49 protein-coding genes, 2 rRNA genes and 1 pseudogene (1 of these 52 running past the window's edge) are annotated in these 57671 nt (G+C 43.0%); 24 read left to right on the top strand and 28 right to left on the bottom strand.

The window, feature by feature from the left end; genetic code table 11:
- From FTV14_RS04785 to FTV14_RS04760, 6 genes are all read right to left on the bottom strand, one after another.
- A protein-coding gene (locus FTV14_RS04785) for an EpsG family protein (protein ID WP_180053458.1) crosses the window boundary here: on the bottom strand, positions 1-482 show its 5' end (the start). It extends 619 nt beyond the left edge of the window; the window shows 482 of its 1101 coding nt (coding positions 1-482); the start codon lies at positions 480-482; its stop codon lies beyond the left edge, outside the window.
- Positions 483-485: 3 nt separating this feature from the next.
- On the bottom strand, positions 486-1586 hold the full coding sequence (locus FTV14_RS04780; RefSeq protein ID WP_180053457.1) for a glycosyltransferase: 1101 nt from the start codon (positions 1584-1586) through the stop codon (positions 486-488).
- Entirely contained in the window at positions 1583-2515 is a 933-nt protein-coding gene (locus FTV14_RS04775; protein WP_180053456.1) for a glycosyltransferase, read from the bottom strand. The genes FTV14_RS04780 and FTV14_RS04775 overlap by 4 nt, the downstream gene beginning before the upstream one ends.
- A gap of 2 nt (positions 2516-2517) precedes the next feature.
- Complete coding sequence (locus FTV14_RS04770; RefSeq protein WP_180053455.1) at positions 2518-3645, bottom strand: polysaccharide pyruvyl transferase family protein; 1128 nt, start codon at positions 3643-3645, stop codon at positions 2518-2520.
- Positions 3642-4799 carry a glycoside hydrolase family 88 protein gene (locus FTV14_RS04765; RefSeq protein WP_180053454.1) on the bottom strand — a complete coding sequence of 386 codons (1158 nt, stop codon included), beginning with the start codon at positions 4797-4799 and terminating at the stop codon, positions 3642-3644. The genes FTV14_RS04770 and FTV14_RS04765 overlap by 4 nt, the downstream gene beginning before the upstream one ends.
- A 66-nt stretch (positions 4800-4865) precedes the next feature.
- Entirely contained in the window at positions 4866-6152 is a 1287-nt protein-coding gene (locus FTV14_RS04760; RefSeq protein ID WP_180053453.1) for a lipopolysaccharide biosynthesis protein, read from the bottom strand.
- Between the two features lie 365 nt (positions 6153-6517).
- On the opposite strand from FTV14_RS04760, the gene FTV14_RS04755 reads away from it, so the two are divergent.
- From FTV14_RS04755 to FTV14_RS04695, 13 genes and pseudogenes are all read left to right on the top strand, one after another.
- Entirely contained in the window at positions 6518-7621 is a 1104-nt protein-coding gene (locus FTV14_RS04755) for a polysaccharide biosynthesis/export family protein (RefSeq protein ID WP_180053452.1), read from the top strand.
- Positions 7621-8049 carry a low molecular weight protein-tyrosine-phosphatase gene (locus FTV14_RS04750; RefSeq protein WP_180053451.1) on the top strand — a complete coding sequence of 143 codons (429 nt, stop codon included), beginning with the start codon at positions 7621-7623 and terminating at the stop codon, positions 8047-8049. The genes FTV14_RS04755 and FTV14_RS04750 overlap by 1 nt, the downstream gene beginning before the upstream one ends.
- 17 nt (positions 8050-8066) lie before the next feature.
- The gene (locus tag FTV14_RS04745) at positions 8067-10253 is read left to right on the top strand and encodes a polysaccharide biosynthesis tyrosine autokinase (protein ID WP_180053450.1); all 2187 of its coding nucleotides are present in this window, start codon (positions 8067-8069) and stop codon (positions 10251-10253) included.
- A 145-nt stretch (positions 10254-10398) separates the two neighbouring features.
- Positions 10399-11825 (top strand): annotated as a pseudogene (locus FTV14_RS04740) (capsule assembly Wzi family protein).
- Between the two features lie 195 nt (positions 11826-12020).
- Positions 12021-12725 (top strand): FKBP-type peptidyl-prolyl cis-trans isomerase, encoded by a 705-nt coding sequence (locus FTV14_RS04735; protein ID WP_180053449.1) that lies wholly within the window; start codon positions 12021-12023, stop codon positions 12723-12725.
- A gap of 48 nt (positions 12726-12773) precedes the next feature.
- Positions 12774-13463 (top strand): FKBP-type peptidyl-prolyl cis-trans isomerase, encoded by a 690-nt coding sequence (locus FTV14_RS04730; protein ID WP_005233205.1) that lies wholly within the window; start codon positions 12774-12776, stop codon positions 13461-13463.
- Positions 13464-13626: 163 nt separating this feature from the next.
- Positions 13627-14361: a dienelactone hydrolase family protein gene (locus tag FTV14_RS04725; protein WP_180053448.1), complete on the top strand. Its 735-nt coding sequence runs from the start codon at positions 13627-13629 to the stop codon at positions 14359-14361.
- A 79-nt stretch (positions 14362-14440) separates the two neighbouring features.
- Entirely contained in the window at positions 14441-14800 is a 360-nt protein-coding gene (locus tag FTV14_RS04720; protein ID WP_180053447.1) for an HIT family protein, read from the top strand.
- A 166-nt stretch (positions 14801-14966) separates the two neighbouring features.
- Positions 14967-15995, top strand: coding sequence for an A/G-specific adenine glycosylase (mutY, locus tag FTV14_RS04715; protein WP_125279707.1), 1029 nt, complete (start codon positions 14967-14969; stop codon positions 15993-15995).
- Positions 15996-16085: 90 nt separating this feature from the next.
- Positions 16086-16589: a M23 family metallopeptidase gene (locus FTV14_RS04710; RefSeq protein WP_373687756.1), complete on the top strand. Its 504-nt coding sequence runs from the start codon at positions 16086-16088 to the stop codon at positions 16587-16589.
- 15 nt (positions 16590-16604) lie between these two features.
- A complete protein-coding gene (locus FTV14_RS04705; RefSeq protein ID WP_034170753.1) occupies positions 16605-16850 on the top strand; it encodes a hypothetical protein in 246 nt (81 codons plus the stop codon).
- A gap of 21 nt (positions 16851-16871) precedes the next feature.
- Positions 16872-17453, top strand: a complete 582-nt coding sequence (locus FTV14_RS04700) for a DNA-3-methyladenine glycosylase I (RefSeq protein WP_180053446.1) — start codon at positions 16872-16874, stop codon at positions 17451-17453.
- 4 nt (positions 17454-17457) lie between these two features.
- On the top strand, positions 17458-18480 hold the full coding sequence (locus FTV14_RS04695) for an NAD(P)-dependent alcohol dehydrogenase (protein WP_180053445.1): 1023 nt from the start codon (positions 17458-17460) through the stop codon (positions 18478-18480).
- Between the two features lie 86 nt (positions 18481-18566).
- Here FTV14_RS04695 and FTV14_RS04690 read toward each other — a convergent pair whose 3' ends face one another.
- On the bottom strand, positions 18567-19457 hold the full coding sequence (locus tag FTV14_RS04690) for a LysR family transcriptional regulator (RefSeq protein ID WP_180053444.1): 891 nt from the start codon (positions 19455-19457) through the stop codon (positions 18567-18569).
- Between the two features lie 113 nt (positions 19458-19570).
- Here FTV14_RS04690 and dkgB point away from each other — a divergent pair, with 113 nt between their 5' ends.
- Complete coding sequence (dkgB, locus tag FTV14_RS04685) at positions 19571-20377, top strand: 2,5-didehydrogluconate reductase DkgB (protein ID WP_180053443.1); 807 nt, start codon at positions 19571-19573, stop codon at positions 20375-20377.
- A 9-nt stretch (positions 20378-20386) separates the two neighbouring features.
- Positions 20387-21562, top strand: a complete 1176-nt coding sequence (locus FTV14_RS04680) for an MFS transporter (RefSeq protein WP_180053442.1) — start codon at positions 20387-20389, stop codon at positions 21560-21562.
- A gap of 49 nt (positions 21563-21611) precedes the next feature.
- Here FTV14_RS04680 and FTV14_RS04675 read toward each other — a convergent pair whose 3' ends face one another.
- The 3 genes from FTV14_RS04675 to FTV14_RS04665 form a co-directional block, all read right to left on the bottom strand.
- A complete protein-coding gene (locus FTV14_RS04675) occupies positions 21612-22256 on the bottom strand; it encodes an START domain-containing protein (RefSeq protein ID WP_180053441.1) in 645 nt (214 codons plus the stop codon).
- Between the two features lie 57 nt (positions 22257-22313).
- Complete coding sequence (gene dapB, locus FTV14_RS04670; RefSeq protein ID WP_180053440.1) at positions 22314-23135, bottom strand: 4-hydroxy-tetrahydrodipicolinate reductase; 822 nt, start codon at positions 23133-23135, stop codon at positions 22314-22316.
- 537 nt (positions 23136-23672) lie between these two features.
- Positions 23673-23870, bottom strand: a complete 198-nt coding sequence (locus tag FTV14_RS04665; RefSeq protein WP_004780426.1) for a hypothetical protein — start codon at positions 23868-23870, stop codon at positions 23673-23675.
- A gap of 856 nt (positions 23871-24726) precedes the next feature.
- On the opposite strand from FTV14_RS04665, the gene FTV14_RS04660 reads away from it, so the two are divergent.
- Positions 24727-24912, top strand: a complete 186-nt coding sequence (locus FTV14_RS04660; RefSeq protein WP_004780424.1) for a hypothetical protein — start codon at positions 24727-24729, stop codon at positions 24910-24912.
- 171 nt (positions 24913-25083) lie between these two features.
- Here the strand turns inward: FTV14_RS04660 and dnaJ are convergent, their stop codons facing one another.
- From dnaJ to FTV14_RS04640, 4 genes are all read right to left on the bottom strand, one after another.
- The gene (dnaJ, locus tag FTV14_RS04655) at positions 25084-26199 is read right to left on the bottom strand and encodes a molecular chaperone DnaJ (protein ID WP_034703346.1); all 1116 of its coding nucleotides are present in this window, start codon (positions 26197-26199) and stop codon (positions 25084-25086) included.
- 103 nt (positions 26200-26302) lie between these two features.
- The gene (locus tag FTV14_RS04650) at positions 26303-26680 is read right to left on the bottom strand and encodes a hypothetical protein (protein ID WP_104426832.1); all 378 of its coding nucleotides are present in this window, start codon (positions 26678-26680) and stop codon (positions 26303-26305) included.
- 130 nt (positions 26681-26810) lie between these two features.
- Positions 26811-29948 (bottom strand): efflux RND transporter permease subunit, encoded by a 3138-nt coding sequence (locus FTV14_RS04645; protein ID WP_180053439.1) that lies wholly within the window; start codon positions 29946-29948, stop codon positions 26811-26813.
- A gap of 2 nt (positions 29949-29950) precedes the next feature.
- Complete coding sequence (locus tag FTV14_RS04640) at positions 29951-31054, bottom strand: efflux RND transporter periplasmic adaptor subunit (protein ID WP_180047705.1); 1104 nt, start codon at positions 31052-31054, stop codon at positions 29951-29953.
- Positions 31055-31202: 148 nt separating this feature from the next.
- Here FTV14_RS04640 and FTV14_RS04635 point away from each other — a divergent pair, with 148 nt between their 5' ends.
- The 4 genes from FTV14_RS04635 to FTV14_RS04620 all read left to right on the top strand — a co-directional run bounded on the left by FTV14_RS04635 (position 31203) and on the right by FTV14_RS04620 (position 37258).
- Positions 31203-31826: a TetR/AcrR family transcriptional regulator gene (locus FTV14_RS04635; protein WP_180012127.1), complete on the top strand. Its 624-nt coding sequence runs from the start codon at positions 31203-31205 to the stop codon at positions 31824-31826.
- A gap of 150 nt (positions 31827-31976) precedes the next feature.
- Positions 31977-34661: a phosphoenolpyruvate carboxylase gene (gene ppc / locus FTV14_RS04630; RefSeq protein WP_180053438.1), complete on the top strand. Its 2685-nt coding sequence runs from the start codon at positions 31977-31979 to the stop codon at positions 34659-34661.
- Positions 34662-34959: 298 nt separating this feature from the next.
- Entirely contained in the window at positions 34960-36255 is a 1296-nt protein-coding gene (locus FTV14_RS04625; protein ID WP_180053437.1) for a solute carrier family 23 protein, read from the top strand.
- 97 nt (positions 36256-36352) lie between these two features.
- A complete protein-coding gene (locus FTV14_RS04620; RefSeq protein WP_180053486.1) occupies positions 36353-37258 on the top strand; it encodes a LysR family transcriptional regulator in 906 nt (301 codons plus the stop codon).
- On the opposite strand, the gene FTV14_RS04615 is transcribed toward FTV14_RS04620, so the two are convergent.
- The 5 genes from FTV14_RS04615 to ilvD (FTV14_RS04595) form a co-directional block, all read right to left on the bottom strand.
- A complete protein-coding gene (locus FTV14_RS04615) occupies positions 37255-37992 on the bottom strand; it encodes a sulfite exporter TauE/SafE family protein (RefSeq protein ID WP_179992900.1) in 738 nt (245 codons plus the stop codon). The two genes, FTV14_RS04620 and FTV14_RS04615, sit on opposite strands and share 4 nt — an antisense overlap.
- 156 nt (positions 37993-38148) lie before the next feature.
- Positions 38149-38436: a chorismate mutase gene (locus FTV14_RS04610; RefSeq protein WP_004780403.1), complete on the bottom strand. Its 288-nt coding sequence runs from the start codon at positions 38434-38436 to the stop codon at positions 38149-38151.
- Between the two features lie 21 nt (positions 38437-38457).
- Positions 38458-39738, bottom strand: coding sequence for a hypothetical protein (locus tag FTV14_RS04605; RefSeq protein ID WP_180053436.1), 1281 nt, complete (start codon positions 39736-39738; stop codon positions 38458-38460).
- Between the two features lie 152 nt (positions 39739-39890).
- Positions 39891-41576 (bottom strand): dihydroxy-acid dehydratase, encoded by a 1686-nt coding sequence (gene ilvD, locus FTV14_RS04600; RefSeq protein WP_180053435.1) that lies wholly within the window; start codon positions 41574-41576, stop codon positions 39891-39893.
- 190 nt (positions 41577-41766) lie between these two features.
- Entirely contained in the window at positions 41767-43596 is a 1830-nt protein-coding gene (gene ilvD, locus FTV14_RS04595; protein WP_081402678.1) for a dihydroxy-acid dehydratase, read from the bottom strand.
- A gap of 407 nt (positions 43597-44003) precedes the next feature.
- Between ilvD (FTV14_RS04595) and fmt the strand changes: the two genes are divergently transcribed.
- The gene (fmt, locus tag FTV14_RS04590) at positions 44004-44966 is read left to right on the top strand and encodes a methionyl-tRNA formyltransferase (protein ID WP_180053434.1); all 963 of its coding nucleotides are present in this window, start codon (positions 44004-44006) and stop codon (positions 44964-44966) included.
- Entirely contained in the window at positions 44963-46267 is a 1305-nt protein-coding gene (rsmB, locus tag FTV14_RS04585; RefSeq protein WP_180053433.1) for a 16S rRNA (cytosine(967)-C(5))-methyltransferase RsmB, read from the top strand. Before fmt ends, rsmB begins: the two co-directional genes overlap by 4 nt.
- Positions 46268-46329: 62 nt before the next feature.
- Here the strand turns inward: rsmB and zupT are convergent, their stop codons facing one another.
- The 4 genes from zupT to FTV14_RS04565 all read right to left on the bottom strand — a co-directional run bounded on the left by zupT (position 46330) and on the right by FTV14_RS04565 (position 50867).
- Entirely contained in the window at positions 46330-47145 is an 816-nt protein-coding gene (gene zupT / locus FTV14_RS04580; protein WP_180053432.1) for a zinc transporter ZupT, read from the bottom strand.
- An 83-nt stretch (positions 47146-47228) separates the two neighbouring features.
- On the bottom strand, positions 47229-47339 hold the full coding sequence (locus FTV14_RS04575; protein ID WP_004780392.1) for a methionine/alanine import family NSS transporter small subunit: 111 nt from the start codon (positions 47337-47339) through the stop codon (positions 47229-47231).
- A 10-nt stretch (positions 47340-47349) separates the two neighbouring features.
- The gene (locus FTV14_RS04570; protein ID WP_125279821.1) at positions 47350-48825 is read right to left on the bottom strand and encodes a sodium-dependent transporter; all 1476 of its coding nucleotides are present in this window, start codon (positions 48823-48825) and stop codon (positions 47350-47352) included.
- A 593-nt stretch (positions 48826-49418) separates the two neighbouring features.
- Entirely contained in the window at positions 49419-50867 is a 1449-nt protein-coding gene (locus tag FTV14_RS04565; RefSeq protein WP_180053078.1) for an aldehyde dehydrogenase family protein, read from the bottom strand.
- 130 nt (positions 50868-50997) lie between these two features.
- Here FTV14_RS04565 and FTV14_RS04560 point away from each other — a divergent pair, with 130 nt between their 5' ends.
- Positions 50998-51690, top strand: a complete 693-nt coding sequence (locus FTV14_RS04560) for a TIGR04219 family outer membrane beta-barrel protein (RefSeq protein WP_180053431.1) — start codon at positions 50998-51000, stop codon at positions 51688-51690.
- A 348-nt stretch (positions 51691-52038) separates the two neighbouring features.
- Positions 52039-52590 carry a type 1 glutamine amidotransferase domain-containing protein gene (locus FTV14_RS04555; protein WP_179992893.1) on the top strand — a complete coding sequence of 184 codons (552 nt, stop codon included), beginning with the start codon at positions 52039-52041 and terminating at the stop codon, positions 52588-52590.
- Between the two features lie 59 nt (positions 52591-52649).
- Here FTV14_RS04555 and FTV14_RS04550 read toward each other — a convergent pair whose 3' ends face one another.
- The 5 genes from FTV14_RS04550 to FTV14_RS04530 all read right to left on the bottom strand — a co-directional run.
- Entirely contained in the window at positions 52650-52973 is a 324-nt protein-coding gene (locus FTV14_RS04550) for an ankyrin repeat domain-containing protein (RefSeq protein WP_180004123.1), read from the bottom strand.
- Between the two features lie 472 nt (positions 52974-53445).
- Positions 53446-54795: an aromatic acid/H+ symport family MFS transporter gene (locus FTV14_RS04545; RefSeq protein ID WP_180032340.1), complete on the bottom strand. Its 1350-nt coding sequence runs from the start codon at positions 54793-54795 to the stop codon at positions 53446-53448.
- A gap of 366 nt (positions 54796-55161) precedes the next feature.
- Positions 55162-56526 (bottom strand): MFS transporter, encoded by a 1365-nt coding sequence (locus FTV14_RS04540; protein WP_034171560.1) that lies wholly within the window; start codon positions 56524-56526, stop codon positions 55162-55164.
- Positions 56527-56855: 329 nt separating this feature from the next.
- Positions 56856-56970, bottom strand: a 5S ribosomal RNA gene (gene rrf / locus FTV14_RS04535).
- Between the two features lie 202 nt (positions 56971-57172).
- Positions 57173-57671: ribosomal RNA gene (locus FTV14_RS04530) — 23S ribosomal RNA — on the bottom strand; the annotation flags it as partial.

Below are 57671 nucleotides of genomic sequence, written 5' to 3'. Positions count from 1 at the left end.
GAGACCCCTTGCCTAATTACATTGATACTCATACTTAGAAAAAAGAATAATGAAATACATACAAAAAAAGCAAAAAACAAATTTGCTTCAAATTGTTTTGTATATTTTTTTAATGCACCGTATAAAAACACATAAAACAAAAATGAAATTAAAAATAGAAAAAAAGTGTAACTTAAGTCAAAACTCCTCAATATAATAGCTAATAAGTCAAACAGAAATTCACTATTAAAGTTTAATTCTGGCTCTCCTAACCAAAGTCCATTATAATAATTACCCGTATCAGTTCCAACATTATATCCTCTTAATCCAACCAGAAAAATTAAACTTACTAAAGGTAAAAATACTAGAAATTTTCCTAATTTATTTTGAACTAAAATGTCTTTCTTAATTTCTGCAGATAGTGCCGAAACTACTACTAGGCAAGCAGTACAAAAATAAATTAGATTATATAGGTAAAAAAAAGTGATGTTATCGACTAACATTTTTCAACTGCTTTCCATATTTTTATAAGTCATAAGAAGCTGATTCGCATTATAATTTATATCAAAACCTTTCTGTGCTAGTAAGTCTATATTAATTTGAAAATCTATATCCTTACATTGTAAGTTCTTAATTTCTAAGATCCACTCATCAATATTATTTAAATCTTTAAATTCAATAAGGTTCACACCTAAATCAACTTCATCTGATATACTCGAAGAAATTATAGATTTTAAACCTATTGCTTGGCTTTCCACCAAAACAACAGGAAATCCTTCATGCAAGGATGGCATTAACATCACATCAGATCCTGCCATAAGATGAGGTACATCAGACCTAACACCTAATAGGAAAACATTTTTCTCTAAACCATAATGTTGTATATTTTTCTTAATAGAATCTTCCAAAGGACCTTGACCTACGATGAAAAAAGTAAAGTTAACTCCTTGTTCTTTTAATCTCTTCGCAATTTCTAAAGAAAAATCATGATTTTTAACTTTGTTCAATCTACCAACTTGGATGATTTTTAAACCTTGAAGATTACTTTTAACTGCTTTCCAAGAATTTTTATTACTTAACGAAATTTCATTATATAATTGTAAATCAATTGCATTATTTAATAACCAAACATTTTCTGATGTATTAAATAAATATTCAGCTGCTTCTTTACCACACGCAATTTTTTTCGTTGGTAAGTTTTTATTCAAATATATAGCAAATTTTTCATACAATTTAGCTATAGTTCCAGATTTACCATTACTCGTATTATGTGAATGCGAAATTCTATGTGGAATTCCTGCTTTTTTTGCTGCTAATAGATGGAAGGCATTATTAAGCAACATATGTGCATGTACAATTTGATATTCAGAATGTTGCTTTAAAAAATTGGTTAACTTGAACATGCGCTCGAGTGAATTATTTGCAATAATTGGAAAAATATTTCCACCTAATGATAAAATTTCCTCATCATAATCACCTTGATCAGTGGTAAAAGTAATAAAGTCAAATTGCACTTGTGTACGATCAATATGACGGTATAGATTCATCAGCATGGTTTCTGCACCGGCACGGTCCATTTTTCCGACTATATGTAATACTCTGATCATTTCTTCAAATCCTTAAATTTTAAATATATTTCAGTAAAAAATCTTATCGACTTTTTCTCAAAAAATAATAATATTTTGTATTTTAAAGGAATATTTAAATCTAAGAAACTAAGATTTGGATAGAAATCATTATAGTGATATTTACTATTTTTTTTATTTAAAATATAACCTATATTTGCATAGGCTTTCTGGAATTGTAAAGAATCTTCTAATTCCCTGTAATTCAAAGACTCAATTTCTTTTATCACTATAAAGTTTTTCTCAACATTTTTATCAAAATTTTGATTAGTAATAGAATTTTCTCTTATATAATAAAAATATACTGGCTCTCGTATAGTTGAAATTTTAGGCTTATATCTCATAAGCTGAGTTACAAAAAAAATTAAATCCTCTTTATAATCTAATCCTTCTTTAAATTGAAAATTATTATATAAATTACTTTTAACTAATTTATTCCATAAGCCTGCATGAATTTTATTTTCAAGAATTCTTTTTGCAAATATTATTGGATCTTCGACTTCTATATCAGGAGTTTTTTGTATATAATTACTTTCAAGGCCAGAATAATATCCTCCCACTATAATAGCAGCATTACTCCTATTTGCTTCTCGAATTAAATTCATATAAGCATTAGGTAATACAATATCATCAGAATCTGCATGAATTATGTATTCCCCTGTAGCATGAGCTACCCCCATATTTCTTGCTGATGAAACTCCACCATTTTCCTTATCAATAATCTTTATCCGACTATCTTCTGATTGTATCCGTCTACAAATCTCATATGAAGAATCAGTAGATCCATCATTTACCAAAATAATTTCTAAATTTTGGTATGATTGGGAAGTAATGCTTTGGATCGTTTTTTTTATAGTCTCTTGGGCATTATACACAGGAATAATAACTGAGATTTTTGAGTCTAATTTCATTCCTAAACCTCTGCTAATGCTTTTTTCAGGAAATCAATTCCATATTGTTTTTGCTGATTTTTAGTAATATTAACAGAATCCCATTTAATTTCTTTTTTAAGCATATTGGGATCGATATCAGATATACTTTTAAATAATCGATCTTTTAAGTTATATATTTCTAATAAAGATTCGAATCGCGTATAACCTCTATCAATATTAGCAATAGCTATAAATGGCTTATTAAATATAATAGAAAACACACAACCATGAAAAGAATCAGTAACCACAAAATCACTTTTTTGGAAACATTCTATCCAAGATTCTACATTGGGAAATACATAAGATTCGGGATCTTTGGCAAAATATTTGTTAAAAGTTTTTGGCATATTATAAAATATTGGATAACCTAAAGAAGCACCAATATTCTCTAAACCCTGCATTCGTGATTCTTCAGGATCAAGTATATAGCAAAACAGTCCTCCCCCCCCTGATGGCATATTTGCAATATCAGCGATATTCAAATAGTCTGTAGTGTCAAGTAATAACGTTGGATCGCAGCATTGCACTGCACTAACTTCCATATTGTCACGAATTAAATCAACCGCACTTTTTTCTCTTACCGATACAGCATTAAATTTTTGTAAAAGATTTTTAGCAATTAACGTATTTTGATCACTAAAGCGCCAATCATCTGTACCCAGTGAAGCTGCATAACTAATTTTTCTAATACTTTTTGGGGCAAAACCTAAAAAGTAAAACTCAATATTAGGGCAGTATTCTGGTCGCCAAACTTGATCACTCCCTACAATAATTCCATCTAGGCCTTGAGAGAATTCTGGTAGCTCTGACAATTGCATCCAGCCACTTGAAGGCTGTATCTTTTTTTCTACAAAATTTCTTGTTTTATTTGAAATAAATTCCAATTCTGTTTGATTTGGATAATAAGGACCAGCCTTATTTAAAACTTTATTTTTTAACCATCGTCTTAGACTTTGTATAAATGCATGCGACTTTTTTAACTTATTACGCTTGACATCAAGAAATATTACCTCATGGCCTAAACGGTTGAGAGTAAGAGTTAACGCATATGCTTGCAAAATACCACCATAATTATTCCATAATGGCAATGTTAAAACACCAACCTTCACTTTTTACTCTCCGCAAGAATTGAAAGTAATATACCTTGACCTAACTCAGATACACTCTTTACCCTAGAATACTTGTTAATATAAATTGTATCACCTGAAACCATTTGTACCTTACCCTTAACATCAACACAAAGAGCAGCCAGGGATTTTATCAGAGACTCATCAATATTAATTAAATCGCATTTCATAAATGAATATAAAAACATTAAGCTACCTGATGAATCTATTGTTTTATCATTTGTATGTCCAAGGAATTGAGCCCAAAACCCATAATCTTCTTTTAGGTTATTTAAAAGTTTTAAATAATGCTCTGTAACATTTCTGAATTGCTCATTATAACTTTTTGTTGCGACCGAAGATAAGCCAAGCAATAACCACCCCATACCTCTAGCCCAATTTACTGACCCCAATGGATGATTATGAGTTAAATCATACGCATGGATAGCCAAACCTTGATTCGGTCCTACACAATATTGAAGCGCAAACTGAACTTGCCGCTCTGCATCTGCTTTTATACTTTTATCCGAGGTAATCTCTGCATAGAGCATTAGGAAAGGACAAAGTAATCCAACCGTATCAATAAAGAAAATATTATGTTCTTTCCTGTACAGGTAAATTCCATCATCCTTTCTAAATAAACTGATATATTTATATATATTTTTTGCAGCTTCAAAGTAGTGCTCTTTATTTGTTATTTTATAAAGTCGCAAAAACACCAGACCAAACATTGCTTGATCAACTTTATCTACTTTAAATTTAAGTTGCCCTTCATTCGTTACTAAATCAATTACTTTTCTTTCTATTTTTGCTAGAGCCTCTTTTTTATCTGCACTTTCATATTGATCAAGTAAGCCTAAAAGAAGAAAAGCTAAAGGAAAATTAAAATAAGTATAAATATGATGCGATTTCTTACCTAAAAAATTATTTTTCCAAGTTGCTAATAATGTATAAAGACCTTCATCATCATTAAAAGACATATTTATACTTTTTGAAGTAAGCATTTGATAAGCTTGTTGTAATACTTTCTCCTTAACTATATTAACATCCTCTATATCTAGAAGTTTTATATGTTGACCAAATTTTCTTTTAATCAAGGGATATGCAATCAAAAACAGCTGGAAGAAAATAATTGCAAGTAAAGTTATATAAATCAATTTATTACCTTCTCTTAAGTTTCTAAATAATTAACCCTAAATGGGAAGCATTCTTATTTTGAAAATTTATTCCCTTTTAGCTCTAAATAAAATAACTACTAATAGTCCCATATAACCTAAAACATTTACCAATGAAAATAATACAATTGATATAAGTTCACTTTTATTTAAATAGCCAATATATAATGCTCCAATACGGGTTATAGTGACTATAATTTCATAAAATAATAAAAGAGATTGAATTTTTAATGCTGGCATTGCAGCAACGGCTGGTCTAACAACTAGCATTGCGATCATCCATAATGCAATCCATGGAGAAAATTTTCCTGCCAACTGCCATTCAGCTCCCAATAACCAAGGTAAAAAAGATTCGCCAAAAATTATTATAAAACCAAAAGGTATTGATGCCACAAGAAGTAGAGCAAAAATCGATCGAATTATTAAAGAAAAAGTATTCCCTGTTTTATCAACAATGGCACGAGTAATCTTAGGATAAAAAACCTCTCCAACAGAATCTCCTAAAAGCACAACAGGAGCTGCTAAAATTACCAAAAGAATAGAGTATTGCCCAGCGGAACTTACTCCAAATAAGGTAGTAAGCATTATTACTGGCAAGCCCATTGAAGCAGCTCTTATTACACTCTGTGGCATACGATAAATTGCAAAATCTTTATGCTCAAAAGCTGCTTTTCGTATACCAGTTATACCAAACCACTGACGAAAATCAAATGAACCAACTTTTGGAACTCGGGCCATCAATATAATGTAATTAATCAGGTTAGCAAAAATTGATAATACAATTAACGTAATCCCACTAGCGGAAATATACCCTGCGCCCAGTTTCCCAAGATTCATGATGAAAGTACTGGCAACATACGAACTTGATTTCGCCTTAAATAAACCTTCCCGTATAGCCGCTTGATTAGCGACAGATAGCAATGCTACAAGCACTAACGAAGTTGGAATTAAATAAAGTAAGTTTGGTTCAGACGATAGACCAGCCAAACTAGCCAGCTGTTCTTGAAAGGCATAAATAACAATTAAAGCTACAGATGAGGCTATTACTGCGGAAACTAAAGACAAACGAGCTACAGCATTTGCTCCTTCCTGCGTTTTTGGCATGACGATAGCATTAGCGTAGCCTAAAGTTGCTAATGGCGTAATGATGTTAAGAATAGCGGTAAATGCTGCCAATGCACCAAAAGCCTCAGGACCATATAATCGTGTCAGAAATGGCATGAATGCCAATGAAATTGCTTGTGCAGCTGCAATCCCTGTTGCGACTGCAAACACATTTCTTACAAATTTACTTTGTCTAAAGGTCTTTATATGATTACGCAAAAAATAGGACATGGATGAGTTATTCTATGATAATAGACAATAGCTTTTGAATTAACATCTTATTCCCATCCTTATACTCATACTGGACTTACGAAGCTTAAACCTTTCGGCGGGAATACTATCAGAAAAATATGAACTTTCTGTTATGATTTTTAGCCAAAAAAACTAAAATGCTTCCTTTTGTATCAGTTTTTTGCAAATGATCTTTGTTTAATTTTGCTCTGTCTCACAATTTAGATACTTTTTGCCTCATTTTTATGCCTGTGCTTGCGTATACTTTCGCAATCTACTTACAATTTGTTATATACCCTTAAAATAACTTCGGTAAACTATTTTTTATTTTTATGATTTTAGAAAAATCGAGAACGGGAATACGTGTGAGACAATTTAAATCTATAATTCTACTGTCTTTTCTGGTGACAGCAAGCGGGTGTGCGGTCACCTCCGGCTTACAGACCTATGACTTACCTTCTGAGGGTGTCTATCAAACAGACTTGGGGACTTCGGTGAATGTGGTCCGGCTCACTCAAGATACTGTACTCGGTTTGCAACCGGCAGTACAAAATATTCAGCAAGATTATGCTCACCTGTTTACCCAGCCACACCGTAACTATAACCTCAGCCCAGGCGACATCCTGTCGATCTATTTATGGGCTTATCCTGAAATCACACCTGCTTCCACGAGTGTGAGTAGTGATGAGTCTGCACGCGCGAATGGTTATCAAATTGACCAAAGTGGTTATATTCAATTCCCGATTATTGGTCGCTATAAAGCTGCCGGTAAATCTTTAAGTCAGGTAAACCGTGAGCTGCGCAGTCAGTTATCGCGTTATTTAAAAACGCCTGATGTAGTAGCACGGGTTCTGTCTTATCAAGGGCAGCGTTACTCGGTACAGGGCAATGTAATGAAAGGCGGCCAGTTCTATTTAAGTGACCAGCCGACCAGTGTCTATACCGCTTTAGGTCTGGCGGGTGGGGTCAATGCCCAGCAAGGCAATAATGCTTCTATTACCTTGGTGCGTCAGGGGCAGACCTATCATTTAAACAGTATTGAACTGGAACAAGCCGGTTTTTCTTTACATAATCTGCTGATTCAACCGAATGACACCCTGTATGTAAACAGCCGCGAAAACCAGAAAATCTATGTGATGGGGGAATCGGGTAAAAACCAGTCTTTACCGCTTCGAGATCAGGGCATGAGTCTGAGTGATGTACTTGGTGAAAGTCTGGGCTTAAATCCATTGTCGGCCAGCCGTAGTAAAATCTATGTGTTACGCAGTCAGCCAAGTGGTGCACAAACCGAAGTCTATCATCTGGACTTAACCAGTATTGCCGACTTTGGTCTGGCCAATCAGTTTAAAATGCGCAGTAATGATATTGTCTATGTCGATGCATCTGGCCTTGCGCGCTGGCAACGTGTGGTGAATCAGCTTATTCCTTTCTCTAGTGTCGTTTATCAACTAGATAATTTAGGTAAATAATGAAAATTAACAATATTCTAGTGGTCTGTATTGGTAATATTTGCCGTAGCCCGATGGCGGAATACTTTTTAAAACACGAATTTCCGCATTTACAGATTGAATCTGCCGGTATTTCCGGACTGGTCGGTCATGCAGCCGATGATAAGGCCAGCCTGTGCATGCAACGTTTAGGGATTGATATGAGCCCGCATGTGGCCCGAAAGCTGAATGCCGAGTTGGTCAAGAAAGCCGACCTGATTTTAGTGATGAGTCAGAACCAGCAAAAACATGTGGAACAGACTTGGCCCTTTGCCAAAGGTAAAACCTTTAGGCTGGGGCACTGGCAAAGTAAAAATGTGGCCGATCCTTATCAGCATGATCAGGCAGTATTTGATGAAACCTGCCAGCTGATTCAAGCCTGCATTGCAGACTGGAAAAAATATATTTAACTTTCGAACAAAAGACTATGAGCCAAAATACCAATACAGAAGATACCATTGACCTGAAGGAATTGTTTTTCTCCTTAATTGCCCAGTGGAAACTGATTGCTCTCTGTGTCATTTTAAGTTTGGTCTGTGCCTTACTTTATTTAAGAACCACACCAGACACCTATCAGGTCGATGCACTGGTTCAGGTCGAAGAAAATAAAGGGGCATCTGCCGCCTTATTGGGCGATTTGTCCGATATGATTGAGCAGAAATCACCGGCTCAGGCCGAAATTGAGATTTTAAAATCGCGCTTGGTGCTCGGTACCGTTATTGATCGCCTGAATTTAAATATTCGCATTCATGGTACAGAAGACAGTTTCTGGAGCCGCTTACTGAATAAGCACGAGTATGACAGTGAATATTCAGGCAAATCGGTGCTGTTTAAAGACAACCAGAAAAGTTTTGATGTACGCAGCTTTGATATTCCAGATTACTATCGTGATAAAAGTCTGCTGCTTCGTTTCTCACAGGGTAAATTTAGTTTAACCGATGAAGAAACTGAACAAGTGGTCTTTTCTGCGCCACTGAACCAGACCAGCCAGTTACAGTCTGAGTATGGCCTATGGAAAGTCGGTATTTATAGTCAGGACAGCTTTGATAGCACTTACCTGATCCAAAAGCAAAGCCTGCCTGCAGCCGTTCGTAGCTTGCTCGCGGACTATTCGGTGGCCGAAAAAGGCAAAATGACCGGTGTGCTGGGCCTCAACTACCAGGGTACCGACAAGCAGCATATTACCCAGGTGCTCAATGCCATTTTAGCGGCCTATAGTCAACAGAATATTGAACGTCGCTCGGCTGAAACCGCACAAACCTTAAAATTCCTGGAAGATCAGCTGCCTGAACTCAAACAGCAACTCGATGTCGCTGAACGTGAATTTAACCGTTTCCGCCAGCAGTATAATACGGTCGATGTCACCAAGGAATCAGAGCTGTATCTGACCCAAAGCGTGACCCTGGAAACCCAAAAGGCCGAGCTGGAACAAAAAGTGGCTGAAGCCTCAGCCAAATATACGGCCGAACACCCAATCATGCAGCAAATGAATGCGCAATTATCGGCCATTAATAAAAAGATTAATGAGCTAGATGGAACATTAAGACGCTTACCAGAATTGCAACGTCAATATCTGCAACTGTTCCGCGAAGTGGAAGTGAAACAGCAGCTATATACCGGCCTGCTTAATTCTTATCAGCAGTTACGTATTGCCAAAGCCGGTGAAATTGGTAATGTACGTATTGTCGATACCGCGGTAGAACCGATTGAACCGATTAAGCCAAAGAAATTACAGATCCTGATTCTGTCGATTTTCTTGGGTGGTTTCCTCGGCACACTGCTGGCCTTATTACGTAATATGCTGCGTAGTGGTGTTAAGGATTCTACCCAAATTGAAAATGAACTGGACTTGCCGGTGTATGCCACTGTACCGCGTTCGCCTGTACAGGAAAGCCGGATTAAACTGCTGAAGAAGAAAAAGAATATTCCAATTCTGGCCGTCAAGCATAGCGATGATATTGCGATTGAAAGCCTACGCAGCATGCGTACTGCCATTCATTTTGCCTTAAGCAGTGCCAAGAACAATATTATTATGGTTTCTGGTCCTGCACCGGAAGTCGGTAAATCCTTTATTTCAACTAATCTGGCCACTATTCTGGCGCAAAGCCAGAAACGGGTACTGATTATTGATGCTGACTTGCGCCGCGGTTATTTACATAAGTACTTTAATCATGCAAACCAACCGGGTCTGGCAGACTACTTAAATGGTCAAACCGAGTTAAGCCAAGTCATTAAAGCTACTGAAGTATCCGGTCTGGATGTGATTGCGCGTGGTAAGAGCCCGGCCAACCCGTCTGAACTGCTGAGTACTAACCAGTTTAGCGCCATGTTGAATCAGCTGTCAGAACAGTACGATCATATTCTGATTGATACTCCACCAATTCTGGCAGTCACAGACGGGATTATTATTTCCCAGCATGCCGGGGTGAATCTGGTGATTGCACGTTATGCCAAGACACAAATGAAAGAGCTGGAATTGACCCTCAACCGTTTTGAACAGGCAGGTGTGAAAGTCAATGGTATTATCCTGAATGATATTCAGCGCTCTAGTGCAGGCTATGGTTATGGCTATAACTATTCCTATGCCTATAAAGCCAATAAGGATAATGACTAATTTTACAGTGACCGATTGCTTTAAAAATCTCGCTACGGCGGGATTTTTAATCTTCCCGGATTACAACTCTACTCAACAGTTTGCATTGAAAAAATAAACTCGTCCGCCTATGGTGTGGAGAGCAAAAAACTCCTGAGAATCAAAAATGCGTCTATCAAAAATATTGCTTGCGACCCTTGCCCTCAGCTCATCCCTGACCTTTGCCCAAGGGATTGTGCTGAATGACCAGAACCTGCGTACCGACCTGAATTGGCTGAATCAGCAAGGGGTGATTCAGATCAGTACCTCCACCTGGCCCATGAGTGGTGATGAAATTCAGCGCGCCCTGTCTCAGGCGAAAATCAGTAATTCTGTCCAGCAAAAAGTGGTGGATGTTGTCCTCACCCATTTAAATGCCGATAATCAGCTTCTGAAAGCTACGCTGTTTGCAGAAACTGATCATAAGTATCTGCCTCAAGCCTTTGGCGATCAGGAAAAATCACAATATCAGGCTGGTCTGGAACTGAATGCTGGCGGTAGCCAATGGGATGCCCGATTGCGGGTGAATGCCGAAAAAGACCCGCAGATTGATCATGATCAGGATGTGAATGTTGAAGGCTCTTATATTGCCGGGAAACTCTGGAATCAGTGGCTGATTGCCGGCCAGATTCCAACGTATTGGGGACCAGGTCATGAGGGGAGTCTGATTCGTGGCGATGCCAGCCGCCCAGTCTATGGCATTACTGCGCAGCGGGCAGAACAGACTGCTTTTAGCAGCAAATGGCTATCCTGGATTGGGCCATGGCAATATCAAGCCTTTGCCGGACAACTAGATGACTACGATGCTGTACCTGATGCTAAGTTGATTGGTTTACCTTTGCCTTATTTGGAACTGGGTGCTTCGCGAGCTATTCAATGGGGGGAGAAGGACGACCTGAAAGCCTGAGTTCAATTTGGGATGCTTTTGTCGGGAATAAAGACAATGGCGGCACAGGTGAACCTGATCCATCAAATCAAATTGCGGGTTTTGATGCACGCTTAAATCTACAACCATTGCTACAAGTCCCAATGGGAATGTATGCACAATATGTTGGTGAAGATGAAGCCGGCGGCTTACCGGCCAAAAAAATGTATTTGGCTGGAGTCGATTATTCCTCTAGCTATAATAATATGCCTTTTCAGCTATATACCGAATGGGCAGACACCCGTACTAATGGCAAAGCCCAAGGTATTTCTTATAATCACAGTGTATATACCGATGGTTTTTACCAGCATGGTTACCCATTAGCGCATGCGATGGGTGGTGATGGTCAAATGATTTCTGTGGGTGGTGATATTCGTTTCGATCGCCTGAATCGTGTTAATGCACGAGTACTGTTTGCCAAGTTGAATGAATCCACCCGAACTACTAATTTAGCTTTTCCAGCGCAAGATAATTTAAAAGCTGTTGATGTGAGCTGGACCCATTATCTACGTCCCGATATTCCACTAAAATTAAATGGCTGGATCAGTAATTCAGACCTATATGGTAATGATGGCGGTGCATCGATTGGAATTGAATTTCCTTTAGAAAAAGGCTTATTTTCCTACTAAGTTCTTTGCAAAAGATACTTTTAGTTGTGACAATCATTGTTGCTAGACATTCTCGAACAATGATTAAAAGCTAAAATAAAACTCTACCAAACGGCGATGTTTGCTTGCTAAAAAACCACCCATTCTGCAAGATTTCTTAAAAATTTCTGCTAAGATGGAACGAACATTAACGATAACATCATATTGGAATAATACATGAGTAAGGCCTTACCGATTGCTGTCGCTGTTCTTCTAGGCGGTGCTGCGCTCGTTCCTGTTTACTATGCAACTCAACATCCGGTAAATCAAAGTTCTAAGGCATCTAAAGATGCATCTGCAGTTTCTAAGATCAGCTATGCTCTCGGTTATGAAGTCGCACATCAAACTCCACCAGAGCTGGATATCAACAGCTTCATTACCGGTGTTCGTGATGGCCATGCCCGTAATGAGGGAGCCTATAATGAAGAAGAACTACAGGCAGCTTATGAGCAGTTCCAGAAGGATATGCAGCAAAAGCAGCTTGATGATGCTAAAAAGGCCCAAGCTTCAAGTGATTCTTTCCTGACTGAAAATGGGAAAAAACCTGGCGTCAAGACCACTGCTTCAGGCCTGCAATACCTGGTAACCAAAGAAGGTACTGGAAAATCACCTGCTGCAGATTCTATGGTCAAAGTTCACTATACTGGCAAGCTGGTTGACGGTACGGTATTTGACAGCTCAGTAGAACGTGGTGAACCAATCGAATTCCCACTAAATCAGGTCATTCCAGGCTGGACTGAAGGTTTACAGTTGATGAAAGAAGGTGGTAAGGCAACTCTATATATTCCGTCAAATCTGGGTTATGGTGAACAGGGTGTCCCTGGTACGATTCCTCCGCATAGCACTTTGATTTTTGATGTGGAATTAATCGAAGTAAAATAATACAAATAGGGAGAGCGACCAGCTCTCCTTTATTTTTGAGAATTGATAATGAAAATACAAATCAGTTTAATGGTTTTGCTGCTCAGTTCAGGCAGCCTTTTTGCTAAAGAGATCAATAATACAAGTAGTGAAGCTGAGAAGATTGGTTACAGCTTTGGTTATCTGATGGGTCGCAGTAATGCAGACACTTTAAAGGATCTTGATTTAGATGCATTTAGCCAGGGCTTAAAGACAGCCGCTGCTGGACAAAAATCCAGTTTAAGCGATGAAGAAATGACCCAAGTGCTGACTCAGTATAAACGTCAAAGTGATGCCAAAGAACTGATTGTGCTGAAACAGAAAGCTGAAGAAAATGCCAAAGCTGGCAAAGCATTCTTGCAGGAAAATGCGAAAAAGCCAGGCGTTAAAACTACCAAATCTGGTCTGCAATACCTGGTACTGAAAGAAGGTAAAGGGAAATCACCAAGTGCTAACAGTAATGTCCGTGTGCATTATGAAGGTCGCCTGATTGATGGTACCGTTTTTGACAGTTCGATTGCCCGCCAGCAGCCAGTCGATTTCCGTACCACCCAAGTGATTACTGGCTGGACAGAAGGCTTACAGCTCATGAAAGTCGGTGCTAAATACCGCTTCTTTATCCCCGCTGATCTGGCCTATGGACAGATTGGTTCGGGAGATATCATTGAACCAAATAGTACCCTGATTTTTGATATCGAATTACTGGAAATTATTAAATAAAAATTCCTTTAATTGTAAAAGTTAAAAAGAGAGGCAAATTATTTGCCTCTCTTTTTTTGTACTGATGAGAAACGAATTAGTTGGAGCTTTTCATGTATATTCATAGCAGTTTTGCTATTTTATAGTTTAATCAAAATATTCAACAACAATAGAGGACTTCAGCATGGCAGCAATCAAGACCCGCGAAATTCAATATACTGCGCAGGATGGCAGCACTTTGATTGGTTATTTTGCCGCACCGGAAACTGATGCACCTGTAGGCGGTGTTATCGTGGCACCCGAATGGTGGGGCCGCAATGACTATACTGAACAGCGTGCCCGTGAACTGGCGGAACATGGGTATGCCGCGCTGGCAATTGATATGTATGGTGACAAGAAAGTGACCACCAACTCTGATCAAGCCTATCAATGGATGATGCAGACGTTTGAAGATCCGGACACCATTGTGAATCGTGCAAAAGCAGCGCTAGATACACTGGCTGCACAGGATGAAGTCAATCCGGAAAAACTGGCTGCGATTGGTTTCTGCTACGGTGGTAAAGTGGCTCTGGATCTGGCTCGCTCAAATGCACCTTTAAAAGCTGTGGCTACTTTCCATGCCAACCTGTCTCCTAAAGCACCTGCACAAGAAGGCCAGGTACAGGCAGAAATTCTGGTCCTACATGGTGAAAAGGACAGTATGGTGAGCCTGGATGATGTCGCCAGCTTTAAAGAAGAAATGCAGGCGGCTAAGGTCGAGCATAATGTGATTGTATTTGAAAATGCCAAGCATGGATTCAGTAACCCGCTGGCGGATGAGCGCGCCAAGGCCAATGGTGTCGATCTGGGCTACAATGCTGAAGCAGAGAAACAAAGTTTGGCTGCCATGTATGAATTACTAGCACGACAACTCGCCTAATAACAGATAAATTGATCCGGCTCATGATCGAGCTGGGTCATACATGAAAAAAATAAATTCAATGAAAGGAGCCAATATCATGACTGAAAATAACTGCCCGTACTGTAATTTTGACGAATACGATATTCTGGCTAAAAATGATTTTGCTGTCGTGTTACCTGAACCCAACTCCCTGTCCAAAGGACATTATGTAGTTACTCCATTACGTCATGTGGCGTCATTTTTTGAAATCACAGATAAAGAACGTAAGAGCATGATGTCCTTACTTGAACAGGCTCGTAATGAATTGCAATTACGCTATCAGCCTTCCGGTTTTCATGTCGGGTTTAATGATGGCGAAGTATTTCAGGAAAAATCAGAACATTTACACATTCATATTATCCCACGTTATAAAGGCAAGGTATTAAAGCTGGATGCACGCTGGGGCATTGAAGAATAAGAATTTAAATTTTTTTCCCGAGTGAATGCTTTTCGAAGTGTTCACTTGTCCCTTCCATTTATTCATTTTTACTCTTTTTCAGTCTTGCTGTTTTAGCAGACTTTTCATCTTTTAGCTGGGTCTCTTCAGTTATACTAGGCTTCGTTTTCCAGTTTGCTCTATCTTCATGTTTGTATTTTCAGATGCCCTTTTAGAATGGTTTGATGTGCATGGCCGTCATGATTTGCCGTGGCAAGTGGCTGATGATCCCTATAAGGTCTGGGTCTCTGAAATCATGCTACAGCAGACTCAGGTCAAAACCGTGCTGCAATATTTTGAGCGGTTTATTCAACGTTTTCCGACAGTACAGGACTTAGGTACAGCTTCTTGGGATGAAGTCGCACCCTATTGGGCTGGGCTGGGCTATTATGCTCGTGCCCGCAATTTGCATAAGGCAGCCGGTATTGTAGCAAGGCAGGGGCATTTCCCGACGAGCCTAGAAGAATGGATCGCCCTGCCCGGCATTGGCCGCTCAACCGCGGGAGCCTTAATGTCTTTGGGTTTACGTCAGTACGGCGTGATCATGGATGGTAATGTCAAACGGGTGCTGGCACGATTTTTTGCGATCGAAGATGATCTGTCTAAACCGGTTCATGAACGTGCCTTGTGGGAGCTTGCTGAACAGCTTTGCCCGGTTGAACGGAATCATGACTATACCCAGGCGATTATGGATCTCGGTGCGACCGTCTGTACTCCGAAAAAGCCTTTATGCCTGTATTGTCCAATGCAGCAACATTGCAAGGCACATCAACAGGGTCTGGAAAATGAATTGCCCTTTAAAAAAGCCAAAAAGCCGGTACCTGTCAAAGCAGCTCAAGTGCTGTTGATCCAGTCAGGTGATGAATGGCTATGGCAGCAACGTCCTAATAGTGGTCTTTGGGGCGGGCTTTGGTGTCTGCCAATTATTGAAGACACTCATACATTTGAACAACTGTGCCAGCAACTGGGTCTGAAAAATCTCGTACAAAAGATCCAGATCAGCCACAGTTTCACCCATTTTACCTGGCAGCTTGAAGCCATGGTTTTTGCAGTCGATGCAGATCAGCAGGAACATCTGGCGATTGAGTTACAAGGCTTCTGGATGAACCCGGAAACTGCAGTCAATGCAGGTATTCCAACCGCCATGAAAAAATTGATTTCTACCGTAAATTTATGACATAGTCTGGGACAAGAAGAATCATATTGGCCTCATTTAAGGATAAATATTTTGCGCCATTCTCTTGCGTTTGTCGGGCTTTCTTTGGTGATGTTATTTCTGGTGGCGTGTAGTAGCGCACCGAAACATCCTTCTGCGGTTCAGCTTAATCCGGCACTGGTCAAAAAACTGAATCATATGCGTATGCCCTCTTCTCTGCCGATTCCGGTAGATCGGGTCCAGGCTCGTGAATTGAAAGATACTTGGGGAGCTTCGCGTAGTAGTGGCCGTTTGCATGAGGGCATTGATATTCTGGCTCCACGTGGAACCAAGGTTCGCAGTGCGACGCCTGGTCTGATCGCGGATTTACGGAATAACAATTTGGGTGGTAAAGTAGTCTGGATTCTGGGTCCAGGTGGTGCCTGGCATTATTATGCACATCTGGATGGTCATAAGCGTGGCCTGAAAGTTGGTGACTATGTCAAAAAGGGCGATGTCATTGGTTATGTCGGTAATACTGGCAATGCCCGGCATACCGCGCCACATCTGCATTATGGTCTCTATTTAAGTGGTAAGGGCCGTGGTGTTGTTAACCCCTATCCATATTTACGTTAATTTTAGGAAGTTTACATGTCAGAAGCGTTGATCAACCGTCTGGTCGAATTTGCTGAATCAGGCAATCAACAGAAAATCGTGCTCAATGGCCAGACCTATCAGGGCTGGATCATGGAAATTACCGAAGAGGCGCTTCTGATCAGTACTGGTTATGCCGATAAAAGTGGTAAGGATATGTGGATCCAGTTCAGTGATCTGCAGCAGGCAGAACTCTCCTACTGGGATAATCAGCAAGATCAGTGGATGACATTTAAATTATAAAATAATCAAAAGGAGTATCCCTTGACGATCCAACGCTGTGGCTGGTGCTCGGATGATCCGCTCTATATTGCCTACCATGATCAGGAATGGGGACAGGCGCTGCATGATGAAAAACGCCTGTTTGAAATGCTGTGCCTGGAAGGTCAGCAGGCCGGTTTAGCCTGGATTACCGTACTCAGAAAACGTGAATCTTATCGCAAACATTTCTTTCAATATTCTATTGAAACGATTGCTTCTTTTACAGATGAGCAACTCACCGCAAAACTGCAAGATGCTAGTCTAATTCGGCATATCGGTAAACTGACTGCGATTCGTGATAATGCCCGGGCCTGGCAACAGCTTAAATCTCAAGAAATTGATGTGGTCACATGGTTGTGGTCCTTTGCCCAGCGGCCCCGATTGAATAATGATGTGGCAGATTATCGTCAGGCTCCGGCACAAACCATTGAAAGCCAGAACATGTCCAAAGCCTTAAAAAAAGCAGGCTTTAAGTTTGTCGGTCCTACGATCTGTTATGCCTTTATGCAGGCAGTTGGCATGGTCGATGACCATGAAAATCACTGTCACTTTAAAACAATATCCTCCCATTCAAATAAGAGCTGAATCTATGTCCACTAATACTATTCAAGCCTATGCCGCAATGTCTGCCGGTGCTGCTCTGGAACCTTATCAATTTGATGCAGGTGAACTTCAGCCGCATCAGGTCGAAGTGAAAGTTGAATACTGCGGCCTATGCCATTCTGATATTTCAGTACTCAATAATGACTGGGGATCTTCAGTATATCCTGTGGTGGCCGGACATGAAGTCATTGGAACCATTACACAACTGGGTTCTGAAGCCAAAGGTCTAAAAGTAGGTCAACGTGTCGGTATTGGCTGGACTGCGGAAAGCTGCCAACATTGCGATTCTTGTATTTCAGGCCAGCAAGTGCTGTGTACCGGTGGTCAGGTTGCAACCATCGTCGGTCATGCAGGCGGTTTTGCAGATAAAGTCCGTGCTGGCTGGCAATGGGCAATTCCCTTACCCGAAGATCTGGACCCAGAAAGTGCTGGCCCCCTGCTCTGTGGCGGGATTACGGTATTTGACCCGATTCTAAAACATCAGATTCAGGCCATTCACCACGTCGGTGTCATTGGTATTGGCGGTTTGGGACATATGGCGATCAAGCTGTTGAAAGCGTGGGGTTGTGAAATTACCGCCTTTACTTCAAATCTGGATAAAACCGATGAGCTGAAAGCCATGGGTGCAGACCATGTAGTGAATAGTCGTGACCCAGCAGCGCTTAAACCGCTTCGTGGTAAATTTGACCTATTAATGAGTACTGTCAATGTCACACTAGACTGGCAGGCTTATTTATCAACACTGGCACCAAATGGCACGGTACATATGCTGGGCTTACCATTGGAACCCATGCAAATTTCTGCAGGTTCACTGATTGGTGGTGCTAAATCTGTGACTGGCTCGCCGACAGGTTCACCAGCAGCTTTACGTCAATTACTAAAATTTGCGGCACGTAAAAATATTGCGCCACAGATTGAACTGTTCCCCATGTCGGAAATTAATGCGGCGATTGAACGTCTGCACTCAGGCAAAGCCCGTTACCGGATTGTACTGAAAGCCGATTTCTAATTTTTACTAATCATCAGTAAATCTAGATCTGCCCTAGCATCATGTTAGGACAGATTTTTTTTTGGCTGTATTTGCAAATAATTGGTTTATAAATATTTAGCCAGCTTCTGAGCCAGAAATTCAATAAATAGATGTACCCGTTTAGGCAAATGCTCCTGACGGTAATAGACCGCATGAATTTTTTGATAATGTAGCTCAATCTGCTCTTCAAATAGCGCCTCTAAACGACCCGCCTGTAAGTCGTCCTCGACCAGAAAGCGTGACAGACAAGTAATACCCACCCCATATAAAGCCAATTGACGAACCGTTTCCCCATTGGGTGCTCTAATCTTTGGCTTTACAATGATAGGTTCGCCATCCAGCCGAATCGGCCAGGTGTTCAAATGCGTAGGCTGACTAAATCCCAGCAAAGTGTGCTCCGATAAATCTGCCACTGATTGCGGTCTGCCCTTTTGCTGTAAATATTCAGGGCTGGCCACAATATACAAACGACTGCGGCATAATAATCTGGCATGCAGGCTGGAATCATGCAGTTCTCCAAAGCGGATCGCGACATCGGTTTTATGTTCCAGCAGATCAATCACCTGATCATGATTATTTAGTTCAATTTCGATGTGGGGATAACGCTGCATAAATTCCTGAATTAGCGGCACGATTACATGCAGTACAAAAGGTGTCGCTGAATCGACCCGAATCAATCCTGAAGTATCACTATCTGATTTCAGTAAGGCATCTTCAGCTTCTGCCAGATTATTGAGAATTTTGCGCGCCTTTTCTAGAAATAGCTGGCCTTCTTGAGTCAGTTTCAGCTTACGTGTGGTTCTTTCTAAAAGAGTAACATTTAACTTATTTTCCAGACGTTGCAATGCCCGACTGACACCCGAAGTGGTTTGTCCCAAACGCTCTGCCGCCATGACAATAGAACCACTATCCACAATAGTGACAAAAGCCTGTAATTCTTCAATCGTCGATTTCATTTGTCACTCTTTTATTGATTTTCGGTCAATAATATTTTGCAAATTCAACTATTTTTTCGCAACAATAAAAAGCACAAAATACTCAACATCGAAAATACTTAAAGATTAAAGCTATGAATATTGTTCCTCAATTTGGTGTCGGTACCTTTCGCCTGTCTGGACAGACCGTCATTGATTCAGTCAAAACAGCCCTGGAAGTCGGTTATCGCGCCGTAGATACGGCACAGATTTATGCCAATGAAGCGGAAGTGGGTCAGGCTATTGCAGAAAGTCAAGTTAATCGTAACGAGCTGTTCATTACCACCAAAATCTGGACAGATAATTACGCATCAGACAAATTAATTCCAAGCCTCAAAGAAAGCCTGCATAAACTACGTACTGATGCAGTCAATCTAACGCTCATTCACTGGCCTGCACCTCGTTTAGGCGTTCAAATTCCTGAGCTGATGCAGACTTTATTAGAAGCCAAACAGCAAGGTCTGACTGAGCATATCGGTGTGTCCAATTTCAATATTGAGCTGACCCAACAAGCCATTGATACGATTGGTCTGGAGCATATCGCAACCAACCAGATTGAACTCAGTCCTTACTTGCAAAATCAGCGTCTGGTGAATTTCTTACAAGCACAGAATATTGATGTCACCTCTTATATGACACTGGCCTATGGCAAAGTACTGAATGATTCTGTCCTGCAAGGAATTGCTGCACAGCATCAGGCTTCGACTGCACAAATTGCACTGGCTTGGGCCTTACAAAAAGGCTTTGCGGTGATTCCATCTTCAACCAAACGTGAACATCTGCTTGCCAATCTGGCAGCGCAGGAGATACAGCTGTCTCAAGAAGAAATGGCTTTGATCAGCACCCTGGAGCGCAATGGCCGCGAGGTTGATCCAGAACAGCTTGCGCCTATCTGGGACTAAGCAGAAACCATGAAAATTAATTTTCCTTTGCTTGCACTGGCGGTTGGCGCCTTTGCAATTGGTACCACTGAATTCTCTCCTATGGGTTTTCTGCCAGAAATCGCCCGTGATCTGGAGATTTCAATTCCTCGTGCCGGGATGCTAATCAGTGCCTATGCTTTAGGTGTGATGTTGGGTGCACCGCTAATGACCCTCTGGTTAAGCCGTTATTCCAAACGTAAGTCTCTCATTTTACTGATGGCAATTTTTACGATTGGTAATATTCTGGCCACATTAGCGCCTAATTATCTGGGGCTGATGGGGGCACGCATCATCACCAGCTTGAACCATGGTGCTTTCTTCGGGATTGGTTCGGTTGTCGCTGCCAGTGTCGTTCCGAAAGATAAACAGGCCAGTGCCGTGGCCATGATGTTTATGGGCCTGACCATTGCCAATATTGGCGGGGTGCCACTGGCAACCTGGATAGGACAACACATTGGCTGGCGTATGGCTTTTCTGGGTATTTCCCTGATTGGTTTGCTGACCATGTTCTCCCTATGGAAAGCCTTACCTGAAGGCCAAAGCAGCCAGAAACCGGATGTAAGGCAGGAGCTGCAAGTCTTGACCCGCCTGCCTGTTGTTTTAGCTTTATTGACCACCGTGATGAGTGCGGGGGCCATGTTTGCCCTATACACTTATATTGCGCCAAGTCTGCAAAGCTTTACTCAAGCCTCGCCGGTATTGATTACTTTGATGCTGGTGTTGATCGGAGTAGGTTTCTCGATTGGTAACCATCTGGGTGGCAAGTTTGCAGATTTATCCTTAGATAAAACCCTGATCGGCTTTTTAATCTTGCTCATGCTGATGATGCTGCTCTTCCCGATTCTGGCAAGCACAGCTCTTGGCGCAGGTCTGGCATTAATCATCTGGGGTGCTGCTGCCTTTGCTGTGGTTCCGCCTTTACAGATGCTAGTCATGTCCGTGGCTTATGATGCGCCTGGGCTGGCTTCTTCGGTAAATATTGGTGCCTTTAACCTCGGGAATGCTTTGGGTGCGATTGCGGGAGCCAGTGTGCTAAATCTGGGACTTAGCTATAGTGCGGTTTCATTTACCGGTGCTGGGCTCAGTGCTGTTGCTTTGCTTCTGGTCGTGATTCAAATGAAACTGGTTCCACAGCAAGATATGACTACGCAGCAATGCTCTTAAAATTTCCTTCATAAAAAAGTCCGCCTGATGCGGACTTTTTATTGGCTATTTAACGTAAAGCTTCAGGTAACACAGGCGTTGCCACAGGTTTAGCCAGTTCGGTTTTCATCTTTTGCAGCATCTGATAAGGCTGCTGTTGCACAAACATATTCACAAAGGTTAAAGGAATCGAACCTTCAGGATTGGCATAGCCATAAGTCGATACCTTGACCTTGTTATTGGCCAGTTTCTGGAAAGTCCAGTCTCCCTGATAATCAGTCAAACGTACATAATTCGGATTTAGAGCATACCCGGTCTGAATCGCTTTATTCTTAATGGTGATCTGGCCATTGACATCCTTAATCATTTTACCCTGCACAATCAGATCACGGTCTTTTAAAGGGAATGGAAAATCCAGCACCATATACAAGGTGAAATCGCCTTTTTTATCATCACGCGACAGCACCTTGATACTGTCCATATAAGGCACCCATTTCACTGCATAATCAACATCCAGAATTAAAGAGACGGCATTCTCAATCGGGACATTGTAGGTGGTTTCGGCTTTATAGAGAAAAACGGGATTCCGCTCATCCTGATAGGTCCAGACTTTAATATTATTTTTATTAATGCTGAGTTTGGCATTCTGCACAGAGGTCGACTGTGCTGTAGCGGCAAAGGCTACAGCACACGCCATTAATATTAATTTCTTCATTCCATTGTCATCTTATTTTAGTTTTAAGTTATTTTTATATAGGATTTTGACGAAAATTTATACTTGAATATCGTTAAAACCAAGTACGTCTTTCATGTCATATTTACGCGCATCACGGCCAACAACCCAAGCTGCGGCACGTACGGCACCGGCTGCGAAGTTCATACGGTTGGTGGCTTTATGCGTAATTTCAACACGCTCGCCTTCGCCAATAAACATGGCAGTATGTTCACCGACGATATCACCGCCACGAATGGTCTGAAAACCAATACTTTTACGTTCACGTGGACCCGTATGCCCTTCACGGTGATATACCGCATCTCTTTTCAAATCACGACCCAATGCTCCAGCAATCGCCTCACCCATCATAAGAGCTGTACCTGACGGCGCATCGACTTTATGACGGTGATGTGCTTCGATCACTTCAATATCGACTGTATCACCAAAGACTTTAGAGGCAAGTTCTAGCAGTTTGATCGAAACGTTCACACCAACCGAATAGTTCGCTGCATAGACCACTGGAGTTTCTTTTGCAGATTCATCCAGATAAGCTTTTTGTTCGTCATTCATACCAGTAGTACCAATCACGATCGCAACGCCATTTTCACGGCAGATTTTAAGATGATTCACCGTCGCAGCAGGCGCAGTAAAGTCGATCACTACGTCACAGTCTTTAACTACTTCTTCAAGATGGCCGACAACCTTTACACCCAGGCTCCCTACACCAGCCAGTTCACCGGCATCTGCGCCAATCAATGAGCTTTCAGGGCGCTCAACAGCTGCTGCCAATTGGTAACCGGCTTCTTTCACCGCCTGAATAAGGATGCGTCCCATACGGCCGCCTGCACCTAAAATCCCAATGCGTGGTGTCGCTGACATAACATAGTCCTGATGTTGATTCGAAATTGCTCTTACTATAGCAAAACTCGCTCATAACACTAAGATTGATCGCATAAAAATCAATGAAAAGAATTAAAGAGGATCATGAGGGTTTTTGATATGTATCCATATCAACAATATTTTATGGACGAGTAAAAAGAAAATAATTCCGTTAGAGGAATAATGATTAAATGGTTAGTCAGAGATAAACTCATTTAAAGAAAATTCTAGTTAATAAGAATTAGATTTTAATTTTAAATAATTGAATTTAATAAGATAAAAAATATTTTTCCATGGTACGTATGATCTTGATTTTTCATATTTAGATTATTTGTATTTAAGGGAAATATATTGAAACTCCAATTTGACCACCTCAGCAATATAAGTATTACTGATATTATTGAATTAAATACCCATTATCGCGTACTGAGGCATATGCCTTTAGCACATGGCATTATTTTAGATGAAGCGCGATGGATTGTTTGAGTAAATGGAAGTGTAAATCCATACTTTTTTAAATTTAAGAATGTTTAAGGATCACGCATCAAGCAGTTGACCAACTTCTAAGCTGGTATATCCACGTTCTTTAAAGATCAACACAATCGCTTTTTTATAATCTTCACAAATAGATGTTTTATATTTAGTGATAAGTTGAATCTCGGAATTCAGCTCCAGATCATTTTTTAAGGTCAAGACTTCGGTAGAGATCTTATTAAAAATCTTTAAATTAAACATATAGGCACCTGTTATCAGTTGTAGCGGCCCGACTACAACAAATACCTGCCTTAGCTTAACTAGACACCCTTGGTCGCAAGGATTACAAATTAGAAAAAGTTCTGCAAGTTTTGAGGAATTGACAGATTAAATAACCTTCTAAATTCTTCCTATTTAACAAGATTGTCAGCCTAAAAATTAATTTTATATATCAAATTCTTAATAATCTCATAATTGCTAAAAATTTAATAGGAACCAGTTTTTGTAACAATTCTTTTAATATCCCAGATTATTCATAATATTTTATTAGTTAAATAAATGATGAGATCATTAATTCAGGATCTTCATATCCTGATGATGAGGTCTTAAAAGACAAAGTATTTTTCTCTGTCTGGCTAAGGTAAGAACCAGACTCTTTGTACGCTTTGGCTCACATCAATCTCGGCCTTTTGCTGCTATTCAGAATACTGGAAGTTTCCTATGATGAATTCATCAGGAACAGGAAGTTCCAAACAAGAATAACAATAGATCAGCACAAGGACAGTAAGGTACGACAGGAGTTATACCGAGTGAACCCATACGAAAAACCCCGGCAGGATGCTGGGGTTTTTCTTTTAGTATTTAAATTAAATTTCATCCTTTAAATGTGCAAATATGTGACATACATCACATTAACAAATCCATTTTCTTATATATTTTGCCACTTGCTCAATTTTATGAGATTAATGATTAATCTTATATTTCAGTTATTTAAATAACATCAAACTACATTAGTAAACATAAGTACACACAAAAAAACATCAATATCTACATTTTATGTCAACATTTTTGCCAAGTGTACTGAGTAGTACACTATTTTTAATACAAGGAAATTTATATGAAATTAGTTCAATTAACTTTTGCCGGGGTAGCGTTAATTGCTGCATCACAAACTTTTGCTGCTGAAGAAGTAGCACAAACAGCTCCTGCTGCAACTGAAACAGCTGCGTCTGAAGTTCAAGCTGCTGAAGCACCTGCAAGCGAAGCTCCAGCATCAGAAGCTCAAGCAACTGAAGCTCAATAATATGACAGGATTTATATTTCTCTGCGTGAGGGGTATAAATCCTTCTTAAAAAGCCAATATCATTAAAAGAATAATTTTCTCATTATTTTTATCTAATAATTAACTTATACATCTTTTCCGAATTTAAGCTATAAAAAAGGACGCCTGAGCGTCCTTTTTTATCTATCCAGATCAGTCAAACAACCGATCAAAGAAAGATTTTTTCTTTGGAGAAGACTGGCTGCCCTCATCTTCCATGGTCGCTTGCAACTCTTTCAACAGTTCACGTTGACGTGCAGTCAGGTTCACTGGTGTTTCTACAACAACACGGCAAAGCAGATCACCTTGCATGGTTGAACGTACTGGTTTCACGCCCTTACCACGTAGGCGGAACAGTTTACCGGTTTGCGTACCTTCAGGAATTTTCAGGCTGACACGACCATCTAATGTCGGAATCTGAACTTCTTTACCCAAAGCTGCATCCGCAATTGAAATTGGCACATCCATATACAGATCTGCACCGTCACGCTGGAAGATTTCGTGTTCACGTACCACGACTTCAACGTATAGATCACCTGATTGGCCATCACGAATCGCTTCACCTTTACCAGTCAAGCGTACGCGGTCGCCATTGTCCACCCCGGCTGGGATAGTAACTTCTAGGGTTTGCTGACGGTCAGATACACCTGATCCATGACATTTATTACATGGGTTCTTAATGATCTTGCCCTGGCCACGACAGGTACTACAGGTTTGCTGTACCGAGAAGAAACCTTGCTGCATACGTACTTGGCCGGCACCATGACAGGTTGGACAGGTTTCAACATCGTTCGGATTTTTAGAACCTTTACCATCACAGGCGTCACATGGTGCTGGTGCAGTAAAAGTAATGGTTTTCTTAACGCCTTTGACTGCTTCTTCAAGCGTCAATTCCATCACATAGCGTAAGTCTGAACCACGGCGTTGACGTTGCTGGCCACGGCCCCCCCCACCAAAGGCTCCACCGAAAATATCCCCAAACTGGCTGAAAATATCTTCCGCACTGAAACCACCGAAGCCGCCAGCACCACCGCCCATACCACCTTCAAAGGCTTGATGGCCCATACGGTCGTACATGCTGCGTTTTTCGCTGTCTGACAGAACTTCATACGCTTCTGAAGCTTCTTTAAACTTCTCTTCAGCTTCAGGATTGTCCGGGTTACGGTCTGGATGATATTTCATCGCCAACTTACGGTAGGCTTTTTTAATTTCATCATCACTAGCGGTTTTAGAGACGCCCAAAACCTCATAATAATCACGTTTAGCCATGTCTGGCGATGCTCCTCACGGAATTCTATTTAATATTGACTGTGGTCTAAAATTGGGGTTAAACCCAGCTTTACAAGGGGAATTCTGAAAAAAAATTGAAAGCTTAGAATACGGCTTTGTTTTGAGAAAATTTGAAGATACCTTTGAACCAGGCATTAATGAGGAAAATAATGGCAATAAAGCTGAATACTACACCTGCGACTGTGCAGGCTTTTACCCAAAGCTGGCTATCCCAGGCGAAGAAAAATAATGGAATGAACCAGAGCGCTGCAAAAATCGCGAGTACTGAATAAATTACAATATTACGCATGATCCAGAGTGCCTGTGCCTGTAACCAGACTTCGGCATAATCGATCTGGGTCACCTTACGTGCATACCAGTAGGCGAATATGCCGCTTACCACTGTAAATAAAGCAAAAAACATGAAGACATAAGCCATCGCCACGGAGCGTCGCATCTTGGTGAGTGTGTCTTGAGTCATGTTTAGTCAACCTTAGTGTGCGGCCCAGCACAAGTGAGTTCCGCAGCAGTATGTCTTTTTTGAATTATTAAAAAATCAGGTACTACTATATTGAAATTTTCAATATTTCGCATCTGAAATTATGACAAATTTAAACAGAATTTAAACTTTTTTTCACTTTAAACCATTGTGCATATAAGGCTGGCAGGAAAAACAGCGTTAATAGCGTTGCAACGATTAATCCTCCCATAATGGCAACCGCCATTGGTCCGAAGAAAATGCTTCTGGATAAAGGAATCATGGCCAGAACGGCAGCCAGTGCAGTCAGGACAATCGGACGGCAACGGCGCACTGTGGCATTGATAATGGCGTTCCATTGCGATTCACCTGCCTGAATATCCTGTTCAATCTGGTCAATGAGAATCAACGAGTTACGCATGATCATGCCTGACAAAGCAATCGTGCCCAGCATGGCCACAAAGCCAAAAGGTTTATTGAAAATTAACAGGAATAAGACCACGCCAATAATACCCAATGGCGCTGTCAGGAAGACAATGAAGGCACGTGAGATACTTCGGAGCTGAATCATCAGCAAAGTCATCACCACTGCCAGGAACAATGGCATACCCGCATTCACTGAATTCTGCCCTCGCGCAGATTCTTCAACTGTCCCGCCTACCTCTATTAAATAGCCACTTGGCATTTCTGATCTGAGCTGTGCCAACTGATCTTTCAGCTCGTTGACCACGGTTGCCGGTTGCAGTTGCGTCCGGATATCAGCCCGTACCGTAATGGTCGGCAAGCGATTCCGATGCCAGATCAGGCCTTCTTCAAAGCTGTATTCGATCTTGGCAATCTGGGCCAGAGGAACTGAACTCCCATTCGTAGTCGGTACTGCCAGACTACTCAGTGAACCGACATCGACACGTTCAGCCTGATCACCCCGTAAGCGGATTTCAATCAGCTCACGTTTCTCACGGTACTGATCAATCGCAGTTCCAGAAATTGAGCTATTCAGGAAATTCGCCAAATCGCTACTGCTTACTCCCAACTGACGGGCGCGGTCCTGATCAATATCCAGCTTAATCACTTTACTTGGTTCACCCCAGTCCAGATGCACATTGGTGGTATTCGGATTGTCTCCGACCGTTGCTGCAACTTTCTGTGCCCATTGGCGGACTAATCCCAAGTCTTCACCCGATACGCGGAACTGTAATGGATAGCCAACGGGTGGGCCATTTTCCAGTAGAGACACTCGGGTACGAGCTTCTGGTAACAGCACCCGAATCTGGTCACTTAAAGATTTACGGATTTCATTGCGGTCTTCAAGTGATGAAGCCAATACCACAAACTGGGCAAAGCTGGCTTGCGGCAATTGCTGGTCTAATGGCAAATAGAAACGCGGTGAGCCGGTACCGACATAGACCACATAGTTATCAATCCCCTCCTGTTTGGACAGGAAGTTTTCAACTTTTTTCACTGCCGCTTCAGTCGCTTTTAATGAAGCGCCCTCTTCCAGTTTCAGATCTACCAGAATTTCGGCACGATTCGATGGCGGGAAGAATTGTTTTGGCACCAGATTAAACATCAAAATGGATAGCACAAAAATCCCGACAGTCGCCGCAATGACCGTTTTACGGTAGGTGACACAGATATTCACCCAACGGCGAAAGCCCTGATAGAACTTGGTTTGATAAGGATCATGATGTTCACCGGCATGATGCACCAGCGGATCCGGTTCAGGGCGTTTGCGTAAACGCGCCCAGAGACGTTGATACCATGGCGCTCTTTGCACCAGATCCTTGTTAAAATCTGGCAGGAGTTTATCACCCAGATAAGGTACAAACAGAACTGCGGCAATCCAGGACACCAACAGTGCCAGCGTCACCACCTGGAAAATCGAGCGGGTATATTCCCCGGTACTGGATGCTGCTGTCGCAATCGGCAGGAAACCGGCAGCAGTAATCAGGGTTCCGGTCAGCATTGGAAAAGCAGTCGTCCGCCAGGCATGACCGGCCGCCTGTAAGCGGCTAAAGCCTTGCTCCATTTTGATTGCCATCATTTCTATGGCAATGATCGCGTCATCGACCAGAAGGCCAAGTGCCAGAATCAGGGCACCCAGAGAAATCTTATGCAGGCCAACATCAAACAGTTGCATCCCGGCAAAGGTCATCGCCAATACTAACGGAATCGAGAAAGCCACCACCAAACCAGTACGGAACCCGAGTGAGAAAAAACTCACCAAGAGAACAATAATCACGGCCTCGGCCAGAACTTTCATAAATTCATTAATACTGCGTTTCACTGCTACCGGCTGATCTGAAACTTTTTGCAGATCCATTCCTAAAGGCAAAGTTTTCTGCAAACGGGCAAATTCCTGTTCCAGATTTTTACCCAAGGCAATAATGTCACCGCCTTTACGCATCGATACGGCAATACCGATGCCATTTTCGCCCATAAAGCGCATACGCGGTTGTGCTGGATCAGTAAAGCCACGATAAACCTCCGCTACATCGCTAAGCTGGATGGTCTTGCCATTCACTAGTAAAGGTAATTGCTGCAGTTCTTCGACATTATTCAGCGCACCACTGACCCGCACCTGAATCCGGTCAGAACCGGTTTCAAAAAAGCCCGCCTGAGTCATGGCATTTTGCTGCTGCAGTGCCTGCTGAATGGCAGTCACCGGAATACCGAGCTGGGTAGCTTTGGTGTTGGAGATTTCGATCCAGATTTTCTGGTCCTGCAGACCGATCAGTTCAACTTTGGCGACATCCTTGACCCGTTGCAACTGTAACTGCAAACGGTCAGCATATTCTTTAAGCGTGGCATAATCGAAGTCATTACCCTTGATGACATAGATGTTACCAAAGGTATCACCAAACTCATCATTGAAGAATGGACCTTGTACGCCTTGCGGCAATTCATGCCGAATATCATTGATTTTCTTACGGACGTTATACCAGACATCTGAGACATCCTTGGAAGCCAAGGAATCCTTGGCAATAAAAGTCACCATGGATTCCCCCGGACGGGAATAGGCCATGATCCGGTCATACTGTCCGGTAGTCATCAACTCTTTTTCAATCCGGTCGGTGACCTGTAAGGACATTTCTTTAGCACTGGCACCCGGCCAGTAGGTCTGGATTACCATCACCTTAAAGGTAAACGGCGGATCCTCACTTTGTGACAGTTTGGAATAGGATACGATGCCCACCAAACCGAGCAGGATCATGAAATACAGTACCAGACCTTTATTCTTTAAGGCCCATTCAGACAGGTTAAAGTTCATATTTAACTCCCTGCCTGAATTTTCACACTACGGTTTTCACGGTCAATCGGATTTATTTTTTGCTGGTCACGCAGCAGATGCACCCCACCAATCACCACATAATCATCAGCCTTTAACCCACTGAGAACTGGTACAGAATCACGGCCATAAGCACCCAGCTGAACCGGCACTTTGCGGATGGTATGATCCGGCTTGACTACCATTACATAGGCCTGCTGATCGGTCGCTGAAACGCTGGATAAAGGAACGCTAAGGATATTGTCCTGACTGTTCTGGAAGAATACCCGGGCACTCTGACCAAGCTGAATCTGGCTGTTCCCTTCGCGTAAAGCCACTTTCACCCGGAAGGTACGCGATTGATCTGCTGCAGGTGAAATCTCACGAACAAAGGCGGCGAATTTTTCATTCGGTTTGGACCATAACGTGACCCAGGCCGGCTGACCAGTTTTAATTTCGGAAATCGCTTGTTCAGGAACCCCAATCACGACTTCACGCTCACCGGCTATCGCCAGTTCAAAGGCGGCCTGCCCTGCTGCAACGACCTGACCAATTTCGATATTACGTGCAGTAATCACTCCATTTTTATTGGCAATGAGCTGGTTATAAGCGGTCTGGTTTTTGGCCGTATCATAATTAGACTGGGCCTGTTTCAGATTTGACGCGGCTGCCTTGTATTGATTTTCAATCGCATCATATTGTGAACGGCTCACGGCATTGGTGGGTAACAGCTGCTTGAAACGCTGTAATTCATCCTGAGCAATTTTACTGGCCGATTGGGCACTTTCCAGCTGGGCACGTGCTGCATTTAATTGAAGTTGAGCATCTTTCACATCTAGGGTCGCCAAGATCTGCCCCACTTTTACCTGATCGCCCACATCGACAAAGCGCTGGGTGACCTGCCCGCCTACCCGGAACGCCAGTGCTGTTTGCTGACGTGCCTGGACATCACCGGCATAGCTTTTCAATTCCTGATGTGAAGTTTTCGGTGTGGTCACCATGACAAATGGAACTTCCTGTTCTGCTGCAGCGCTGTCCTTGCTACATCCTGAGAAAGCCATACTGCATAGGACGATCATGCCAGCCAGTGCGCTCTGTATCGTGATCATTATTGTTCGCTCTTATCTAATCATCATTTTTAGGGCAAAATAGGTAGATATATAAATTGCTTATTTTTTAATTAATATACCACCCGGTACACTAATTAGGATTCTGCAGTTAAAACAATGACCATATTGAATTTTTTTGGATGAAATTGTGCAAATACCGGTTGGACGGCCCAAGGATCTGGAAAAACGCCAGCGTATTCTGAACGCAGCGAAACAGCTGTTTTTACAGCATGGTTATCATGGTTCCAGCATGAACCAGATTGCGCTGGAAGCCGGGGTGACCAAACTCACTGTCTATAATCATTTTCAGGATAAGGCCACGCTGTTTAGCTGTGCGGTTGAAGAAACCTGTGAGGCAATTCTGCAAGAATCTCCTAAAGTTCTGCAGCCTGATAGTGATTTTCAGCAGGAGCTGTATCAGATCTGTCTGCGCTCATTCAATATTGCCAATCTGCCGGAAGCTCTCAAACTGGACCTGCTCATCATGCAACTGGCCTATGAAAAAAATCCGTTGGCGGAACGTTTTTATACAGCCTCACATATCAAGCTGAATCAGGCCTGGCATGATTTCTTTGAGCAGGCGCAGCAACATCAATTTATCCAGACTGATGATCCGCAGCATCAGACCGAACTGATGGTGTCCTTACTGTTAGGTATGCGACATCACAAAGTCTTACTGGATTTAAGCCCGTTACCTGACATGCAGCAACGCCATCAGATCATTCAGCAGGCCATCGAGATCTTTATGCTGAAATATGCAATTTCCCGTTAAATTTCTTCTATCTGGCCTGATCCTTGCAACAGCGTAAGGACTAAAATTCATCCAATTAGCAACAAATGATATTCAACTTTTGTCTGCAAAAGACTTGGATTGTCATGCAGTCGGGGTATAGTCAAAGGAAGAATCGGAGGGATATAAAAAATGGTTCAACAGATTGATGCACCTCTACGCGAAGACGTACGTTTACTGGGTAATTTGCTGGGAGAAACCCTGAAGTTACATGCGGGGCAAGATTTGTTTAATCAGGTCGAGCAAATTCGGGCCTTATCGAAAGGTGCTCGCGATGGACAGGTTGAAGCAGAAAAACAGCTGGAACAATTATTCCTGACTTTAGAAGATCATGAAATCCTGCCATTAACCCGTGCCTTCACCCATTTCTTAAACTTTGCCAATATTGCCGAACAGTACCATGTGGTACGTCGTCGCCGTCAAAGCGAATTTGAGGAAAGCACAGAATCTCCAAATCCTCTGGTTCCTTTATTTGAAAAATTTAAACAGCAGGAGATTTCTGCAGAAACCTTATATCAGCAAATCTGTGAATTAAAGATTGAACTGGTGCTGACCGCACATCCAACAGAAGTCAGCCGACGCACCCTGATCCAGAAATATGATGGCATCAATAATGCCCTGTCCAAATTCGACCAGCAGAAGCTAACCCCGCGTGAACGTCAGGCAGTTTTGGCTGACTTAAAACAGCTCATCAGTTCTGCCTGGCAAACTGATGAAATCCGTCAGCATCGTCCAACCCCGGTGGATGAAGCCAAATGGGGCTTTACGACAATTGAACAAACCCTCTGGAATGCTGTACCCAAATTCATCCGTGAACTGAACGGCATGGTTGAGGAACAATGTGGCCAGACTTTGCCGCTAGATGTTGCTCCGGTACGTTTCGCTTCCTGGATGGGTGGCGACCGGGATGGCAATCCGAATGTGACGCATAATGTGACCCAGGAAGTATTGTGGTTGTCGCGCTGGAAAGCAGCCGACCTGTATTTGCGTGATATTGAAAACCTGCGCTGGGAACTTTCTATTCAGCAATGCAGTGATGAAATTACACAGGCGTTAGGCCACCAACATCCTGAACCGTACCGTGAATATTTACGCGATATACGTGAACGTCTAAAAATTACCCGTGCTTGGCTGGCTGAAAAACTGCATGGCAAAGATGCGGATGATAGTCGGGTGATTAAAAGTAAAGATGAGTTATTAAAACCGTTACTGACCTGTTATCGCTCATTGATGGCGTGCAATCTGGCAGAACTTGCCAATAGCAGTCTGCTGGATTTGATTTACCGGGTGAACTGTTTCGGAATTGAACTCCTCAAACTGGATATTCGTCAGGAATCTGGTCGTCATCGTCAGGCCATTTCAGCCATTACTGAATATCTGGGTCTGGGTAATTTTGAAACCTGGACTGAACAGGCCCGTCAAAACTTCCTGTTGCAGGAACTGCAAAGCAAACGTCCCCTGCTGCCAAAACACCTGAATGAACCAGCGGGTAGCCTGATTGAACATCCTGATGTGCAGGAAGTCTTTACTACTATGCGCACGTTGGCCGAACAGCCAAGTGAGTCTCTAGGCGCCTATATTATTTCCATGGCCGAATATCCAAGTGATGTGCTGGCCGTCTTGCTGCTGCAAAAAGAAGCCGGGATTAAACAGCCTTTACGGGTAGTACCTTTATTTGAAACCTTAAAAGATCTCGACGGCGCTGCTGACACCATGTCGACACTCTTTAATATGCACTGGTACAAGCAGCATATTCAGGGCAAGCACGAGGTCATGATTGGTTATTCGGATTCGGCCAAAGATGCCGGCTTTATGTCAGCCAACTGGGCACAGTACCGTGCGCAGGAAGAACTGACCGCAGTTGCTAAACAGCATGGTATACAGCTGACCCTGTTCCATGGTCGTGGCGGCTCGATCAGCCGCGGCGGTGCACCCACCCAACAAGCCTTGTTCTCGCAACCGCCGGGTTCGATTTCAGGGGCCATTCGGGTGACTGAACAAGGTGAGATGATTCGCTTTAAATTTGGTCTGGAAGAAATCGCGCTACAAAATCTGGAAATTTATACTGCAGCGACTCTGGAAGCGACTTTATTACCGCCACCCGAACCGAAACCGGAATGGCGTGATCTGATGCATAAGATGACCGATCTGTCGGTACAGGTCTATCGTCAGACAGTACGTGAAAATCCGCATTTCGTGAAATACCTGCGTACCGTGACCCCAGAACTGGAATTACAAATGTTGCCACTGGGTTCACGTCCTGCCAAACGTAAGGTTAGCGGCGGGATTGAATCCTTGCGTGCTATTCCCTGGGTCTTTGCCTGGACCCAGATCCGTTTGATGTTACCGGCTTGGCTGGGTACCGGTGCCGCATTAAATGAGGTACTGGATCAAGGGCAACGTACAATTCTGGATGAAATGCTGACTGAATGGCCTTATTTCCAGACCCTGATTGATATGCTGGAAATGGTACTCTCCAAAGCAGATAGTAATGTTGCGCTCTATTACGAATCACATCTGACTCAGGATGAAGACCTGAAAGAGCTCGGCACGGAACTGCGTCAACGCTTGCAGGATGCCATCCAGACCCTACTCACTTTAAAAGGTGAATCAAAACTGCTGAGCAGTAATGGCGTCTTGGACCAGTCCATGACCGTGCGTAAACCTTATCTGTTGCCGCTCCATTTACTGCAAGCCGAATTGATGAAACGTCGTCGGTTATATCTGGAACAGCAGCAGGCTGAACACACTCCGGTCGATCATGCCTTGATGGTCAGTATTGCCGGCATTGCCGCCGGTTTACGAAATACCGGTTGATTTTTTTCTCTTCCATTTAAAGCACATCTACACGATGTGCTTTTTTATTGATCAGTCAATAGCCAAAAAAAGCTTTATTTATATATCAAATTAAAATTACTTATAGATGTTGAATATGAATTGTCCGGGAATTAATCCACTGATTTAACTTTAGTTTTGATTTAAAAAACTTTTACCGCACGGTAAAATCTCAAATAAAGTCATAGAATTAATTTGAACAAAAATTTTGTTTCAGTGATTAAATCTTCTAAAAAACAAGAGTATGATGTGCACAATTTATCTTTTGAGTGCTCATTTTATGTCCAATTGGTTTCCCAAGTGGCGCCCTTATGAGGGTAGTATCGATGCACGACCAGTAGGTACCGCAGAGTATTTACCGCCTGCCCAGACCCTGATCTTGGGGGTACAACATGCCTTTGCCATGTTCGGTGCGACGGTACTGGCGCCATTTCTAATGGGTTTTGATCCCAATCTGGCCATTTTAATGTCGGGGATCTGTACCATCCTGTTCTTCCTGATCACGGGTGGTCGTGTACCAAGTTATCTGGGTTCAAGCTTTGCGTTCATTGGGGTAGTGATTGCGGCAACCGGTTATGCAGGTGCTGGCGGACTGAATCCAAATATTGGTATCGCCGCTGGCGGGATTATTGCCTGTGGTGTGCTTTATGCCTTGATGGGTGTTCTGGTCATGGCAACGGGAACCCGCTGGATTGAAAAATTGATGCCGCCTGTCGTGACCGGTGCGGTGGTGATGATTATTGGTCTGAACCTGGCCCCTGTGACCGTGAAAAACGTCATGGGCAATACCTTTAATATGTGGATGTCACTGGTGACCGTACTGTGTATGGGGTCCATTGCGGTGTTTACCAAAGGTCTGGTACAGCGTTTATTGCTCTTGATCGGTTTATTGCTGGCTTACTTCATTTACTACATTTTAAGTAATGTAATGGGCTATGGTACTGCAATTGATTTTGCACCAATTCAGCAAGCTGGCTGGTTTGGTGTTCCAAGCTTCCATGCGCCAGTATTTGATAGCAATGCCATGCTGATCATTGCGCCTATTGCCCTGATTCTGATTGCAGAAAACCTGGGACATATTAAAGCCGTGGGTGCCATGACCGGTGAGAATCTGGATCCGCATATCGGTAAAGCCTTTGTGGCGGACGGTATTGCAACTACCTTGGCAGGTGGTGTGGGCGCACCGGGTATGACTACCTATGGTGAAAATATTGGTGTGATGGCAGTTACCCGTGTCTATTCAACGATTATCTTTGCTGTTGCGGGTGTGTTTGCAGTATTCCTCGGTTTATCACCGAAGTTTGGTGCAATTATTCATACCATTCCAACGGCGATTTTAACCGGCGCCTCTATTGTGGTCTTTGGTTTGATTACTATTGCCGGTGCAAAAATCTGGATCGAAAATAAAGTAGACTTTTCACAGAATAAAAACCTGATGGTGGCAGCAGTAACGATTATTCTGGGTACGGGTGACTTTGCCCTGACCTTCGGTAACTTTAACCTAGGCGGAATTGGTACAGCGACCTTTGCTGCGCTATTCCTGAACTGGTTCTTTAGCCTGGTCGATAAAAAATAATGTGAAGACTTAAATTTTCAAGCAGCCTCCAGGCTGCTTTTTTTATATCGCAAGAATTGTTTAAATAGGCCTGATCTTTTATATGAGCATCCTGCCGATGCGTCTGGATTTTTTTGATTTACGTCTTTTTCTCAACATAGTTGACACAGGTAGTCTGACCAAAGGTGCTGAACGCTCTGCCATTTCCTTACAGGCAGCCAGTGAGCGGATTAAAAAGCTGGAACAGCAATATCAGGTCAGTCTGTTCAGCCGCCATTCTGGCGGGGTGAAAATGACTTTTGCAGGTCAGGTCTTTGCTGAGCATGCCCAAGCCCTGTTGCAACAGGGACAACAGTTGTCTCAAGCCATGGCCGGTTTTAGTGAAGGACTCCATTCCAATATCAGCTTATGGTGTAACTCTTCAGCACAAAGTGAGTACCTTCCCCTATTATTGCCCCAGTATCTGGTGAATAACCCAAATATCCAGATCGACCTCAAAGAAGCAGAGAGCAAGGACATCATTGCGGCTTTAGTGAGTGGTACTGCCAAGCTAGGACTTATTTCCAGTTTTTTTTCTGCCCCTCAATTACAGACTCTGGAGTTTTCAGATGATCCTCTGGTACTGATCTGCCCTGAACAACATGATCTGGCAACGAATCAGGCATTAACATTAGCAGACTGTCTGAGTTATCCCTTTGTTGGTCTGATGCAATATCACTCTTTGCAGCAGTCGATTGAAACCCAGGCTCGCTTGCTGAACTGTGAGATTCAATACCGTTTACGCTTACCAAATTTTGCCGCCATTGCCCAAGTTGTGGCCAATGGTGTAGGTATCGCGATCATGCCAAAACGTGCTGCACAACGTTTGTCGAAGCTCTATGCATTTCATCAAATCCAACTGACGGGAGATTGGGCCAACCGCAAGTTATTGTTAGCTGCAAAGAACTTTGATGAACTGAGCACCGCCTATCAGCACTTTAGCCAGTTCCTCATTTCTGCGGATGTACAAAAAATCCTGAATTAAATCCAGCCGAATTGATGCAGCATCATATAGCTGCCTAAGGTGATCAGGCCGATAAAAAATACTGTCCGGAATTTCTGTTCAGGGATACGGGAACGGATTTTTTTGCCAAACCACATCCCGATCAAAGCTGGAATCAGTGCAATCGCCGACATGGCATAATCAATCGGCATATCTTCTACCGGGTTTTGGTGCAGGAAAATTGCCAAACACACCGTCGAGGTGGTAAATACCAACCCTAAGGCCTGAACCAGATCATCACGTTTTAAATGCAGGGTTTGCAAATAAGGCACCACTGGAATTACCACTACCCCGGTTGCCACGGTCAAGGCCCCCCCGAGATATCCCATAATCGGAGAAAGCCACTTTTCATGCTGGCTTAAATCTGGCATCCGTTTCGCCAGTAAACCATATAGGCCATATAGAGCAAGCATCCCGCCCAATAAAGCTTCACTATGAAATTCAGAATGACCTAAAGTCGGGAAAATACTCCAGACTGAACCCACGATAATGCCTGCTAGCAACAGCCAGAAACGGCGAATCAGCTTCAGTACATGACCTTCGGCAAAAAGTTGCCAGAAATTGGTCAGCATCGAAGGTACTATCAGTAAAGTTGCTGCCTGAAATGGACTCATAAATATGGTCAGCAAACCCATGGACACCGCAGGCAAACCTAATCCAATGGTGCCTTTAATCAGACCAGCCAAAGCAAAAATAACAATAACAAAAGCAGTCATCTGATGACCCTAAATTGATTTAAGCCCATGCTATAGAAATCACGAATAGAGTAAAATCAGGGTTTTAAGAAGGAAGCCTCAAGTAAATATTGAGGCTTCAGATGGATGTGCTGAAACTCATCAGATTCATCAGCAAAAATCGGATTTAAAAGTCGTTTAAGGACGGAACTCTTTCAGTTCACGCTGAATGAAATACTGGAACATTTCCCGGTACAAATGCTCAATGAAGGCCTGATCCACGCCCTGCTGTTGTGCCAAGGCTTTGACATTTTCCACAATCTGCTCCATACGCTCCGGTGATTGCAGATCAGTTTCAGTTTTTTTAAAACGGGTGGTTTGATCAACATAAAATTGACGCGCAGCGATCAGCTCAACTAAAGCTGTATCAATGGCATCGATCTGTTGACGTGCATGTTGTAATGATTCAGCTTTGATTTTTTCCATGTTTATTCAGTCACTTTCAGTTTAGTTATCACTCTTATACTTTTCTTCTAACACATTACTGAAAATACTTTCAATCATCCAGACACGATATAAGCTATTAAATGTATAACTTTGCCCATCAATACGCAGTTCCAGCACCGGTAAATTCGGCTGGGACTTCATTTCACATAAGGTGTCATTTTCCTGCAACTTGGCCAGAACATCTTCCTGGGTCAGTTCAGTAATATTCAGTTCCTGCTGCATACGCTTGAAATGCGCTGCATAAGACAGATCATAACCACGAGTCCAGACCGCTTCCAGAATCTGATACATGGCTTCAATCCGTTGCTCTTCCGGACAGCTATAAAACAATTGCGCCATCGGCATTACAGCCTGCTCGGTTGGCCGGCAGAATGGGGTAAATTTGACTTCAGTCCGCTTGGATAAGCGCGTCGCCAGACTCCAGTCAAACCAGTCCCGTCCCTGATAAGACAGCGGATAGACATTCAACTGGATATTATAAAAATCAGCCAGCTCTTCCTTGATATAAGCCAGTAACAACCAGGAAATCGGATCTTCCAGAGCGATATACAAATCCAATTCAGGATCCATGGACTGGATTTCATTCAGCTCTTCGGCATCACTGATCAGATGCTCGCGCCATTCAATATGATTGATCAGGAAAATCGGGTTGCCGGTCAGTAATCTCTGCTGTTTCAGGCGACGGGTCAGACGTAACAGATCATCTACCGCCTGATACTGGCGTCCGCCAAACTGGAAATAACTGGCCAGAATCGGACTATGCTCAAAAATTCGTTCCGGAAAATTCTGCGGCGAATGATGACGGCTGGCCATCGCATATAAAGTGCGTAATTTTCCGTTCTGTTTTTGCCAGAGCATATGAAAGACATCTTCCAGCAAATACAGAAAATCCTGTCCGCGTAGTGGCGTATTTCTCAGGATGGTTTCTGCCTGCTTTAAGGCTTCAGCTGTCGGTAATTCTGGGGTCTCATGAAAGCTGAAACGATGCTGTTTAGATAAAATTTTGGCATCATTCAGGCAATAGTGCTGCCATTCATCAAAAGACATCTGATTAGGCGGCTCAGCCCGCTGATCTGAAATGATGACTTTGAGTGGCTTCAGTTCCGGACTGAGAATTTCTTCCAGTTGCGGTAACTGTTGTACCGCCAGATAACTATAAACATCATCCATTCTTAAATGGATGCTCAAGCCATCTTCAATAGATAACACCGTTTGACGAACTGGTTTCTGGTAAAACCAACTCGATCGGATTGGATCAAACCAACGGCGTAGCAGGGACATGAGAGGTGCCTCGAAAAGATTTTGTCATGCCAGCCCTTGCCAGCAGGATCGTTTTATTCAACATCCTATTATGAGGATGTTTATGACCTGATATAAGTCTTGTGCAAAACTTATATCAAGTCAGCAACAAATGTTCAATGTTTTCTAGGACTTTAGATTTCAAGATTTAGGTCAGTCACGGCCCCGGTCTCCGCCCCAGAGGTCAGTTTGGCGAATTTCGCCAGTGCCCCGTGAGTGTAATTCGGTTTCGGTTTCACCCAGGCCGCCTGACGTGCAGCAAGCTCTTCATCCGAAATATGCCAGGTCATTTCACGGGTTTCCGCATTAATGGAAATTTCATCGCCATTTTGCACCAGGCCAATCGGGCCACCCTCATAGGCTTCCGGTGTGACATGACCAATCACAAAACCATGACTTCCGCCTGAGAAACGGCCATCAGTAATCAGTGCAACTGAATCCCCCAGACCTTTACCAATAATAGCAGAAGTCGGTTTCAGCATTTCCGGCATGCCCGGTCCACCTTTAGGACCTACACCGCGAATCACGACTACCTCACCTGGCTGAACTTCGCCATCCAGAATCCCGCGCATCGCACCCTGTTCGCCTTCAAACACGCGGGCCGGTCCTTTGAAATATAGACCTTCCTTACCGGTAATTTTGGCGACTGCGCCATTTGGTGACAGGTTGCCTTTCATAATGATCAGATGCGAGTCTTTTTTCACCGGTTGGTCGAATGGCAAAATAATCTGCTGGTCTTCAGGATAATCTTCTACATCTGCCAGGTTTTCTGCCAGTGTTTTTCCGGTCACAGTCAGACAGGAACCATCTAGCATGCCAGCATCCAGCATGCGTTTCATCAATGGCTGGATTCCACCAATAGCAATCAGTTCTGACATCAGGTATTTACCGGATGGACGCACATCAGCCACGACAGGAATTTCTTTACCAATTCGTACAAAGTCATCTAGGCTCAGCTCAACACCCGCTGTATGCGCCATGGCTAACAGATGCAGCACTCCATTGGTTGATCCACCCAATGCAATCAATACTTTAATTGAATTTTCAAAAGCCGCTTTGGTCATGATGTCACGTGGCTTGATATCCAGACGCAGTAGATTCATCACTGCTTCACCAGCACGGGCGCAGTCAATCTGCTTGTCTTCAGACACCGCTTCCTGTGCGGATGAGCCTGGCAGGCTCATGCCGAGCGCTTCAATCGCAGAGGCCATAGAATTGGCGGTATACATCCCCCCACAAGAACCCGGCCCTGGCAAAGACACTTCTTCAATATGTTTCACCTGAATCGCATTAATTTCGCCTTTGGCATGCTGACCCACCGCTTCAAATACCGAAATCATGTCGGTATGCCCTTCACCCGGCTTGATAGTGCCACCATAAATAAACAGACCTGGACGGTTTAAACGTGCCAAGCCCATGATGCAGCCCGGCATGTTTTTGTCACAACCGCCAATGGCAATCACGCCATCATAGGCCTGACAACCGACCACCGCTTCAATCGAATCGGCAATAATTTCACGCGACAGCAAGGAGTATTTCATCCCTTCAGTTCCGTTGGAGATCCCGTCGGAAATAGTGATGGTATTGAAGATAATCCCCTTACCACCGGCAGCATTCACGCCCTGCTCGACTGTACGTGCCAGGCCATCAATATGCATATTACAAGGGGTCACATTGGCCCAGGTCGACGCGATCCCGATAAACGGACGAGTAAAGTCTTCATCCCGAAAACCGGTGGCACGCATCATGGAACGGGCCGGTGCATTTTCGATGCCTTCATAGACGGGAGCAGAATGTTCTCGGATATTGTCTTTACTCATTTTATTCGTCCTGGATGTAATTCTTGTGAAGCTTAAAAGCTGTCTAGGTTTTATTCGATTGTATAGAAAGCGCTCTTTAGATAAAAGTAAGACTCTGTGTATCTGATTCGGTTATTTAAGGCAGTGCAATTATCAAAAATAAAAAAAGCACCCCTTCTGGAGTGCTTTTTTGCGCTATAAAATTTACAGCTTAGATTTCACGTACTGCGCCTTTCGCCGCACTTGTGGTATGCATGGCATAGGCTTTTAATGCTTTAGAAATCTTACGTGGACGGTCTTCTACTGGATGCCAGCCTTTTTCATCTTGAGCAGCACGACGAGCGGCCATAGTCGCATCATCCACAGCCAGGTGAATGGTACGGTTTGGAATATCGATTTCGATACGGTCGCCATCTTCAACCAGACCAATTGCACCACCTTCAGCCGCTTCCGGAGAAACGTGACCAATCGACAGACCTGAAGAACCACCAGAGAAACGGCCGTCAGTCAGAAGTGCGCACTCTTTACCAAGACCTTTAGATTTCAGGTAGCTGGTTGGATATAGCATTTCCTGCATACCAGGGCCACCACGTGGACCTTCATAACGAATCACAACCACATCACCTGCTGTGATTTTACCACCCAGAATCGCGTCTACCGCAGAATCCTGGCTTTCAAATACGCGTGCAGTACCGTTAAATTTCAGGATTGATTCATCTACACCAGCTGTTTTTACGATACAGCCATCCAGCGCGATGTTGCCATAAAGTACAGCCAGACCACCGTCTTTAGAGAAAGCATGTTCTGCATTACGGATCACACCATTTTCACGGTCGCCATCCAGACGTGAGTAGTAACGGTCTTGTGAGAATGCAGTTTGAGTTGGTACACCGCCCGGTGCTGATTTAAAGAATTTATACACTTCTTCATCTTCAGTACGGATGATGTCCCATTTATCCAAAGCATCTTTGAGTGTTGCTTCGTGAACCGTACCGACAGAGGTATCTAACAGGCCTGCACGATCCAGTTCACCGAGGATCGACATGATACCGCCGGCACGGTGTACATCTTCCATATGCACGTCATTCTTCGCAGGAGCAACTTTACAAAGCACTGGTACTTTACGAGACAGACGGTCGATATCATCCATCGTAAAGTCTACACCTGCTTCATTTGCAGCAGCTAACAGGTGAAGTACTGTGTTAGTTGAACCACCCATCGCGATATCCAAAGTCATGGCATTTTCATACGATGCTTTGGTCACCATTGAACGTGGCAAGACGCTGTAATCATCTTGTTCATAATGACGTTTTGCCAGTTCAACAATGAGAGAACCAGCGCGTTCGAACAGTTTTTTACGGTTCGCATGAGTTGCCAAAGTTGAACCGTTACCTGGAAGTGATAAACCCAATGCTTCAGTCAAACAGTTCATTGAGTTCGCAGTGAACATGCCTGAACATGAACCACAGGTTGGGCATGCAGAACGTTCGTATTCCGCAACTTCTTCATCAGTATAGTTATCATCTGCAGCGACGATCATCGCATCGATCAGGTCGATCGCTTTGTCATTACCACGGATTTTTACTTTACCGGCTTCCATCGGACCGCCAGACACGAATACCACTGGAATGTTCAGACGCATTGCTGCCATCAGCATCCCCGGAGTGATCTTGTCACAGTTCGAGATACACACCATGGCATCGGCACAGTGTGCGCTGACCATATATTCCACCGAGTCAGCAATCAGGTCGCGTGAAGGCAGTGAATACAACATACCGTCATGACCCATCGCAATGCCGTCATCAACAGCAATGGTATTGAATTCTTTTGCTACACCGCCTGCCTGTTCAATCTGACGTGCCACGAGTTGGCCTAGATCTTTAAGGTGAACATGACCCGGTACAAACTGGGTGAATGAGTTCACCACGGCAATAATCGGTTTACCGAAGTCTTCATCCTTCATCCCAGTTGCGCGCCATAAGCCACGCGCACCCGCCATGTTTCTTCCGTGTGTCGATGTTTTTGAACGATAGTCAGGCATTTTATATTTCCAACAAAGTTTGAGCTTGAAATGAACCGAAAAAGGTTCACTCTGGCTAGATCATACTGACAATGAGCTTAAATCAGTCGAATGTTAGACCTATCATACTACAAGCCATTGTTTTACAAGATGACCTATTCGTTGTAGATGCAGACAAAAATGTCTATAGAGAGGTCTCGGTGAGCTGACAATAAAAATCTCTTAATAAAGCTACTATACCGCCATCATGGATCGGACAATACAAAACTTTCATGAATAATTTTTAGAATTTGCATGAGTTTTTTTTATATAAAATTTAATTAAAAGTAGGAATCTATAATCGCTGTAACAGTTAAGTGCATTGTAGATTAGGCGGCCATTTGGCTTTTAGCTTATAATAGCTGCCAAGTTTATTTGGAATTTCATGTGTGAAAATCATATTTGCAGGCACACCAGAATTTGCAGCAACTGCATTGGCTGCGCTTCTCAAAACCGATCATGAAATTGTGGCGGTCTATACTCAGCCGGATCGTAAAGCCGGTCGTGGTCAGAAACTTACCGCTTCTGCTGTGAAACAGCTGGCGCTTGAACATGACATTCCGGTATATCAGCCACTTCATTTCAAGTCTTCAACTGAAGAAGGTCTTGCTGCTCAGGCTGAGTTAAAAGCCTTGAATGCTGATGTGATGGTCGTAGCTGCCTATGGTCTGATTTTGCCACAAATGGTTCTGGATACGCCTAAATATGGTTGCCTGAATATTCATGGTTCACTGCTGCCACGCTGGCGCGGTGCTGCGCCGATCCAACGTGCAATTGCAACCGGTGATCACGAAACTGGCGTGACTATCATGAAAATGGCTGCCGGGCTGGACACTGGTGATATGATGTATAAAACTTTATGTCCTATCACTGCAGAAGATACTTCAGCCAGCCTGCACGATAAACTGGCTGCTCAAGGTGCGGAAGCAATTGTAGCGGTACTGGAATCTGAAGAAAAATTACAACAGTATTTAGCCGCACGGGAAGTGCAGGACGAAGAACTTACCGTCTATGCTCATAAGCTATCTAAAGCAGAAGCCCGAATTGACTGGAGCTGTACTGCCTCTAATATTGACCGTAATATCCGTGCCTTTAATCCTTGGCCGGTGGCTTTTATCCCTCTAGATGAAAATAACAACCTGCGGGTTTGGGGTTCGGTACTCTCAGAAAAAAATGCACACTGTCATGCCGCCGGCACGATTCTGGCAATTGATAAACAGGGTGTGCATGTGGCCTGTGGTGATGAGAAAGCAGTTTGTCTCACTTCACTGCAATGGCCGGGCGGCAAACCGCTCAATCCGGTACAAATTAACCAGACCCAAAAATTACATGTAGGACAATTATTGGCATGAGTCATTCTGAATCAGGCACATCTCACCTTAACTTGCGTGCCCAAGTGATTCGTACCTTACTTGCTGTACAGCAAGGACAATCTCTGGCCAGTATCTTGCCGCTGCATTTAAAGAAAGTGGCCGACCGTGACCGTGCCCTGTTCCATGAACTGGTTTTGGGTACTTTGCGTCAATGGTATGCACTTAAAAGTATTACTTTGCCTCTGCTAGTGAAGCCTTTAAATAATGATACGGTCGAAACCTGTCTCTATGTCGGCCTATACCAGTTACTGGAAACCCGAATCGCGCCACACGCTGCCATTTCTGAAACCGTGACTGCAGTAAAGCAACTTGGTTATCAGGCTTTAAGTGGCGTAGTGAATGCCATTCTGCGCCGTGTTTCACGTGAAACATCGGAATTTCAGGCAGCACTGGATCAGGCTCATGGCCTGCCAAGCTGGCTATTTAAACGCCTGAAAAAAGACTGGCCAGAGCAGCTTACTGAGCTGAGTCATGAGTTAAAGCAGATTGCTCCACTGACCCTGCGCGTAAATGAACGTCAGGTTAGCCGCGCAGACTATCTGGAAATTCTGGACGAGCACGAAATTCCTGCCCATGCCTGTACTGTTTCCAAGGTCGGGATTATTCTCGATGCCACTGTACAGGTACCTGACTTACCTGGCTTTGATGTCGGTGGTTTTTCGGTACAGGATGAACATGCCCAGCTCTGCGCTACCTTGTTGCCAAATCTGGATGACAAGTTTGTGATTGATGCCTGTGCAGCACCGGGTGGTAAAACGGCGCATATTCTAGAAAAATATCAGCCGCGTAAACTGATTGCGCTGGATCAGGATGCCAAGCGTTTAACGCGTGTCACTGAGAATCTTGAACGTCTGTTACTTGAAGGCGATCATGTTGAAATTAAAGCCGCAGATGCCATCACCTGGCAGGCACCGGAACAGTCGGACTGTATCGTGCTGGATGCGCCATGTTCAGCCATCGGTGTAATGCGTCGCCATCCAGATATTCGTCTGTTACGTCATTCAACCGATATTACCCAGACGGTAGAGCTGCAAAAGCAGATTCTGGAAAATATGTGGCAGCAACTGAAAGTCGGAGGCACCCTGCTCTATATCACCTGCTCAATTCTCAAAGCGGAAAATGAACAGCAGATGGTCGAATTCTTTAGCAAACATCCCGAGGCTAAAGAAATTAAAATTGAAGCCGATTGGGGCATTGAACAGATCCATGGCCGTCAGCTACTCCCTAAAACCGGTCAAGGCGATGGCTTCTTCTATTGCCGGATTGAAAAAACTGCTTAAATGATATTGCTAAAAGAAAAGGTAGCTTTGGCTGCCTTTTTTATTATTTTGATTTGAGCTTCTTATTGTACAAATTTAAAAACCACTAGACTGGTCGCCAATGCCGCCATCCCACTGACCAGACCATACACGGTTTCATGACCTTTTGAAAAACGTTTCGCAGTCGGCAAGAGTTCATCCAGTGCCAGATAAACCATCACCCCACCGATAATCCCAAACACCATGCCATAAATGGTATGACTCATATACGGCGCCAGAATGAAATAACCCAGCGCAGCGCCCAGAGGTTCAGCAAAGCCTGAAACCAGACTGGCCACAAGTGCATAGTCTTTACGGCCTGTTGCACCATAGACCGGTAATGCAATCGCAACACCTTCAGGCACATTATGAATCGCAATGGCAACCGCCAATGGTGCACCCAGTGCAGGACTTTCCAGCGTCGCAAAAAAAGTCGCCAATCCTTCTGGCAGGTTATGTGCACTAATCGCAAATAACGTCAGTAGTCCTGTTCTTAGTAATTGCGGCTGACTCAGATCCTGTTTCGATTGTGCCTCAATGGTTTCATGCGGATTAGGAACGAATCGATCCAGCAATAAGACCAGTACCACACCCAATAAAAAGGCAAAAGTACCATAAGCAAAACCGGATTTTTCATCAAAGGCCAGGCTAAATGAACTGATCGATTTATTTAAAATTTCTGTGAGCGAGACATAGATCATTGCTCCCGCAGCAAAGGCCAGTCCGAAGGCTAAAACCCGGTAATTCGGTTTTTTCAAGAACAGCACCAATCCCCCACCCACGAGGGTAGCCAGACCTGCCAAAAATGTCACTGCAAAAGCGGTATAGACTTGTGCATCGGTAACGGGAGCAATTCCCATAAGTCTGCCCATTAAAAAAGTCATTATCACCAAAGATGATAATGACTTTCATTTACAGCAACAATGTGTTTATGTGAAGATTTTTAGTCTTCTGGTTCTTCTGGATTTTTTGCCAGATGCATGACAGCCAGTGCCAGACCACCCCATAATAAAACCATGGAGAAAATCATCATAATCAATGCAGATGTATTCATATTCGTTCTCCTAACTATGACGATCTTTCACTAGACTGAACAGAATGGCACCCAGAATAAAGAATGCAATCGTGCCCCCACCAATCATCCATAGCGTACTTGCAGGATAATCACCATAACCTTCTGCCATGATTGATTTTAGGGTTAAACCCAATGCCGATAGTAAAGATAACGGCGTGATTACAGTCAGCATGAATTTCCAGCTGCCACCCAGTTTCAGACTGGCAAACTCGTTCACATGTGTTTCTAGCTGTTTCATCAATGGACGACGGAACCAGGACAATAAAATGATCGAGAACAGACCACCACCCACAATACCAATGTTGTTAGCGAAGTAGTCAATGATGTCGACAAAGGTAATGGCACTATGAGTCGAGAACATCAAGGTGGATACAACTGCTGAACCACCTGCAATAATAGTCACTGACTTGTTCTTCGACCAGCCAAGTTTGTCTTGGAATGCTGCAATTGGCACCTGCAGGATACTGACCATAGAGGTAATACCTGCCACTGTTAATGAACCGAAGAACAGGAAGCCGAACAGGTCACCGCCTGCACCTAAGCTGGAAATGATTTTCGGGAAGGCAATAAAGGCCAGACCGATACCACCAGAGACCACATCTTCAACTTTCGCACCTGAACTGAACGCCATAAAACCAAGCGCTGCAAAAACTCCAATACCTGCCAGGATTTCAAAAGACGAGTTAGCTAATGCCACCACAACGCCTGAACCGGTCAGGTTAGTTTTACGTTTCAGGTAAGAGGCATAGGTCAACATAATCCCGAAGCCCACTGAGAGTGAGAAGAAGATGTGACCAAACGCAGCCAACCAGACTTTATAATTGGTCATGGCTTCCCAGTTTGGGGTAAAGAAAGCATTTAAGCCATCGACTGCACCCGGTAAACGTACCGCCTGAATCACCAGAATCGTGAATAAAATTACCAGTAATGGCATGAAGATTTTATTCGCCAGTTCCACCCCACGGCGTACCCCACCGTAAAGAATCAGCATCACGGCTGCCCAAACGATCACCAGACCAAAGAACAGGACCGGTACAAAACCGAAAGTTAAGCCCTCACCATTTTGCAGGTAGCTATTGAAGAAAAAGGCTTGTGTATCTGTGCCCCATTGCTGTCCAAAGGAATAAATCATATAGCTGCCGGCCCAAGACAGGACGCTGGCATAATAAATCCCGATGATCAGGGTCACCATGACCTGCCACCAACCCAGAGATTCTGCATTCATGAGTTTTTTATAGGCCATCGGTGGTGCTTTGCGGAACTTATGTCCGACTGCATAATCTAAAAATAATAAAGGTAAACCTGCTGCAAAAATCGCAATCAGATACGGAATCAGGAATGCCCCGCCACCGTTTTCATAGGCAACGTATGGAAAGCGCCAAATATTCCCCAAACCAACGGCAGAGCCAATGGCTGCAATAATAAATCCTGATCGTGCCGACCAATTCTCTCGAGTATCTGTCATAGAACACCTAAACTTTAAACTTCATTCAATACTGCTTATTATGGTTATGTCGCGAGCACTGAAGAAGCATTTCAATTATTTCGGGTGTTTGAATTAGAGTTATACCTTTTGGGCATCGAATTCTAATATACAAACAGGTCAGCTAGCCGGACAGCTTGCTTAAAGTCTGAGCAGAAAGCCGACCTTGTAGATGGTTCAACAATACTGACTTTTTCAATTTTTTTCTGTAATTTCTGCTTAAAACATTCTTTTTTTATAATCTATTCTTATCAAATGCTCAATAATTCTACGCTGAGCCCTTGATTTTATTGGTTATATGTATATAAACTTTTTGGAATATATTGTTTTTAAGTTTTACTACAGTTTTCAAGCTATTTTTCGCTCTTAATTTATCAAGTATTAAATAGAGATTGAAAAAGTGTTTTTAAATCTTCTTCGTTCATTTTCTTCTGAATAAAAACAGAGCTGTGTCTTAGTTTATTCAGCTTATCTTTTCTACCTAGCCTGCTACCTTTTTAAGCAATAAAAAGCAAAATTCCACAACCGACCTGCCTTATGCCGATTGTGGAATAGTACTGATTGATTCGGTCAGCTTAACATTTGATGACAAGCATACGTTCTTCCTGCATGTCACGAATCGCAGACTGAATGCCTTCACGGCCCAGACCGGAATCCTTGACACCGCCATAAGGCATATTATCAACACGGAAAGATGGAATATCATTGATAATCACACCGCCGACATGCAGATGATCCCAGGCATACATCATCTTCTGCAGATTCTGGGTATAGATGCCGGCTTGCAGACCAAAACGACTACTATTAATACAGGCAATCCCTGATTCAAAATCGCTATAAGCTTCAATAATGGCGACCGGACCGAAAACTTCATTACGATAAATTTCCAGTTGATGATCTACCTTTTCCAACAGGATCGGTTCAAACATCGCACCCTTCACTTCACCACCGGTCAGTACATGGGCACCTTGCGCTACGGCATCTTCCATCCAGCGATGCAAACGTTTAGCTTCAGCTTCCTTGATCATTGGCCCTAGCAAAGTTGTTTCCAGATCGGGATCACCGGCTTTCAGATGTTGCAGTTTCTGAACCAGCTTGTCTTTCAGTTCTTCAAAAATATCCTGATGCACCAGAATACGTTGCACACTGATACACACCTGCCCTGCATGACCATAAGCACCACCAATCAGACGATCAATCAGCTGTTCGCTGAGTTCAGTATCTGGCTCAATCATTACTGCGGCATTCCCACCGAGTTCCAGAGTAACTTTTTTGCGGCCGGCGCGGGCTTTCATATCCCAGCCCACGACATCGGAACCGGTAAAGCTCAATAGTTTAAAACGGTCATCTGTAACCAGTACATCTGCAAGATCGCGTGGACACGGCAGAACTGAGAATGCATTCTTCGGTAAATCAGTTTCTGCCAGAATCTCGGCAATTTTTAAGGCTGAAACCGGAGTCAGACTCGCCGGTTTTAATACAAATGGACAACCTGCAGCAATTGCCGGCGCAATTTTGTGTGCAGTCAGATTTAATGGAAAGTTAAATGGACTAATCAGGGAAACGGCGCCAATCGGTACCTGTTTGACCATGCCCTGATAACCGGAAGCTGCGGCAGTGACTGCCAGAGGCAAAATACGGCCCTGATCCATCTGGGTGACCGCATCTGCCGCAATCTGGAAGGTATTGATCAGACGTTCTACTTCTGCACCGGCTGCTTTACGTGGCTTGCCACCTTCCGCAATCAGGATTTCAGTCAGTTCTTCACGGATTTCATTAAACCGCTTCACACAATGCAGCAGAATTTTCTGTTTCTGGAAAGGTTCCAATGCTGCCATTTCTGCTTCTGCCTGAGTCGCAGACTGAATTGCCTTTTCTAAAGTTTCAGCATCTGCCAGCGCGACACGTGCATAAAGCTCCTGACTATATTTATGTTTGACCTCCAGCCATTCACCCGTTTTTACCGGCTGTCCTGCCACATATAATGGATAGTCTTGATGATGTTGTGCTGCTGTCGATCCCATTATTCTGCCCTTCACATTAGCATATACATTTTAGAAATTACCTATATCATGCACTTACTGATTACGTTTAAGAAGATGTATTTAGGTAACAAAATCGCTCAATTTAAAGAAAGCGTAAGGAAAATTAGAAATGCGTACACAATTATTCACTGCATTATTACTAGGATTAGGACTGAGCAGCATAGGCCATGCCGATGTGATTGGTCTTAAAGCAGATGCCAGCTACTGGAATTTTGACGGTTATAGCCAATCTGCCAATGCCAGCAAACAGGACCTGGATCGCCAAGGCACGGCACAACTGTCGGTTGCATTTGAACATCCAGTCCCACTACTGCCAAATGCCAAAATCAAATATGTGAATCTGGACAGCAATAGCGAACAAAGCACCCCGCTGAATGCTGCCGATATCGAACTTAATAATATCGACTATATTCTGTATTACGAACTGCTGGATACCATTGTGCATGCTGATATCGGTGCTGGTCTGACCAATCTGGATGGTACAGTCAGAAATCTGAATGCAGGTGCCCTGACTCAGTACGATCTAGATGAATATAGCCCATTACTCTACGCTACAGCTGGGGTAAAACTGCCATTAACTGGCATGAGTGCTAAAGCTGAAGCGGTTTACAGTCACGGTAGCGATATCAAAAAGACTGATGTTCAGGCTGAACTGCAATATGACTTTATTGATAACCTGCTGGTCGATGTAGGGGCTAAAGTCGGTTATCGCATCATGAATATCGATGCCGAACAAAATAATGCGCCAGACTTGGAACTAGAATTTAAAGGTCCTTATATCGGCTTAGACATACACTTCTAAATAATATAATGACTTATGGAAATTAGCCTTAACCCTGTAAGCCGAGACGTACAATGATAGATGTCATCGACGTCTATGCCAGTTTTTAGGTTCAGACTATTCTATAAACATACAGAGCAGGAAGCTCAAATACCTAAAAACAAGAAGAATAAAGCAGTGCACCAGGACGTGAGGTACGACAGGAGTTATACCTAAACACGAGATACGAAAAAAGCCCCAACAGGATGTTGGGGCTTTTTTATCTGTAAATTCTTAGCATTGTTAACAGTTCCGAGCTAAAAATCCAACATTGTAAGAATCGCCTTGTTGTTAATCTGAAAATCCTCACATTTTTTGGGAACAGCAATCATGGTAAAAAAGGTCCTCTTTATTACTTCAAACCAAGGCGTTGAACATGATGAACTGGTCGAGCCTTTAAATTTTCTAAAATCCAAAGGATTTGAAGTGATTCATGCGGCAGAAAAAAATGAAGAGGTGGCAACAGTAAAAGGCGATACTAAAGCTGCTACCTCATATACGCCTGATACCAGTTTTGATCATGTCACGCTGGATGATTATGATCTCTTGGTTGTTCCTGGTGGCACTGTGAATGCAGATACGCTAAGAATCAATGAATCTGCCCAGAAAATCGTGCAGCATTTTGCTGATCAGCATAAACCGATTGCCGCAATCTGTCATGGGCCATGGGTTCTGATTGATGCACAGCGAATTAAGGATAAAAACCTGACCTCGTACAAGAGCATCAAACTGGATCTGGAAAATGCCGGTGGTAAATGGGTCGATGAACAGGTTCATCGCTGCAATACTGGTGACTGGGTGCTGATTACTTCACGTAATCCGGATGACATTCCTGCTTTCAATGATGCTATCTTAAAAGAGCTGGAAGGCGATGCTGCCTAAGTTCACACTATAAAAAGCCTCCATCTGGAGGCTTTTTTATTTTCTTGATCTTATTTTATTTAAATGCCACCTTTTAGGCTTTTTAGATAAGCCACTACATCTTTATTACCGGCCATTTCTGCCAGTTCCAAAGCGGTATAGGTACTGCGATGATCGACATCTGCGCCTTTGCTCACCAGTAGTTTCACTACTTCCAGATGATCGTTTTCAGCAGCTGCATGTAAGGCACTATAGCCTTCTTCATCGGCTGAATTCACATCCAGACCTTCCTGCAAGGCTTGTTCGACCTGTTCAATATCACCTAAGGATGCCCAGTACACCAGTTCAGGAAGATGCAGTTCATCGTCATCGTCAGGGATTGGGGAGAATGAGTTGAGTTTCATTTTTTTCACTCACAATTAATACTAAATATATAAGTAAATATGTTGCATCAATATTAAAATAATAACTATTCAAAATTTTCCAGAATTTTGTCTAAGTGTTTTGGAAGTTTGATTTCTTTAGGTATAAATTCGTGTGTACCATTATCCAACTTTTTAATAAATACAATTGAATCATCTCGAATGATATTTCTTTCATTTAGGTGTAATAGATCAATTCTAGATTGACCAACTGCAGCGGCAGAAAATATAAAGCCTAGAGAAATTAAAAGAAATCTATTAAACTCAAAGAAATATGAATATTCATAAATAAAGCCGTAAAAAGCAAAAAATTAGCTGAAACCAACTGTCCATGACAGAAGTTTTTTTGTGGTGTCCATTTATAATTAAATAAAGTTTAAAAATTAAGTTCTTATTTTAAACAATCAAAAAATAAGAAGCCCCCTTTCGGAGGCTTCTTATTTCAAACCAAGTTTTAAGCCTTTGCTGCAACGGTATCTGCTGAACCAATCTTTTCAGATTCATCATCATGCATGATCAAAGCAACTGCAATCGCTGTAATCAGTACCGGTAAACCGACTGCCATAAAGTTAAAGTGTGCAGGCAGGTTCATACCCAGTAAGCCACCGATCAGGATCGGGCCAACAATCGCGCCCATACGACCAATCGCAGATGACCAGCCAATACCTGTTGAACGTACTGCCAATGGGTAGAATTGTGCAACATAGCTGTATAGCAACATTTGCGAACCGATTGATGCTGCACCAGCCAGGAATACCAGGATGTAAAGCAGGAACTGGTTAGATGCAAAGCCCATTGAGCTCATCACAATCGCCCCCATCATACCGAGGAACATCAATACCGGTTTCAGGTGGAAACGGTCAGCCAAAATACCACCGCCCACAATACCAACCACTGCACCTACGTTCATCGCCATCATAAACATTAGGCTGTTGTCCATTGAGTAACCCGCTGCCATCATCAACTTCGGTAACCAGCTGCTCAGTGCATACATGGTTAGTAGGCAAGTGAAGAAAGCAACCCAGAACAATAAGGTATTTACCGCACGGCCACGACGGAACAGGCTCACCACGTTTGCTGCTTCAGGTACATTCTCCTGTGGCAGTTTAAAAGTTGTATTGTCTGTAACACTTAGATTTGGAGCCAAACGACGTACAATTTGACGTGCTTTTTCCTGTTTGTTGTCTTTGACGATAAAGGCTAAAGATTCTGGCAGAAATTTCCAGATCACTGGTAATAAGAATAATGGAATACCTGCGATAAAGAACATGATTTGCCAACCAAAACTTGGGGTAAACCATGAACCCAATAAGGCAGCCATCACACCACCTACCGCATAACCACTAAACATAGTAGTTACTAAGGTACTACGCATTTTTTGTGGTGCATATTCAGAGGTTAGTGCCACCAGGTTTGGCATAACACCACCAATGCCCAGACCGGCAAGGAAACGTAAAATTCCGAACTCAGTCGGGTTTGAAGCAAAACCGCCGGCAAAGGTCAGACCACTGAATAATACGATACAGATCATGATGACTTTTTTACGGCCAATTTTATCTGCTAGAGAACCAAAGATCATCGCGCCAAACATCATGCCGGCAAGTGCAGTACTGGCAAGCATTCCCGCTTGAACGGCACTTAAGCCCCAGTCCTGCATTAATAAAGGTAAAACAACACCATTGATTGCTAGATCGTAGCCGTCAAACAAGATAATGAGTAAACACCAAGCAACTACATTGAAGTGAAAAGGCGTAAATTTCGCATTATCGACTACAGAATTTATATCTACTGTTTCCGTTGTCATCGTTCTCATCTCCCATGAGTACTTGTCCATAAAATCCTTTTGAATATCCGGGGGAATATTCAAGTTTTAGCAATATACGCAAGTGAGATTTAGTGCACAATAAGACCAAATGATGGAGCAATTTCAGCCATAAAATAGAAGTTATTTATGTGATTTATCACATTTTCATAAAGCTAAATAATTGAATATTTAGACATTTATTATTCTCATTAAAATGCCTATATAAATAGTCTATAGACCAATGATTTTTTGATTTATTCAATTTTTTATGAATGATTTTTATACTTTGAACAAAAAATCCCTTTCTTATGAAAGGGATCTTTTGACTCAATTCAGATTTATAGCAAGTTGATTGGCAAAAAGTGACTAGGTTTTAATAGAATTCAGCTTCTGTTTCGCCAGTAAGGTCTCAGCATTTCGTTCTGCATTCAGATCTTTACGTACAATCATAGCCACTGAAATCGCGCCAATAATGGCTGGAATCGCAACTGCCAGGAAGTTCATTTTATGTGGCAGCTCCATACCCAACAGGAATCCAATAATAATTGGACCAACAATTGCCCCTACCCGACCGACTGCAGACGCGCAACCAATACCAGTAGAACGGATTGCCAATGGATAGTACTGAGCCACGAAACTATAGAGCAGAATACTGCTACCAATTGCCGAAGCACCTGCAGCAGCGACCAGCAGATAGATCACAGCTTGTGGAGAGTTAAAGCCTAATCCAACTAATGAAACTGCACCCAACAGGAACATGCCAATAATGACCGGTTTCAGATGGAAACGATCCGCCAGAATACCGCCACCAATGGTTCCAACCACTGCACCAATATTCATGGCCATCAGGAACATTAAGCTGTTACCCAGAGAATAACCCGCTGCCATCATCAGTTTTGGTAACCAGCTACCCAATGCGTAGACCATAAGCAGACACATAAAGAAACAGCACCAGAATAATAAGGTACTCATGCTACGGCCCTGCTTAAATAAAGCGGCAATAGAAGCATCGGGTGCATGCACTTCATTCAGTACAAACTGGGTACTTGCAGTGACATTTTGCTCAGGACTGATCTGTTGAACAATTTTGCTGGCCTTTTCATTTTGCTGTTTCTTTACCAGGAAAGTTAAAGATTCCGGTAAATACAAATACAGTATAGGCAGCATCAATAATGGAATACCTGCGATATAGAACATGATTTCCCAACCAAAACTTGGGGTAAACCAGGCACCTAATAACGCCGCCATAATCCCACCGACTGCATAGCCACTAAACATGGTAGTCACTAAAGTACTGCGCATTTTTTGTGGCGCATATTCAGAAGTTAATGCGACCAGATTCGGCAATACACCGCCAATACCTAAGCCCGCAATAAAACGTAGGATGCCAAATTCAGTCGGACCAGAGGCAAAACCGCCCCAGAACGTAAATCCACTGAATAAGGTCACACAAATCAGGATGACATTTTTTCGTCCAATTTTATCTGCCAGCATACCGAAGAGCATGGCACCAAACATCATGCCGGCCAGAGCGGTACTTGCAAGCATTCCGGCCTGAACTGCCGTCATATTCCATTCTTGCATCAGTAGGGGTAAAGCAACACCGTTGATTGCCAGATCATAACCGTCAAAAATAACGACAAATACGCACCAAAGTACGATCTTTAAATGAAAAGGTTTAAACTTTGCTTCATCCACTACAGCATTCACATTCACTGTTGTTGCTGTCATTTTTCCTCACCTCCAATTGTGAGCTTTTTTATTCTATGAAAAAATGAACGTTCATTCACTTTTGTATATAAAATGGATGATTCTTTAAACCTTGTCTACTGCAAAACTTACCAAGTTAGATGTTTTTAATAAAATTTAGGCTAAAGTCGTAGATTGAATAATTTTTAGACAGACCAATAAGAAAATAAGGCGAAGTTAATTAATTATACTTTTCACGTTATTTATATTTTTATTATCTAGGTACAATTAGGAGGTTATTTACTTCTTTTTCTAGAAACCCCACGCATAAAAAAAGCCCCCTGCGTGAGCAGAGGGCTTTTGGAATAATGAGCTGGCGATGACTTACTCTCACATGGGAGACCCCACACTACCATCAGCGCTAAGAGGTTTCACTTCTGAGTTCGGGAAGGGATCAGGTGGTTCACTCTTGCTATGGTCGCCAGCACAACTGGTATGCTTACTCGCTATGGTCTTATCTACGTTGCTTGCGCTTCGTTTGCCTAGCTTTCTTCAAATAGAATGCATTAACAGATGTATCTGAGTCGCAGTAGTTTGTCCGATTAGCTTAACTAAATCAAGTTTTCGTCTGATCGTTAGATCAATATGAAATCAATTGATGCTTTATATACAACTGCTTGGGTGTTGTATAGTCAAGCCTCACGAGCAATTAGTATTGGTCAGCTTCATGCATCACTGCACTTCCACATCCAACCTATCAACGTCGTAGTCTTCAACGGCTCTTTAGGAGACATAAAGTCTCGGGGAAATCTTATCTTGAGGTAGGCTTCCCGCTTAGATGCTTTCAGCGGTTATCCCTTCCGAACATAGCTACCCGGCGATGCGACTGGCGTCACAACCGGTACACCAGAGGTTCGTCCACTCTGGTCCTCTCGTACTAGGAGCAGATCCTCTCAAATTTCCAGCGCCCACGGTAGATAGGGACCGAACTGTCTCACGACGTTCTAAACCCAGCTCGCGTACCTCTTTAAATGGCGAACAGCCATACCCTTGGGACCTGCTTCAGCCCCAGGATGAGATGAGCCGACATCGAGGTGCCAAACACCGCCGTCGATATGAACTCTTGGGCGGTATCAGCCTGTTATCCCCAGAGTACCTTTTATCCGTTGAGCGATGGCCCTTCCATA

The sequence above is a fragment of the Acinetobacter sp. YH12236 genome (genome assembly GCF_013417645.1).
GTDB lineage: Bacteria > Pseudomonadota > Gammaproteobacteria > Pseudomonadales > Moraxellaceae > Acinetobacter.
Note: the sequence above shows the minus strand (reverse complement) of the source record. Positions and strands in the feature narration are given on the sequence as shown.

Bases quoted from the DNA above. Each gene is read 5' to 3' on its own strand.
- FTV14_RS04605 (WP_180053436.1), bottom strand. From the start codon at position 39,738: ATGTCCCTGCTACGCCGTTGGTTTGATCCAATCCGATCGAGTTGGTTT.
- FTV14_RS04640 (WP_180047705.1), bottom strand. From the start codon at position 31,054: ATGATCACGATACAGAGCGCACTGGCTGGCATGATCGTCCTATGCAGT.
- FTV14_RS04540 (WP_034171560.1), bottom strand. From the start codon at position 56,526: ATGACAGCAACAACAGTGAATGTGAATGCTGTAGTGGATGAAGCAAAG.
- FTV14_RS04750 (WP_180053451.1), top strand. From the start codon at position 7,621: ATGAAAATTAACAATATTCTAGTGGTCTGTATTGGTAATATTTGCCGT.
- FTV14_RS04610 (WP_004780403.1), bottom strand. From the start codon at position 38,436: ATGGAAAAAATCAAAGCTGAATCATTACAACATGCACGTCAACAGATC.
- FTV14_RS04675 (WP_180053441.1), bottom strand. From the start codon at position 22,256: ATGAAGAAATTAATATTAATGGCGTGTGCTGTAGCCTTTGCCGCTACA.
- FTV14_RS04725 (WP_180053448.1), top strand. From the start codon at position 13,627: ATGGCAGCAATCAAGACCCGCGAAATTCAATATACTGCGCAGGATGGC.
- FTV14_RS04625 (WP_180053437.1), top strand. From the start codon at position 34,960: ATGTCCAATTGGTTTCCCAAGTGGCGCCCTTATGAGGGTAGTATCGAT.
- dkgB (WP_180053443.1), top strand. From the start codon at position 19,571: ATGAATATTGTTCCTCAATTTGGTGTCGGTACCTTTCGCCTGTCTGGA.
- FTV14_RS04730 (WP_005233205.1), top strand. From the start codon at position 12,774: ATGAAAATACAAATCAGTTTAATGGTTTTGCTGCTCAGTTCAGGCAGC.
- FTV14_RS04560 (WP_180053431.1), top strand. From the start codon at position 50,998: ATGCGTACACAATTATTCACTGCATTATTACTAGGATTAGGACTGAGC.
- FTV14_RS04760 (WP_180053453.1), bottom strand. From the start codon at position 6,152: ATGTCCTATTTTTTGCGTAATCATATAAAGACCTTTAGACAAAGTAAA.
- FTV14_RS04745 (WP_180053450.1), top strand. From the start codon at position 8,067: ATGAGCCAAAATACCAATACAGAAGATACCATTGACCTGAAGGAATTG.
- FTV14_RS04680 (WP_180053442.1), top strand. From the start codon at position 20,387: ATGAAAATTAATTTTCCTTTGCTTGCACTGGCGGTTGGCGCCTTTGCA.
- FTV14_RS04620 (WP_180053486.1), top strand. From the start codon at position 36,353: ATGCGTCTGGATTTTTTTGATTTACGTCTTTTTCTCAACATAGTTGAC.
- FTV14_RS04570 (WP_125279821.1), bottom strand. From the start codon at position 48,825: ATGACAGATACTCGAGAGAATTGGTCGGCACGATCAGGATTTATTATT.
- FTV14_RS04660 (WP_004780424.1), top strand. From the start codon at position 24,727: ATGAAATTAGTTCAATTAACTTTTGCCGGGGTAGCGTTAATTGCTGCA.
- FTV14_RS04695 (WP_180053445.1), top strand. From the start codon at position 17,458: ATGTCCACTAATACTATTCAAGCCTATGCCGCAATGTCTGCCGGTGCT.
- FTV14_RS04645 (WP_180053439.1), bottom strand. From the start codon at position 29,948: ATGAACTTTAACCTGTCTGAATGGGCCTTAAAGAATAAAGGTCTGGTA.
- FTV14_RS04575 (WP_004780392.1), bottom strand. From the start codon at position 47,339: ATGAATACATCTGCATTGATTATGATGATTTTCTCCATGGTTTTATTA.
- FTV14_RS04545 (WP_180032340.1), bottom strand. From the start codon at position 54,795: ATGACAACGGAAACAGTAGATATAAATTCTGTAGTCGATAATGCGAAA.
- zupT (WP_180053432.1), bottom strand. From the start codon at position 47,145: ATGGGAATTGCTCCCGTTACCGATGCACAAGTCTATACCGCTTTTGCA.
- FTV14_RS04780 (WP_180053457.1), bottom strand. From the start codon at position 1,586: ATGATCAGAGTATTACATATAGTCGGAAAAATGGACCGTGCCGGTGCA.
- dnaJ (WP_034703346.1), bottom strand. From the start codon at position 26,199: ATGGCTAAACGTGATTATTATGAGGTTTTGGGCGTCTCTAAAACCGCT.
- FTV14_RS04650 (WP_104426832.1), bottom strand. From the start codon at position 26,680: ATGACTCAAGACACACTCACCAAGATGCGACGCTCCGTGGCGATGGCT.
- FTV14_RS04690 (WP_180053444.1), bottom strand. From the start codon at position 19,457: ATGAAATCGACGATTGAAGAATTACAGGCTTTTGTCACTATTGTGGAT.
- FTV14_RS04705 (WP_034170753.1), top strand. From the start codon at position 16,605: ATGTCAGAAGCGTTGATCAACCGTCTGGTCGAATTTGCTGAATCAGGC.
- FTV14_RS04665 (WP_004780426.1), bottom strand. From the start codon at position 23,870: ATGTTTAATTTAAAGATTTTTAATAAGATCTCTACCGAAGTCTTGACC.
- FTV14_RS04550 (WP_180004123.1), bottom strand. From the start codon at position 52,973: ATGAAACTCAACTCATTCTCCCCAATCCCTGACGATGACGATGAACTG.
- FTV14_RS04720 (WP_180053447.1), top strand. From the start codon at position 14,441: ATGACTGAAAATAACTGCCCGTACTGTAATTTTGACGAATACGATATT.
- FTV14_RS04555 (WP_179992893.1), top strand. From the start codon at position 52,039: ATGGTAAAAAAGGTCCTCTTTATTACTTCAAACCAAGGCGTTGAACAT.
- ppc (WP_180053438.1), top strand. From the start codon at position 31,977: ATGGTTCAACAGATTGATGCACCTCTACGCGAAGACGTACGTTTACTG.
- FTV14_RS04775 (WP_180053456.1), bottom strand. From the start codon at position 2,515: ATGAAATTAGACTCAAAAATCTCAGTTATTATTCCTGTGTATAATGCC.
- FTV14_RS04710 (WP_373687756.1), top strand. From the start codon at position 16,086: ATGTTATTTCTGGTGGCGTGTAGTAGCGCACCGAAACATCCTTCTGCG.
- ilvD (WP_180053435.1), bottom strand. From the start codon at position 41,576: ATGAGTAAAGACAATATCCGAGAACATTCTGCTCCCGTCTATGAAGGC.
- rsmB (WP_180053433.1), top strand. From the start codon at position 44,963: ATGAGTCATTCTGAATCAGGCACATCTCACCTTAACTTGCGTGCCCAA.
- FTV14_RS04735 (WP_180053449.1), top strand. From the start codon at position 12,021: ATGAGTAAGGCCTTACCGATTGCTGTCGCTGTTCTTCTAGGCGGTGCT.
- dapB (WP_180053440.1), bottom strand. From the start codon at position 23,135: ATGTCAGCGACACCACGCATTGGGATTTTAGGTGCAGGCGGCCGTATG.
- FTV14_RS04565 (WP_180053078.1), bottom strand. From the start codon at position 50,867: ATGGGATCGACAGCAGCACAACATCATCAAGACTATCCATTATATGTG.
- ilvD (WP_081402678.1), bottom strand. From the start codon at position 43,596: ATGCCTGACTATCGTTCAAAAACATCGACACACGGAAGAAACATGGCG.
- mutY (WP_125279707.1), top strand. From the start codon at position 14,967: ATGTTTGTATTTTCAGATGCCCTTTTAGAATGGTTTGATGTGCATGGC.
- FTV14_RS04615 (WP_179992900.1), bottom strand. From the start codon at position 37,992: ATGACTGCTTTTGTTATTGTTATTTTTGCTTTGGCTGGTCTGATTAAA.